This window comes from Desulfogranum marinum, from assembly GCF_963675105.2.
GTDB classification, from domain to species: Bacteria; Desulfobacterota; Desulfobulbia; order Desulfobulbales; family Desulfobulbaceae; genus Desulfogranum; species Desulfogranum marinum.
In genome coordinates this window covers 1,218,063-1,275,733 of the sequence record NZ_CAXXRO010000002.1, presented here as the reverse complement: position 1 = coordinate 1,275,733, position 57,671 = coordinate 1,218,063, and the positions used below count along the sequence as shown (strand labels likewise).

Here is a 57,671-nt window from a genome sequence, read left to right as displayed (position 1 = left end):
TATCTTTAATATGTTTAAAGCCGGATTCTGCGTCCACCTGCTGATATTAATCAGGGATGTGCAGCTCATACTTATACCCAACTCCATACACAGACTGAATAATTTCCAAATCCGGATCAATTGCTGCTATTTTTCTCCGTAGATTTTTTATGTGACTGTCAATCGTCCGGTCATACACAATACGTTGATCTGGGTAAATACGTTCCATCAACTGGTCACGGGAGAAAATTTGCCCAGGTCTGGCAGCAAGAATATTCAGCAAACGGAACTCCACCGCCGTTAAATCAAGTTTTTTCCCAAAAAGACTTGCCGCATAGCACTCTTGGTCAATGACTAACATTTCTTCATTTTTCTTAGGCGGAAAATTGCGACGCAATACAGCCTTGACCCGGGCCACAACTTCCCGCGGGCTAAAGGGTTTACAGATATAATCATCAGCTCCCAACTCGAGGCCAAGGAGCCTGTCGATTTCTTCAACACGCGCGGTAACCATGATGATAGGGAGGTTGGAAAACTGACGGATTTTTTTGCAGATATCCAGGCCATCGCATCCCGGCAGCATCAAATCGAGCAGGATAAGGGACGGCATGTTTTCTTTTACCCATGGCGTAACTGCATTTCCATCATCCAGGACGTGTGTTTCATACCCTGCCTGCTCTAAATATTTTCGATGAATTTCCGCAAGTCTAGGCTCATCTTCAACAACAAGGACCATCTGTTTCATAATATGTTCCATTCACGTGGCTCGAGGTAATCTGATAGTAATCTGCAGGCCGCCGAGGGGTGAATCCGCAGCATCAATATACCCCTGGTGAGCTTCAATAATATTTTTACAAATAGACATTCCAAGACCAGCGCCACCTGACTTGCGATTACGGGACGCATCTGCACGAAATAATCTATCAAATATACGGGGAAGTTGTACCGGCGAGATACCCGGTTCACTGTCCATAATCTGGAAAGAGATCGTTTCAGCTGTCATTGATACACGTATTTCGACTTCTCCGGGTGAAGATGTGTAACGCAGGCTATTTTCGAGTACATTTGTAAAGAGCTGCTGCATGCGGTCAGGATCGGCCAGCAGTGTGACAGGTGGGAGGTTTTGTGGGACCACGCTCAGTTGCAAACCTTTTTTCAGGTACCGTTGTTCAAAAAGATCTACCGTTTCCATCAGGGTTTGACAGATATCAACATTGATTTTTTTATAATTCAATGCGCCGATATCTGTCATGGAAAGCTCATACAGGTCATTTACCAGTCTTCCCATGTGCAGAATCTCACCATGTAGTCCAGCCAGGCTCTGCGCATCTGTTTTTTGAATACCATCCTGCATAGCTTCAACTTCACCCAGGAGAATCGCCAGCGGGGTACGGAGTTCGTGAGAAATATCCGCCACCCATAGCTGCCTGGCTTTTTCATTTTCTTCCAGAGTGTTAGCGAGGTTGTTAAAATGTTTAGACAAGGTTCCCAGCTCATCTCTTGTGGTTACAGGGATGCGCGTTGAAAACCAGCCGCCAATGAGTTTTCTGGTGCCTTCAATGAGTTCGTTAATCGGTCGTATAAGGTGACTGGTAACAAGAAAAGAGACCAGAAAAGAAAATATGACCATCACCGCGGTTACCACAGCAAATGATACTGTTTGTTGTTCTACAAAAAGTAGGTCGCCGGCTTCTGAAAGTTCCTCTACTGGTACAACTCCTAGATAACCGACTGTCTCCGTTTTGTAGACGATGGGGCGAAAGGTGATATTTTTACTATCTTGAATCGGTTCTCCAATAATTTTTTCTTTCTCAACGTTTACAAGAAGTATTCGTGGTCCTAAAAAAGAACCACCTTTTGGCGGCGGATGTTCAACTTCCCGATGATGAGGTTTGGGGCCGTTGTGGCTAGGTGGACTGCCGAGCTGTTTTCCTCGCCTCTGTTGAGAAAGAGGAAAAGGGAGTGATTCTCCGGTTATTATAGAGTGCAGCTGAATCCACAGTTCATAGTTGTCGACCATAAAAAGCCAATTACCATGCGAACCATATTCTTTACTGAGCAGTTCAGCCAAAAGGTCGAGTTCTTTTATTTCCTGTTTATTGACGTAATTGATAAAGCCTCGATCAAAATTCCATTGGAGGAAGAGAAAGAGGACCGCTGCAACCACTAGACTTGTTAACAGAAGAGTAGAAAAAAGTTTATGTCGTATCTTGAGTTTCACGCGGACCGGGACGGATTTTGGTTGTTGAAAAGTGTTTGCTTCGCATGGTGTTTTTGTCATGCTGTAGCAGTTAAATGATGTAGCTAATCCGATTCTACACTGCAAATATGCAAGGAATATGGACTCGCCCGGATTTATGGGCATGATTTCAGCAAAAAAGAGGACAGAACTATTTAATAAAGTGAAGATTTCTTCTATAGATTATGACTATCAAAGTTATTGCCGGGAAAAGATAATTCAAGACAAACATAGCGATGTCCAGGAATTATTTTGGACTGTGGATAAACAGGAATAACCTTAAATGACGGTTTATTTTACTGATTAGGGTTGCCACTACACCTTTTCGCATAGCGAGCTTGACTTCGACATCCTTCCTGCCATATATTTTTTTATAGAGACAAGCAAGAAACGGACAGATAGATACGGATCTTAGGAGATAATTTATAACTTGTGAAGAAACAGATATCGCTATTGTCAAGAGAAGACTTACTACACTCGCTAGAGGACTCTTATGCTGTATTAAAGTCTGTTGTCGAAAGCCCTAAAGAGATCGTAATCTTTGCTTTAGATTGTAACTACAAGTACTTAGTTTTCAACATGAATCATTGTCAAACCATGAAGAAAATATGGGGTGTTACAATTGAACTTAATAGTAACATGCTTGACTATATAAAATCAGATAATGATAGGGAAAAAGCAAAAAATAACTTTGACCGCACATTAAAAGGGGAATCATTTGTCATTGAAGAAGAATACGGGGATGTTGATCTCAATCGTAGATTCTACGAGAATAATTATAACCCTATCTACGACGATAATGGAATAGTTATCGGGCTCACCATATTTTTGACAGATATAACCGAACGTAAAAGATTAGAATTTGAACGAAATAGACTTATTGAAGAGCTCCAAGAAAACTTAGATAAAGTGAAGCTGCTTTCAGGTATGCTACCTGTTTGTGGTCATTGCAAAAAAATTCGAGATGATAGGGGGTATTGGAACCGAATAGAGGATTATATAAGACAAAATTCTGAAGCTGAATTCACTCATAGTATCTGTCCGGAATGTTTGAAAGAGCAACACCCAAAGACCTACGAAAGGCTTAAAAAAGAGGGGAAAATCTAAGTAAAATCTTAAACTTAGCATTTCCAAGGCGACGGTCCATAGCCCTGTTGTATCCACCAGCGAGAGGTGTTTCTTGTGCATCCAAGATCAGCAATGCAGAGGAAAAACATCAAGCATGGGGATACCTGTCATTGGTTAACCTTACTTCATAGAAGCTATATTGTATTTTATTTGAATTAACTTCTACAATATAGAATTATTCGATAGCATGGAATCATCATCTATAGTTCTCTTGTTTTAGTGTTTCTATACCTGAAGTTAGCCGGTTAAACGTCAATTTAATGGTTGCTCTGGAGTAAGAAGTATGACTTCTCGGGTAGTTTTTTTTTTAGTTCTATCATTGAATTTGTTAGCGGTGAGTGCGGGCGTTATAATCTACATTTATATCGGCGTAGATTCTTTCACTGAAGATGGATTCATTACCAAACTATCGGTTTTCCAATTATTGGTGATAGGCTGGTTGTCGTATAATATATTCCGTACCCAGCGAATACAGAGAAGGTCCTCTCTCTGGAGAGACTCTTCTTTTGTCTGGCTAATTATTGCACTTGGTTTTCTTTTTCTAGCTGTCGATGAACTTTTTTTGGTTCATGAAAATATTGACTACTTTATTCATGACGTCTTCAATATGGAAGAGACTGCCCTTACTGATCGAATCGACGATTTCCTTGTAGGTCTCTACGGATTGGCGGGTATAGGAGTGCTTTTTGTTTTCCGCGATGAATTGAAAGCCTACAGGGAAACCTTTGTCTTTTTTGTTATTGGATTTGTTCTTTTTTTGTCATGATTCCGCTCGACATGCTCATAAATAGAAATGACATCCTTCCTCTTATTTTTGAGCAAGAACATGCCTCCATTCTTAGTATATGGGTTGCTTTTATAGAAGACTCCTTAAAAGTATTCGCTGAAGTTTTTTTTGTAGTGGGATTTTTTGCAATTTTGCAGAAATCAAAAGAGGCTATGGAGGAAAATCCGGTTGGTTAACATTACCATCTCGAACATATTCTCTTTTTACCTACAGTCTAACTTGACCTTCTTACTGTTTATACGTAACAAAGTGAAAACCGCATAAAGTGTTATAATGCGGTCATTAACATCCTGTTTTTTCAACAAAGAAAAAGGAGGACTCGATGACCGAAACAACAGGTATACGCCAAGACGTACTAACTCCTGATTACCATCCAACCGCCCCCTCTCGCTCCATTTTTCCGGAACCCGCATCCGAGACCGTCCCTTATAAACGCAAGATATTGGACCGCTGGACTACACGCATAACCGCAAGTGGCCTGCCAGGCAACCAATTAGTCACAGCATACTTGCACGGCAAATATATCAAGAACCTTTCGCATCGTACCATTGACCATGCAGGCGGCGTCATTCTGGCTTTCATGCATTTCCTCAACAAAGAAAGTAGTTCTATATTGGCATTGACGAGGGGTGACATCGGTGCTTTTGTAGAAGGAGAGCAAGATAGGGGGCTAAAGACCGTATCAATAATTTCCCATTTGAGGGTGGTCTACGCCTTCATCAACTACCTCGTAGATCAGGAGATCGTACCCCCAGAAATCATGAACCCTAAAATTCGCATGCAGGAACCAGACGCACTCCCCAAGGCAATGCCCAAAGAAGATATCAATCGTATTCTTGATGCAATTGCAAGTGTAAGAGATCGAGCTCTGATCATGCTCCTACTGCGAACCGGTATGCGAATCGGAGAGCTGCTGGAGGTAAAGGTAGCTGATATCCTCCTCCATGATCAGAAGATTCTTTTGTACGTAGGATCGAAGAACTATGAAGGAAGAGAAGTCTATTACAGTGCTGATGCCGAACAGGCGCTGAAGCAGTGGCTGCGGACCCGCGACAAAACCCGGCGCTATCTGTTTTACGGCAGGTCGGACAAACCGCTGACCTATGCTTCCGCATGGAATGCGATGAGAAAGACGCTTAAGCGAGCAGACCTATTAGATAAGGGGTACAGCCCTCACAGCCTCAGACACACCTTCGCCACAGACATGATTAATGCCGGTATGCACGTCGAAGTCCTGCAGCAAATCCTGGGTCATCAGGATATCGAGATGACTCTGCGCTATGCACGACTCTCAGATCAGCGAAAAGAAGAAGACTATTACCGAGCCATGGCAGTTATCCAACGGAGAGGAGAATCTGATGAACCTTACCGAGTCAGTACTGCATTACAAAAGGTATTTGAAGAGAAGAAACTACTCCAACCACACAAGAAAAAACTATCTGAATAGACTGCAGCACTTTCTTGGCTGGCTACCGGTTACGGTTGAATTGGCAGAGTCGATCCATATCAAGCAGTTCATCGACATCCTGCTGGACAGAAGGCTCGGTCCTCAGACGATTAACGGTCACCTGATTGCCATTCGCAGCTTCTACCGTTATCTCCAGGAAGAGGAACAACGGGAAATTGACAACCCGGTCATCAGTGGTTTATCCCTGCGTCTGCCCAAACCGCTTCCAAGATTCCTTCAGGACAGCGAGGTCGCTGCGTTTTTCGGTGTGATCAGCAAACAGCGTGATTTGGCCATATTCTTGTTAATGCTGCGCTGCGGCCTGAGAGTTGAGGAGGTGGCCAATCTGACCATCGGGGTTATTGACCACCGTCGCAACCAGATCATGGTGCGGTGTGGTAAAGGTGCCATGGATCGACTTGTTTACCTTTATGACGATGCGGCAGAAGCGTTAGCTGCGTATTTACAGCTGCGGCCTGAGACGGAAGAGCCTCGGATCTTTCTGGTTGAAAAAGGCCTCTACAAAGGTAAACCATTATCGGTGAGAGGCATTCAAAAGAGAGCTGAGCACTACTCAGTAAAAAGCGGTGTTCATGTTAGTTGCCATCAGCTTCGGCATACGATGGCCACAGATTTGCTCAACGCCGGTGCCGACATTGTTACGATTCAGTATCTGCTTGGTCATAGTAAAATTAAGACGACTATGCGCTATGCCCGCCTATCAAACCAGAAGGCTCGTATGGACTATTACCAGGCTATGACGAGAATCATGGAAGTAAAAGGATCGCTGACCTCATGGAATATGAGGTGTTAAACCGCTCCACCAGAGACCACCTGCTCCGACGAGCGATTTGAGGGCCCATTCTCACAAGCGGCCTCTGACTCCGCTCAGTTCGGAGATAAATCTTGACTTACAAGGATATAATGAGAAAAATTAGCTGTAGGTAACCATCTAAATCAACAGGAAAAAACAGGGTTGTTACGTATACAAACTGTCCATTTCGTAAATAACTCCTTATGAAGGTAAATTAAACCGGATTTTAGTGCCGAAAACCGCAGTATAAAGGCCATTAGTGGTATGATTTAACCTTACCAGCAATTTCTGCAGAACATTAAACTGCTCCTGCAGCCTCTATATTCCTGCTCTTTTTCAAATGATTGAGGGGCACCACCCTCTGTTTTCTTTTTCTCGTTTATACGGCAATATTGCCAGCCAGAGCGCCTCACCACATGCTTTTGTGTTAGAAGCATAACGGCGAACCGACCAAGGGCCCAGGAAATGGAACTATATTTTGGTGAAGGTATAGAGTTGAAGACCTACCTGCCTGGCTGAGTAATGGACAGGAAAAACCCTAAGTTAAAGGGTAAGTAAAAAATATTTACCTTCGATTTGGCAATGTTAAGGCCAAGGCTAGGTTGCTGCGACTACATTATTCAGGAATAACTTCAATTGTTGTATGTGCACTAAAGGCAAGGCCTGCCTATGTACAGATTTACCGACAACGTTATGATCAATTGAGAGGAAAATCAGTTTCACTGCCTTGTTGAAGTCCACTTGAATCTGCTAGGCGTAAATAATGAGTATGATTATAGAGGGAGGATCTGGCTCATCTGGTTTGTTCTATTAGGCGGCGGACACCCGGTCGCGTCGCTGCTGCGTCAATCGATCCAACCGAGCACATTGCGGATCACCGACCAGCGCGGCGGTTGGCTCTCCTTGACCTCGCCCAGCATCCAGTAGCGATAGAGCTGATCGATTGTGCCGTCGATCTTGGCGTTGACGAGCCAGGTATCGAGGTAGAGCAGTAGTTCATGGTTGCGGCGATCGACGGCATAGCCGTACGGCAAGAGCCTGACCGGCGTCGGCGCCACGAGGTTGAATCTGGGGTAACGGATCGTCCAGGCCGCGCCCTCCTCCCCGGCGGAGAGAACAGCGTCTACTCCCGGAGCGCCTGCGGCCAGCATCGAATCGAGGTCGGCCTTGCTTCTAAAGACGGTGGCCGTGGCGTTCGGCAACTCCCTGGCGAGCCAATTTCGGCCGACAAAGCTGTCGGATATGGCAACGTGAAGCCCGTCGATTTTCGCGATCTCGGCCCATGTTGCAAATTCGTTCCGGCGATGGTCCGAAACAATCATCGCGAGCGCGATCTCGAGCACGCTTTCCGTCAGGGAGACTGCCCTGGTGAGGTCCGGCGAGATCGGCACAAGTGACATCGCGACGTCGCAGTATCCTGTGGACACGCGCCTTTCGATATCGGCGATCGAGTCGATCGGCACGAACTCGATCGCCAGATTCATGCTTCTGGCGAGCCGGTGGGCCATTGCGACGTCGAAACCGACCAGTTCGCCTTTGGCGTTCAGGAAGGCGGACGGATAGTCGTCGTGGGCGTAGCAGACCTTGAGCGTGCCACGCTCGAGGATCCCTTCCAGGTTTTCGCTTGCGCCGCTGGCCGCGTCGCCATCGCTCGGTGACTCGCGATAGACGGTGTGCGGCTGCGGCGGTTCCGTCAGTTGCAGGCTCTCGAGCAGATCGGCCGTGCGATAGGGAGCGACGTAGACGTAAGTGTAGACCGCTCGGATACCAGCCAGCGACCCACCGATCAGAATAGCCGACACCAGGGTAAATCGCAGCAGGGGAAAGAAACGCAGCGTGATCGCGCCCTGCAAAGCATAGGTGCCGATCAAGGCGATCGCGATGATGTGCATCGCTGCCAGCAGCGTGCCGAAGCGGCTGCCGATGACGTCGACCGTGATGAACACCTGGAACAGGTCCGCCGGCAAGCTCAGCAGGTCGAAGAGGAACGGCAACGCCAGAACGGTGCCACCGAAGAGGCTGGCGAGCCCGACAACGACGAGGGTCGGATAGGCCGCGAGTTCGACCGCCGAGCCGACATACCACCCGCCGAAAAGCACGAACATCAAGGCCAGGATGCCGCCCAGGTTCGGGAACGGATAGGCCGCGGGGATCAGGATATCGATCGACGAGCGTTCGATTCGCCTAGCCTTGGGATCCGTCGTCGCGTCATCGAGGCGTGCGAGGATCCCCTTGCCGTCGGCGGCGAGGATCGGCAGCACGATCAGCAGGTTGCCCGTGGCAAAGGCGGTGACCAACGGGCCGCGGAAGGTGCGCATGATGTCGCCATAGCGCAAAGGTGTCGTAGCTGCGATGAGGCCGGGAAGGAGCCAGAAGCTCATGATCAGCGCGATCACGACATAGACCGCGATATAGACCTGCAGGCGGCCGAGATCGCCAACGTCGATCGTGCCAGCGGCACTGGCGGTGATCGCGAAGACACCGTAGGGGGCGAGCCGACCGATGAAGCCGTTGATGGCCAGGAGCGCGTCGCTCGCTGTCGTCAGCAGGTCGAGGATGCGCGCCTTGGTGGCGACGTTGATCAGTGCCACGCCGAAGAGGATGCTGAAGACGACGATGGCTGGAACCACCGCGTTCGACAGCGATGCGAAGATGTTGGCCGGTATGTACAATTGTAGGAAGTCGACGGGCTGCAGCTGTTCGATCTGGCTGGCGCTGAAGAACGCACCCGACGGCCAGTCGGGAAAGGCGAGAGGGCTCGCCAGGACCACCGAGATCCCGATTGCCCAGAGCACCAGGAGAACGCCGCCCGCCCGAAGTCCGAGCGCCTTTGCGTGATCGAGAGTCAGCCGGCCGAGTGAGGTGATCAAAGCCACGACGACGTAGGGAATGACCGTGATCTGCAAGAGCGCGATGAAGACGTCGCCGCCGATCTTCAGAAATGCTGCCTCCTCACCGAAAAAGACCCCGACCAGGACGCCGAGGCCGAGACCGATGAAGACCTGCGTGGCCAGGCTTAGTTGCCGCGGTGGCTTGCCCGTCGTGGTCGTCGCCATGATGATATCCTGAAGCTATGCGATACATGGGGCGACAGCCTCGATGCCCCGTCTTGGGTGATAGGTGATAAGAATTCGCTTTTTCAGGCTTCCCTAAAAAATGGGCCTTCCAGGCCCACTACTCATGTCTTTACAAGAAAATACTAACTGATCAAAGTCAGGTTCGCAACATTTTCATTCACATTCCCGCCAATTGCCCTACAGTATCGCAGTAGATCGGCGAATTTGGCCTATGCTCCTCCTTTTTGCCGTTTTCAGCGCAAACCTCCCCACCGCAGGTTTCATAACGAATTGACATCTTCAGAGGGCTCCTCATAGCCTAGCCAGCCATCATCATATGACTCATAATCACTTATAATTTTTCCCGGCTCCGGCACCGGAGGCGCTCGTTGTTGTTTTGGCTCCGAATACAGATGCAGATGAACCAGAATTTTATTGATGACCGCCTGCTCGTAGATGAAGCTGATAATTTTCATCTCACCGCCGCAGTGTTTACAGATTAACGGGTCGACTTTCGGAGGCGAGATAAAGCGTTCGCTACTCTATACACGACCCAAGGACATTACATTAGACGTCACAGACATTTTCTCTTAATGAAAGAGGCACATAACCAGCGGGTGGAGAGGGACGCGAACATCGGTTGTGCCTTACCGAACAAGGATTTCGGCGCGCCCCTCACTCCGGAGGTTAACATTGCCGATCCAAATATCTTGATTTCTTCTTAATTTAAAAATGTTACATTATTCCTTTGCAGTCACCGTTTGGGTTTGAACTAGGATTGGACCCATCGAGCATACCGGCAAAATCTCACCTTCACAGTTAAGAACCTCAAGTTTCCGCTCTCCTTCCGGTGCTAATCTTGCCAAAGAACATCTCCAGCTAACTGATCATTTTCACTGCAAATAGCGTTGCGCTGCAATCTCTTTTCAGTGATTTGGCTAATTAATCGCATGAGGTACCACGCTGTTACCTTGATTCACTATCAAAGCTTACATAAAATATACTAAATAATTAGGTCAACTTGTTTGACAAAGCCAAACCTGTTGTAAGACAGGGACGGAAAGCCACGGGTCTTCTATAAGCTAGCCGAGCTGCCTTTAACAAGGTGGTTCGGCTTTTTTGTTTTAATAAATGATAGCAGGAAGGAGGTAAAAAAATGAAACATCGCAAGTTTTTTGTTTTGACATTTTCTGTTGTATCACGAGTGGTTATGGTTTCCATGTTCGTCTTAGGTTTCGCAACGGCGGCCTCTGCCCAACCGACGGAGATTAAGACCTGCCAGAATATCACAAGTTCTGGTTCTTACATTCTTACCGACAACCTCACCGCCTCCGATACCTGCTTGAATCTAGGTGGGACGATTCTCAATGTGACCATCGACCTCAACGGCTTCACGATCGACGCTCCCGTTGCTATCACTACCGGTGACAATATGTATTATGTCGCCGTGCGCAACGGGATAGCGCATGGCAGATTGGCCCTATACGGGGTTTCACGGGTCGAGAATATGATCGTCGTAGATTATGGCAACGAGGGAGCTGGTATTACAACAATGGGCGGCATAGTGACCGGCAATACGGTCATTGGTTTTAGCGTAGGGATCGTCTCGTCAGGCCTTATCACCGGCAATACTGTTAATCAAAACAACTCAGAGCCGTACGGGTGGGGAATCCTGGCGCAACCTGGCAGCACTGTCAGCAACAATGTGGCTGTGGGCAACCATGTGGGCTTTGTCGTCGATTGCCCCAGCCATGTGACGGGCAACACAGGATACAATAATTTCGAGCAGGATCTATTGCTGCGTGGTCAAGAGTTCTGTAAGAACAAGAACAATTTACAGGTGGCCAACACCTTTGAAAAGATCGATTTAGACTAACTACCCTCTTGGCGACATCTTTAATAGGATAGGTACCGGGAATATGGGAGAGGCAACAAATGTTTTGTACTTAACCGATCTGACAGTAACCGCCTTTTCAATCTGACTTCTGAAAAGACCCAAAGGTTTGCCAGCTAAGCTCTGCAGGCTACGTTAGAAGGGATACGAGGGCAGTTGGTCGCCCTTCCAGTCTGAAAAGGCGCTTTTCTTTTTCTGTACGAAATTTCTTATCAGTAGAATGTTAGAGCGGTTGTAGACAAACGGCAGGTTAAGATAGATTTGTACTGCCCCCTGGCAAATTGCAACACACCTGCCACAAACTTGAGATAACCAAAGTCCATCCCCGATTTTGACATATCGGATCGGCGACCACACCCAAGGCTCCTTCTCTCTTAAGAGCAACAGGAATAATGTAAAATTTTGAAATTAGAGCAGAAAAAAGATATTTGAGTTGGCTGTATTAACGTGAACATCTGCGGATTATCCGCAAAATGTTTTGTTTGAAAAGGAGTAAAATACCTCCGGATTTCCTGGAATAGGGCAATAAATAGTTCTGTCCCCTTTTTCCGGTAAATATTGCCAATACTAATATCTACCAGAGGGGATAATGTTTGCCTCAACAGGCTTAACATCCCTTTTATTTGCTTTCGATCTATGATAAAATCAAGACATATACGTATAGAGAAGTACAAAAGGATTCTAGGGGAGGGGTCCAATGAAGAATCACAATATGTACTGTTCTTTTGACGTTTCTACCATTCTTGTCTTTTTCCTTATAATTATTATAGAATCAATCCCCCTTAAAGCTTCCGCTGGAACCCAAAAAATAATCCAAGAAATAGAAGGGTTTTTACAAGAAAATACCCATTCGCTTTATGTACTCAGTGACCTTAAGAAAGGAGATACTGTTTTTGCTTATATGGAACGGAAAAGCGGTAATTTGGATCCCTTTTTAGGAGTTTTGAAGTATGATAAAGAAGTAGACATTGATTCAGAAGAAATACTACAACTTATCATTCATTCTGAACAAAATTTAAACGATTCCTTTTCACAAATTGCGAATAATATTTTCTTGAAATGGGACGATGACAGTGGCAGTGGCTATACTGCTGTGTTGGAGTTCCATGTGCCCAGCGATGGTACCTATTACATATTTGCCGGGAGCATGATCAGCAACCATTCCTACATTGGCTTAAGCCCCGGGTTCACCTTTGGATCTTTTAGATTACTCCTTGGGGTAAATGCTCCGGAAGTTGCAGAGGGGGAAGGGGAGCCTTCCGGTCTAGAAATCGCTGTTCTCGACAACCGATATGCTGAAGGCTCGGTTGACGTACAGCAGCTCAATCTACAGTTAACTAAAGATAGGCTAATCTCCTTTCGTCAATTCAGAAAGTTGAAATCAGGAGACATGATTTATGTCCGACTTGAAACCAAGGACGCCGCGCCTTTGCCACGTGTTTTCATAAGTGATTTTGGCACGAAACCACTGGTTTTCGGCAATCATGACAAAGAAAACGATGTTATCACCTTGAGTTATCAGTGTCGAGAGGAAAGGCAAGGTATGCGTTTGTATATTGACGGCTCTGTAATTGATACCATGCCGGAAGCGGCAGACTACCAAGTCTCTGTGGGAATTAATGCTCCTGAGGTAAATGAAGGGGGAGCAAGAGCTAAAGGTCTGCCGGTCCTTGAGGAGAGTCAAAATGTCAAGATCGGTTTAGCTGTTGACCAAATAGCAGATGTCGATCAACGGAGTGAAAAGTTCACTGTCGTCGGTTCACTGGCTCTTATGTGGACCGATCCGAATCTGGCCTTTAGCCCTGACAGTTGTAAATGCGCCGTCAAAAAAATGGAACTAAGTGACCTCAAGGCATATGCTTCAAAAAATGACATTTTGCTCCCCTCTTTCACTTTTTTTAACCAACAGGGAAAACGTTGGTCACAAGGGGAGATGGTTCTTTTGGAACCATCGGGCCGAGTAACATACAGTGAAAGGTTCACCGTGACCCTTCAGGCACCTGGTTTTGATTTTAGGGCTTACCCTTTTGATCGTCAACGCTTCAACATTCGCATCGATCTCTCCCACCCAACTGAAATTTTTATGTTTGAGGGTATTGAACGATCTGATAATGCCCTAGGTGATGCGCTTGGGGAGGAAGAGTGGTCTGTCATTTTTTATGAACAAAAAGTAGAATCCGTCCCTTTCACAAAAGGTTTTAAAAAATCAAGGTTTACTATGGTGATGGAAGTAAAGCGCCATTTGAACTTTTATATTTATAGAATCATGTTTCCCTTGCTTCTGATTATATCCGTATCATGGGTTATTTTTTTTCTGAAAGATTACGGACGTCAACTTGAAGTAGCCAGCGGTAATCTTCTAGTGTTTGTGGCCTTTAATTTTACGATATCGAATGATCTTCCACGCCTTGGTTATCTGACCTTGCTTGATCGAGTGATTGTCAACAGCTTTTGCTGTGCAGCTTGCGTTGTTTTGATAACTGTTTGCCAGAAACGTCTAGAAGCTAGAGGGCGTAAAGACATAGCATCCAAAGTTGATTATATTGTTCTTGTAACCTATCCACTACTATATATATTTCTCGCCCTTTATGAATACATAAAAGTGACCTATAAAATGTAGACACTTTCGATAGTACTAAACATTAATCTGTGTGTTCTTTTGAATTAATAGTTAAAGGTGTGCTGATTAGACTTGGTAAAGTGTTGCTATCTTGTTTCAAAGAGCTTTTTTTCTATGTTTTTATACCATTAATTTAAAAACGAAGGTAAGGCTTTATGAAAATCGAATCTGTTAAAGACTCTTCAGCAGGAGCTGGGTGGAGAATAAAAATAGGATTTACCGTTTTCATACTCAGTATTACTTGGCCTGTCCTTATACCTGTTTTACCATTTATTGGATTTTCCAATAAATCAGTCGCTGCGGTTACAGGGTTCATGTTTGTGGTGGCCGAAGTAATGATGATAACAGCTGCCGCAATTGCAGGGAAAGATGGTTTTGCCTATATCAAGCTAAAAGTGTTTAGCTTTTTTAAATTGTATACTCCCTCACGGGTCGTCAGCGTTACGCGGTACAGGATTGGCTTGATCATGTTCACAGTCCCGTTGTTTTATTCCTTTCTTTCTCCTTACATCGAATATTATTGGCCTGGTTTCGGGGAATATCGAATAATTAATGCGATTGCTGGAGATTTTTTATTGTTAGTGGGCCTATTCCTTCTTGGCGGCAATTTTTGGGAAAAACTACAATCACTTTTTATCCATAAGGCTATTGTCACTGTTTCCAACGATCATGAAGAAGGTTTATGAGGCTGGCATTATTCTCTTGTATTCATGGTAATTAGGGGTAGCAAATTCACCATTCCTAAAAATGACCCTCAAGCAATGGCTTTGGGGGCAGTAACTATCTTACAAAAACCTATTGAGGATAGTACCATCCTCGACACAATTCAAACAATCATAGCCAGAGATTAGTCGAATATCGTAAAAAAACTGGAAAATGAAATTTGCCTGGTATTAGCGTGTGACAATGACTTTCGCCTACATCCTAAGTCATAAACTTTTCAAGGAGGATATATAGATGAATAGGAAACAAAGACTTTTATTAATCCTCAGCTTGATACTTTTCGCTGCGATTGCTTCTGCTCAGGCTCAGGAGAAAAAGTCAGGAGGCGATGATCTAGCGGCCAAGACACAGAATCCGGTTGGCGCTATGTACAGTTTACCTTTCAAATTCAGTTTTGATTACGGCGCCGACAATGGTGAGGCAAGTTTTCTCAATATTCAGCCTGTCTTGCCACAGACAATCGGGGAATGGAATTTAATTCACCGCGTCATCGCGCCTCTCATTGATACCCCTGGCGCAGTGACTGGGACACCGGAAATTCCAAACCCAATTCCAGGAGACGGCGCCACTGGCCTCGGCGATATCAATTATTCTGTTTTTCTATCTCCTGCTGAGCCTGAAAAAATCATCTGGGGTCTTGGGCCTTCACTCATGATGGACACTGCCACAAACGATCAACTGGGCAGCGGTAAATGGAGCCTCGGCCCTACCGCAGTTGTACTCGTGCAGCCGAAGCCCTGGACATTAGGACTCCTTGGCAGACAACTCTGGTCCTTTGCAGGGGACTCCGACCGCAACAGCGTCAGCCAGCTGCTTCTTGAGCCTTTCATTAACTATAACCTGGAAGGGGGTTGGTATTTGATCAGCGATATGATCATCACCGCTAACTGGGAGGCGGACTCCGGAAATCGATGGACTGTGCCGCTGGGAGGCGGTTTCGGTAAAATGTTTGCAATCGGCAGCCAGAAAATGAATACCAAGCTGGAAGCCTATTACAATGTTGAGAAACCAGATGGTGCTCCGGACTGGTCTTTCTCCTGGACACTGCAATTTCTATTTCCAAGGTAAAGGTGCATTTATGAAATTCATAGCAAGTATATTGGTGGGTCTGTATTTAACTGTCGGGTGGAGCACGGCCGTTTTATCTCAGCAAAAACACTGGGAAGAACTACGTTCACTGCCGTTTCCTGAAAATTACCCAACCAAAGAATCCGCCGACCGCCTTTACGACGAAGTCCTATTCCAACGCGCCTGCCAGGTCGTCATCTGGTCCCTGCCGGCCACCGCCCTGTGGGCAATGAAGAAGGGCTCGGAAGCCGAGTTCGGCGAGGGCTCCAATATTTTTCCGATCTGGAAGGATCGCCTTAGCGCCGAAACCATTGTCAGCACCCCGAACTCCGATGTGATCTACGGAATGGGTTACCTTGATCTAAAAAAAGACGGTCCCACCGTCATCGAAGTGCCGCCAAAACTCCAGGGTATCCTCGATGACTTCTGGCATCGCCCGCTCACCGATGTTGGGTTTGTCGGCCCGGACAAGGGCGAAGGTGGCAAATACCTCATCCTGCCTCCGGACTTCAAGGGCGAGTCCCCAGAAGGCTACTTCACTTTCAAGTCCTCGACATACAACGTCTTCGTATTCTGGCGCGCTTTTCGCGATGAGGACGGAGGTACCAAGGAGGGAGTTGCTCTGATGGAGCAGACCAAAATCTATCCGCTCAGCAAAAAGGACAACCCACCGGAAATGGTGTTCCCGAACGGCACGGGTAGGGCGGCCAACATGCTCTACCCCCAGGACTACAGCTATTTCGAGGGCCTCGCTGATTTTGTGAACAACGAGTACGTCGGCCCCGAGGATTGGTCGATGCGTGGCATGATGGCATCTCTTGGCATTATTAAAGGAAAACCATTCGAACCAGATGCACACATGAAAGAGATTTTGGCGGCTGGTGCGGATGTTGGGATGAAGATGGCCCAGGCATTACGCCATGGGGATAAACTTCCGAACACCCTCTACTACGATGACCGCCAGTGGCACAACGTCCTCAACGTCCTCGATGTCGAGTTCAAACAGGAAACTTACATCGACATCGATGCACGCATGGGCATGTTCAAGATCGGCTATTCCATCAGTCCGGCCATGGTCATGAACATGGTCGGCAAAGGCTCCAAGTATCCCTTCGCCTACCGTGATTCCGATGGCAACCACCTCTCTGGCGGTTCCTCTTATAAATTACACCTTCCACCCAACGTCCCTGCGGAAAACTTCTGGTCGGTAACGCTTTATGATGGATATAACGCTTCCGGCTTAAAAAACGGCCAGCCATTCCCATCTATCGGATCATTAGATAAATTGAAATATAATGATGACGGATCGGTTGACCTTTATTTCGGCCCAGAACTTCCAAATGGCGCTCCAGAGGCAAATTATTTAAAAACAGTACCAGGTAAAGGATGGTTTACCTTGCTTCGTCTCTATAGCCCAAGCAAACCATTTTTTGACCAGACTTGGAAACCAGGTGACTTTGAAAAAATAAACTAAGGGAGAACTAGTATGAAAATGAGAAATTATTCTATGGCGATTGCCGCCACAGTATTCTTCCTTTCCGGAGCACACTGCGCTCAAGCTGAAAAAATACAAACACGAATCGGGGAACTAGAATTCACGTATGATTTCGCCAATGGTTACCCCACTGATGCCACGGTGGAGAAGATCTTCGACGAGATGGATTTCCAACGCGCTTGTCAGGCTTATCTCTGGGCCATTCCGGTGGTCTCAATGTCGCAGTGGCAGCATGAGCACATGGCGACACTCGGAGCTGAGAACGGCCAGATCGTTTTCATCGAGTCCTATGATGATCGTGCGGGCGGCTTGACTTACAACTCGACAACTCCCTACGTATTGCCTTTTATCGACCTGGCAGACGGACCTTGGGTAGCAGTGATGCCCGAGGGTGAGGTTCGCGGCGCCGCCCACGACATGTGGCAGATCGCCATGACCACCCTAACCGAGCCGGGCAAATACATGTTTGTTGGCCCCGGCCAGGAAGTGCCTGAAGGTGAGGAGGCTGAAGGATACAAGATTACAAAGTCGCCAACCAACAGCTTGCTGCTTGGGATCCGCCTGATGTCGACCGACCGCGATGAAAGAATCAAACAACTGAAGAAGATCGAGATTTACCCTTGGGCCGAGCGCAAAAATCCGCGTCCGCGCGGCTACATTACCCCTGGCGGAAAACACTGGCTGGCAGCACATCCACGTGGCATGGCATATTGGGAACGACTGGCGGATGTCGTCAACCGCGAGCCTGTATTCGAGCGTGATCGTTTCTTCATGGCCATGTTAAAAGAACTCGGCATCGAAAAAGGCAAGCCATTCCAGCCAACCGAACGCCAACAGAAAATTCTTACCGACGCAGCGCTCGTGGGAGAGAGCATGGCCAAGGCAAACAACTTTGCCAAGCGCTTGAAGACCGGAAAGTACGTTAAAGGATCCCATTGGTATTTCGCCACGGTGGCCTTCCCCGACCAGAAAGCCGAGAACTATGACCAGCTCGACGAGCGTGCCGCCTGGTTCTACGAAGCGGTGACTAACAATGCAGCCATGCACGGCCAACGCACCGGTAAGGGACAGGTTTATATGGCCTCCAACAAAGACAAGGACGGTGACTGGCTCGATGGCGGTAGGAATTATGTCCTGCACGTTCCACCCGATGCCCCGGCGGAAACTTTCTGGTCCATCACCCTCTATGATGTTGCTACCCGGTGCCTTCTGCAGAACGAGCAGAAGATCGCCGACCGATCATCCCGCATGGACCTGATCAAGAATGCAGACGGCTCAGTAGATATTTATATGGGGCCGGATGCGCCCAAGGGCAAGCAGAAGAACTGGATTCCAACTGTACCAGGTAAGGCGTGGTTTCCATATTTTCGTCTTTATTCGCCCAAAAAAGCTTTCATGGATCGCAGTTGGATTTTACCTGATATTGAGAAAAACAGATAAATCGGATTATGGCTCCAGCAAACGCTGTAAATCAGGACACCGACTCCAACAACTACTACACCTGGTGGATTCGCCGAATCTTTGCTCTGGTTCCGGTACAGACCTTTGTAGGTGAATATATCGCCACCTTCAAGGAGTTTCCGCCGCGACAGAAACCGGCAAAATTCAATGTTGACGATGCGCTTAACGCAATGAAGGCAGGTGCTGGAGTTGGCAACTGATCGTTGTATAAAGGGGTAAGCTCCGGTACAATACGTATCGTTTACCAGCCCGATCTGATACACGCCGGAGTAATTTATCCTGGAGGAGGTGGAGGAGGTATTTACCCTCCTCCAGCCAGGGAGGTGGCTTCATGGGGACAAAGACCGCGAATCAGATATCTCCTGCTGCTCACTCCCAGAAGAGGTTTGTCTTCGGGATATTGCTTTTCGCCTGCGGTCGTCTGACCTTTTTACTGATACCGCTGGTGCGCAGTTCGTCGCTCACCTCAGACTGGAAAAATGTGCTTTCAGTGATCTGCGTATTCGGCCTGCCGGATCTTTTCACCGTCCTGGCGGTCGCAGTGCTCGGCAAGGAAGGGTTTGCTCAGCTCAAGCAGCTGCTGTTCAGTCGCATAAAGCGCTTCGCCCCGCCCGCCAAGGTTGGCAAAGTGCGTTATCGAATAGGCCTGGTCATGTTTTTCGTGCCAATCGTTTTTGCTTGGGCCTACCCGTACCTCAACGAGATTTTCTCTGGGATTCAGGAGTACCGGATTGTTTTGAGCGTGTGCGGTGATCTGCTGTTAGTGACGAGCTTCTTCGTCTTGGGCGGAGAGTTCTGGGATAAAATCAGAGGCTTGTTTGTGCATGAACCTGCAAGGCCTGATATAAGCGTCTGAAAACCGATAAATCGTTGATCAAGCTTCTGGTGAAACCATAGCTAGCCATGTTTACAAGGCTGGCATAATGTGAGGCCAAAGGCTGGGTCACATGTGTGCTGGTTATAAAGCCAACACGAGAGGAGGTAGAGCCTTGGAGCCAAATACTCGTGATGAGATGTCATCGAAAATGGAGGTGAAGCCTGGATGGCGCATCAAAGCCGGGTTCGCCATGTTCATAGCCAGTATTGCGTGGCCACTATTAATGCCTCTTTTGATGCTTTTCGGGGTATCGACCGGAGCTGTTGCCAAGATCTCGGGAATGCTGCTGATTGCAGCCGAAGTTATGCTCGTGGCCGCCGCGGCCTTAGCGGGAAAAGAAGGTTTTGCCTATATCAAGCAGCGCGTCTTTGGTTTGTTGAAGTCATACGCCCCGCCAGAGACTGTGAGCGCTTCACGGTATAAGATCGGCCTGGTTATGTTTACGGTTCCATTGCTGTTTACATTTCTGGCGCCTTACCTTGGTATATTTATCCCAAAACAAATCGCCGGCAACGTTTTGCTGGCCATTGGAGGTGATCTCTCATTATTGATCAGCTTGTTCCTGCTCGGGGGTGATTTTTGGGATAAACTGCGTGCGCTCTATGTGCATGGTGCGGTGGCCAGCATGCCTGATAAATCTGCGGGGACACCATAAGGAGTCAATGATGATTTAAGCATTTGCTCATCCGCGAATAGCAGCCGGTTTGTCTTGGGTTTCATTCAGGAAATCTAGTTCAAATCACTGATATTAATTGTAACTATCAACTAGGACGAGGTGATTCTATGAAACAATTTACCAGCTTCATTTTATTCTCGATGCTTATCATTTGCACCACGCTGAATTTTTACGGATGTACCGGTTCCCCCTCAGGCAGTATGAAATCTGACCACATTACACGAGAGGGAAACTATAAAGAAAAGGTTGAAGTTGATTCAGTGGCAGAGCCGGCGGAGGCTGTGGATAAGGAAGTAAGTGATAACACAACTGCTGATGGAGAAGGTGATTCGGGTGGTGACGGAGGTGGTGACGGAGGTGGTGACGGAGGATCGGATTGACCGGCAATCGAGTAATCAGGAATACGTGTTGAAATCTTGATGAACTATATTGGGAGGCGCTTTTTTGCAAAAATAGAAAGGCGGAAAAGAATTGCCTTTTAGGCACCAGCTTCCTGGGAGTTCAACTAAGAAGATTGGAAAAGAATCGCACATACACCCAATAAATAGTTCTGTCCCCTTTTTCCCAAAGAAGTTTTATGGGGTGCGCTAAGGAGGGCACCTGCTCGTATTGAGCAGGTGCCCATATATTGCAAAGACGTGGTATTTTAAGAGTGTTTACTCTTTACTCAAGCTCAGCAAGATACAGCAGGCCAGTCACTTCTCAAATCGTATCAAAACTTCCTCCGCTTCGACGGTTTGTCCTTTTTCGACCAGAATTTCTGCTATCACGCCGTCAATGGGGGAGGCAACACCACTTTCCATTTTCATGGATTCAAGGATGACGAGGTCTTGTCCCCTGTACACCTGCTCCCCTTGAGCGGCCTTTACATCAACAACGAGACCAGGCATAGGGCATAAGAGGAGATCTTTTTGCTTACGTTGTTCTTTTCGCGGCATGTACTGCATCATTTCCCATTCTTGTGGTGAATATACCTCAAAAATTTTGGATATACCGTTAAACGAAACATGCATGAACTGATCGTCGACCACTAGGCGGAAGCGATAAGGTTGATTATTTATAATTAATTTCAGGCGCCTACGGAAAAACTCAAAAACAGGTATTATGACTTTGTGGTCAAACCCATCAACCTTGATGGTCATGGACTGACCGCTGATGATCGGCCCCTCAAGAACGACATCGTAGGAAGCATCGTCAGTTCGTACCATATAGGCATGTTTAACTCCTGGATGATGCTTGCCGCCTATTTCCGAAACCATAGGGCGTAGCGATTCCCTGACGGCAACCGTGCGTACGTGATAAATAAGGGTCGCGGCCAAAGCGCAAAGTCGTAGATGCTGAGTCGATGGAGAACGTTTGCAGATGCCGCCTGAAAAATGCTGGTCAATAAAATTGGTACTTAACTCGCCTTCGGCAAATTCCTGCAGACAAAGGAGACTGGTAGCAAAGTCGATATTGGTTGAGACACCTTCAATGTGGTAACCGTTCAATGCCTCAATCAGATTGAGTCGGGCATCCTCTCTGGTTTTGCCGTAACTGATCACCTTGGCCAGCATGGAATCATAAAACATCTCGATTCTGCTGCCAATGTTTACCCCACTGTCCACACGGAGGTTTTCTCCCTGCGGTGCAAAGTACCGGGTGATCATGCCGGTTGACGGCATAAAATCACGGCTCGGTTCCTCGGCGCAGATGCGGGCTTCAATGGCCCAGCCGTTTATTCTTACTTGGTCTTGGGTGAGCGGCAGCTTCTCTCCGCAGGCAATGCGCAGCTGCCATTCAATCAGGTCCATTCCGGTCACCAGCTCGGTCACCGGATGCTCAACCTGGAGCCTGGTATTCATCTCCAGAAAGTAAAATGATTTATCCGGCCCCATAACGAATTCGACCGTGCCGGCGTTGACGTAGCCGGCTTTTGTTGCGAGGTCACAGGCGGCTTTTCCCATCTCGGCACGCAGTTCAGGTGAAACAACGGATGAGGGCGCTTCCTCAATCACCTTTTGGTAACGGCGTTGGATTGAACATTCCCGCTCACCAAGATGTATTATATTACCATGCTCATCGGCCAGGATTTGGATTTCTATATGCCGTGGATTTTCGATATACCGTTCGACAAAAATACGGGTATCGTTAAAGGCTTTCTTGGTCTCCTGCCTACTTGCTGCAAGTGCCGTCGACATTTCTTCCGGGCTGTGGACGATGCGCATCCCTTTCCCTCCACCCCCTGCCGCCGGTTTTAAAAGGATTGGATAGCCGATGTCTTCGGCCAGTCGTAATGCTTCCTCATCATCCTTGACGGCATCTATGTGACCTGGGATGACCGGCACTCCGGCTTTTTTGGCAAGATCTTTAGAGGTGATTTTGTCACCCATCACATCAACTGCCTCCGGACTGGGGCCTATAAAGGTGATTCCAGCCTCGGTTACGGCTTGAGCAAAGGCACTGTTTTCCGACAAAAAACCATATCCGGGATGGATCGCCTCGCAACCGGTGGCTTTTGCTGCTTCGATGATTTTATCAATCACAAGATAGGATTTCTGGGATGCAGACTCTCCGATATGAACGGCTTCATCTGCCAACTGTTTATGCAGACTACGATGATCTGCGTCAGAATAAACAGCAACTGTGCTGATGCCCAATCGGTTACAGGTGCGGATAATACGGATTGCAATTTCACCTCGATTGGCGATAAGTATTTTCTGAAACATAGTTTGCCTCACAGTGGAATGTTGCCGTGTTTACGATCAGCCTTCTCACTACGTTTGCTGTCGAGCATCTGCAGGGTACGGATGAGGTGGGACCTGGTATCACGCGGGAATATGACATCATCGATATAACCGCGCTGGGCTGCCAGGAATGGATTGGCAAAAGTGTCACGATACTCTTCCATCCTCTCGTTTATCACCTTGTCCGGATCTTCGGCAGCTGCGATTTCCTTTCTGTAGATAACCTCTGCTGCTCCCTTTGGTCCCATGACGGCGATTTCTGCTGTCGGCCATGCAAAGTTGACATCACAGTGGATATGTTTGGAGTTCATCACCAGATAGGCACCGCCATATGCCTTACGGACGATAACAGATATTCGGGGGACTGTTGCTTCGGTGAAAGCATAGAGCAGCTTGGCTCCATGCCTGATAATACCACCGTGCTCCTGATCCGGTCCCGGCATAAAGCCGGGGACATCAACCAAAGAAATAAGTGGTATGTTGAAAGCGTCGCAAAATCGGACAAAACGTCCGGCCTTAAAAGAGGCATCGTTGTCAAGTACGCCGGCCAGAACAGCAGGCTGATTGGCGACAAGACCGACTGTTTGTCCGCCCAGACGGCCAAGACCGCAGATAATGTTGCGGGCAAAATTACCGTGCACCTCCATGAATTCCGCACCATCAAGGATGGAATTAATCAGGACGTGCATGTCGTAACTTTCCGCCGAATTGGAGGGGATCAAGTAATCCAGTGCGGGGTCGGTTCGTGTAGGGGAATCGCTTAGGTCGAGAATTGGTGAACGCTGTTTGTTGTTGGAAGGCAGGTAACTGATCAGCCGACGTATTTCCCTGAGGCAAAGAACATCATTGGCAACGGTAAAATGAGCTACCCCGCTTTTTGTTGAGTGGACACTGGCTCCGCCGAGATCTTCTGAAGAAATATCCTGGTGCGTTACGGTTTTCACCACACTTGGACCGGTAACGAACATATAGGAAGAGTCCTCGACCATAAATACAAAATCTGTGATTGAAGGACTGTATACTGCACCCCCGGCACAGGGCCCCATAATGCAGGATATCTGAGGAACAACTCCGCTTGCACGAACATTGCGGTGGAAAATTTCACCATATGCGGCCAGGGCATCCACCCCCTCTTGAATTCGCGCGCCACCAGAGTCATTCAAGCCGATGATCGGCGCACCAACCTTGACAGCCAGGTCCATTACTTTACATATTTTTTGTGCATGCGCCTCGCCCAGCGAACCACCAATGATGGTGAAATCCTGGCTGAAAACAAAAACTTCGCGGCCGTCGATGGTACCGTGCCCGGTGATAACACCGTCTCCCAAATAGGTGGTGCTGTCACCAAGGTTGCCGCCACGCCCAACCTTGAGCACATCAAATTCTTCAAATGAATTATTGTCTAAGAGAAGATTCAGCCGTTCTCTGGCCGTTAATTTACCTTTTTGATGTTGTTTCTCTTTCAGCTTGGGCCCGCCGGCGGTTACAGACTCTTCTCTGAGCCGCTCTAGGGTTTCAAGCGTAGTTTGTTGACTGGACATATGGAGCCTCCCGTAATAGGTAGTGATTACAACTACACTTCAGCCATATTTATCTGGGGTTTGTCACACTAAGATAAACGCATCATGCAATAATCCATTTTTTATTATTTACCTGCAAGGGGTAGCTAGAACTCGCAAAGCTTTCTTGGCTGATACCCCAAAAGGATGGAAATCTTGTCCGCTGCACGGTGAAATTTACTTATACAACATCTCTATTTCCAGTGCTAGGGGGGAGAGTGGGATAAAGTGTCTGTTGAGCACTTAGCGTGTACAGTTGGCGAGAAAAATGTTCTGTGTTTGAGCAGGCAATAGTAATCATTTTCCATCGGTATATTTTGTTTATTTTTTGCCGAAGTATACCATATACTACTATGTAGTAAGTGTATCGTTGCTTAGTATTTGACTTGTTTGAATATAGAAATCCTGGACAGGCAGCACGCAATAAACACATGAGGGAGAAATGATGAATATTGCTACTAAACTTCTGTTGTCAATAGGCTTTGTTGGGGTCATGTATTCCTGTTTCCTGCTCTATGAAACATATACCCTGACTCAAGTGAGGGTGAATGAAGTTGTAGAACAGGAGGCTAGGATGGCTTTACAGTTCAACCTTTCAATCAGAAACTATGTCGCCTCGAATATCCGGCCAATGATGTATAAGCTTGTTGGTGAAGAAGAATTTATCCCTGAAGCGATGTCTACTTCCTATGTCTCTCGTGCGATATTTGAGGATGTGCGTAAAGCGTTCCCGGAGTTTATTATCAAATTTTCATCGGATAATCCCCGTAATCCAGTCAATTTGGCGGGGCCTGAAGAGCTCGATTTGATCAAAAAGTTTAACCGCAACCCAGACATGCAGAAATGGCAAGGTAATATCAATATTGACGGGAAACCATACTTTGCACTTTTCAGTGCGCGCCGAATGCGGGAGGCTTGTCTCAATTGTCATGGAGAGCCGCAAAATGCTCCGAAAGCAATTTTAGATAAATATGGGAATGTTGCTGGGTTTCATCGAACATTAGGTGATGTCGTCGGTCTTGACACGATAGCAATACCCGCCAATCGTATAAGTGAAATGTTCATGGATGAATTCAAGATCAAGACATCCGTGGCCGGGTTGGCCCTGGCTCTCTTCCTGTTTTCGATCATGCTGATCATCAAAAATATCCTGACTACGCGATTGACCCACATCGCAAATCATTTAAAAAATGAGGCAAATAAAACCGATCCCAATTTACTTGAGCCACTCGTTGTGAGAGGAAAAGATGAAATTAGTGAGATCGCTATGGGGTTCAACGTATTGAGAGACAAACTCAAAGAGATGTATGCCTCACTGGAATCTCAAGTATCAGAGAGAACAGCTGAATTAAAAGCAAAAAATGCAGAGTTTGGCAAAGAAATAATTTTTAGGACCAAGACTCAAGAGCTACTCAAACAACGAGAAGCGACTATGAGTGCTGTTTTTCGAGCCGCGCCTACCGGTATTGGAGTTGTTGTTGATCGGGTATTTACCCAGGTAAATAAAAAATTGTGTTTGATGGTCGGTTACACCGAGAAGGAACTGTTGGGGAAGAGCTCCATTCTGATTTATCCTTCGCTGGAAGAATATGAGAGAGTAGGAAAAGAAAAATATAAACAGGTTGATGAGAGCGGGACTGGGACCATCGAAACCTTATGGAAAAAGAAGAGCGGAGAAATTATTAATATTCTCTTGAGTTCCTCTCCCATAGACCAAGAAGACTATTCCGGAGGTGTGACTTTTACAGCCCTCGATATCACGTCTCAGAAAATTGCTGCAAAGGACAAAAAATATCTGCAGGAACGGTTGGCTCGGTCCCAGAAGATGGAAGCACTAGGACTTCTTGCCGGTGGAGTGGCACACGATCTGAATAACGTACTTTCCGGTATAGTTAGCTATCCAGACTTATTACTCCAGAAGACAAGTGCTGAATCCCCCCTTTATAAGCCTCTAAAATTAATACAGGAATCTGGTAACAGGGCCGATGCGATAGTACAGGATCTCCTCACTATGGCACGAAGAGGAGTCGCCCACACTAAAATTTTAAATCTAAATAATATCATCAGAGATTATATGAAATCACCTGAATATCAGGTCATTTCCCGACTTAACCCCAATCTGGTCATATCAACTCATCTTGAACCGGATCTGCTGAACATTCGAGGTTCAGTAATTCATTTGAAAAAGACCATCATGAACCTAGTAAATAACGCAGCAGAATCAATAAAGGATCATGGTATAATTATGATTACAACTGAAAATCGATATGTTGATAAGCCGATCAAAGGGTATGACGAGATAAATGCCGGCGATTTCGTGATTCTTACAGTTGCTGACAGCGGATCAGGAATTGAAGCGGAAGACCTTCAGCATATTTTTGAACCGTTTTACACCAAGAAAGTAATGGGACGTAGCGGCACTGGCTTGGGCATGTCAGTTGTCTGGGGAACCGTTCAAGATCATTCCGGATATATAAACATTGAGAGCGAGATAGGAAAAGGAACTACGTTTAAACTTTTCTTTCCCGTTACACGAAAGCCTCTCGACACACAATGCAAGGAAATAAAACTTGAGGAATATCTCGGAACCGGCGAGACGATTTTGCTTGTTGATGATGATAGGAATCAGCGGGTAATTGTCGGAGATATGCTTACCACTCTTGGTTATAATGTTGAGGCGGTAGCCAGTGGTGAAGAGGCGCTTGAATATCTACAGAAAAAGGCCTTTGACCTGGTATTGTTGGATATGATCATGGACCACGGGATTGATGGCCTCGAAACGTATAAGCGCATCCGCCAGATTATCCCTGCGCAAAAAACTATTATAGCCAGTGGTTTTTCTGAAACGAGGAGAGTCAAAAAAGCACAAGAACTGGGAGCTGGTCAATACGTGAAGAAACCATATACGCTTGAACGTATTGGTTTGGCTGTTAAACAGGAGCTCACCTGTGTGAAAAAATAACCACAGGCATATATTTGATGGGCTCGTAAAAAGTTAAAAAACGAAACCCGGTTGTTTAAAAATTTGAGCCGGTATTTTCATCTCCCTATAATCTACCAGGAAGGCACACAAGTATTTATACAGAATTGTACAACACCCCTTTTGTATAAAATACAGAAAGCTCCTATGTTCGGCAAAATGCGAGATAGTATGGTACAACCCTCAAACTTGAAGATTACCATTGGTTATATCAAGCTGTAGTCTGCTTTGCTGCTGGAATATTCTTAATTTTCCAGGCTCGACAAGCCGACTGAAAGGTTATTTCGATGATGAGAATCAGGAATCAGGTTCAATAATTGAAAAATGTGGTATGCCGACATCAGCAGGGGAAATTATATAGAGCCGATACTTGAGAGACCGCTTGCCGGGATTCGTCTGTTCATATACACGAAGTATACCGAGAACAGGTGTCTGATCGATACTCCCGAATGCTTCCTCAGGTTGGACGGTGATATTTCTCCTGTGCACTTCATTTTTAAGATCCTTGTTAAGAGATTCAAAAGTGAAGGTCGCAAACTCTCCATACCTCCCCAGGCCAAGTATTCTTGTCAGTCCTGTAAAGTTGTTCTTTTTATAACGAGTATCGTGGCATACGATGATGTACGGCGGAAACAGGACGAGACCTTCAGACGACAAGACTTTTTCCCTTATTTTACCAAGATCTTGCGCAAAACGATGTGCTTGTTTCTCTGAAAAATTAAGCTCGGTTTTGTTGTAGGCGTAATACATTGGTGGATCAATCAGGCCAACAGAGGCGCAGGTGCTGATTCTTGTGCGGGCTCCATATGGCTGGTTCATAAAGGTAGGGCAATGGCTTTTAATAATATCGTTGGAATTTATTTCTAGAGTGGAAACACTGCTGATTCTTTTTGTGCGTCGAAATGCGGCTTTCTTGTATGTAAAAATTCTTCTTGCCGCTTTAGAAAAAAATCCTCCATCTAGATTTATCGCTGAAGCGATGCCATCATGGTAAAGTAGCGTAGCATTATCATTCTGCATGGCATCTCTGATTGCAGACCTGAAGTCTTTTGCTGAAATCTTGCCATAGCTTTCGTATCTGATAAATTGTTCGTCGACATCCTGATAGATCAAACCTCCAGGGATGAAAATTGCCCCTTTATTATCATACTTACCTGTTGCACCTTCCTCGTTAACTCCTGGCATTTGCCCTTCCTCATACTGCTTAAGCATTTTATTAAGTGTGTGAAAACGAATCGTAATTACCTCCTTAATTAATTCATTTCCTAAGATTTTTTTCTTATGCATAGCGAATATGATTTTTTTATTTAGGTGTTTGTCGGACAAAGGCTTGTTGGGGCACTTTAGCAGCATGAGTCAGGTTATCGGTAATCATGCTTATGATAATCACGGCAACTGTCTTTTATCGTGCTAACTCTTTAGCCTGGATTGCTCACCAGTTCAGGCGGTGGCAGGTTCAAAGTTTTTGGTAGTGAATCATAGTAGGCTATCGGAGTCTAGGCTTACCTTTTACTGCTACATACTGCACAAGATGACGAATCATGGATCAGATCCAGTGTCTGGAAATATGCAGTTAGTTGGAACAGCCACAGGATTGACGGATGACAAGCTTCGTCTTGAGAACCACTTCTCTGTTCGACCTTGAAGGGTCATTTATTCTTTTGATAAGAAGTTCTGCAGCGGTGCGTCCAATTTCATATGTCGGCTGCTCAATGACGGTGAGTGCCGGGTCAATGAGTTGCGCCCAGCTTGTATCGTCAAAACTGGCAATGGCTATATCGTTTGGAATAGAGAGTTTACTTTCACGAATCGCGCGAATAGTACCAGATGCAAGAAGGCTATTGCTCGTAAAAATTGCATCGGGCCGATCGTTTCGTTGCAAAAGAGACAAAGCTGTGTTGAAACCATCATTTTCTCGTGGCGTACTATACTTGATCAGATCTTGTGACGGCTTGATATCGTTATCCTTGAGAGCTTTTAAAAAACCTTGCCGCCGCTCCTGTCCAGTCGTGCTTTCCGCCCCAAAAACTCCGGCTATACGTTTATAGCCATGCTCAATTAAATGGCTGACAATGGCATAAGCTGATGAGACATTATCAATAAGGACATTATCTACATCAAAATTGCTAACATGCCGGTCAATCATAACTATCGGTTTCTCAAGGGAATACGTTTCTGTAAAATTATCGATCCCTTTTCTGGTCGGTGAGAGAATAATGCCGGCAACATTTTCAACGCGGAGGAGGTCAAGGCACTTCTTTTCCTTAATCGGATCTTCGTCTGTGTTGCAGAGTATTACGTTATATCCCAGTTCCTGGGCTGCATCGTCAACGGCCCTGCTTACCCTTTGAAAAAAAGGATTCTCTATATCGGCTACAATCAGGGCAATGATTCGCGACGTGTTAGAGCGCAGGCTTTGGGCTACCCTGTTTGGCTGATAATTCAGTTTCTTTACAACCGCCATTACACGTTTTTTGACTTCTTCCCTAACGTGGGGTTTGTTGGAAAGAACCCTTGATACTGTTGCTGTTGAGACACCGGCTGCCTCAGCAACATCTTTAATTTTAACCATTGAAACCTCTTTGATCTTTGGTGGAGCATAATCAGGCCGACAAATTAAATGTAAACGTTTACATTGTTGACGTCAAATAATTTTTACTCTTTGATCTTAAGTGTGTGCTGTAACCAATTGTATTTGTATGGATATATGGGCGGTAGATGTTTGGGCGAATTTTGTTTTTATGCATTAACCAACGTGAAATAATCGTTAACAGAAAAATACAGATTGGCTGCAAATGAAAGTGCATATGCATGGATAAAGACGAATAAAGTTTGTTGTTAGAGTAGCCATAGCTGCTTGAGGTTTCTTGTTGTATGAAAACGTTTACGTTTATACCTAGGTTTTTTTACACGATGATCATTTCTTAATTTTTGAGTAAAAGTAGCATAAAAGTCTGTATGTATGTAAAAAAAATAATTGCAGACTAAAGGTGAAAAATTTCACAAAAAAATGTTGACGCTTGTTTTTGTAATCGTTTACATTTGGTTTCGGTTGTTCTACAAAGTAAAGTTTTGCTGAAGAGAGGATCAAATGAAAGGGGTAGTTCAAAGATTTGACGACTTCCTGAGCGGAATTGTTCCCATTCCCCGAGACTGGTTAATTTGTCGCCTGGGGCTGATTGTGGAGAAGTCGCTAACCACGTAACGAGGAGGTCTGTTTATGTCCGGTAATGTTGTGAAGGTAATACTTTGAAAGTAGGGGCCCAGTCGTTTGTAATGTCTTTAAGTGGCGTGGTTATGCCCTGGTTGGTTCTCCATCTCCCGGCTCCGTGTTTGCGTTGACCCTGATGTCCACCAAAGGAATGGGGATTGTCTTAACCTTAAGTTCCATTGCGGTATCCGCTCTCACTTCGTTTATCATTGGAGCTGTATTTATTCGCACCGACGCTTCAGAAAGTGATGATCTCGATGCGGCCACAGCGGCTGTTGCGGCAAGTAAGTCTGAGGCAAAAGGACAGGCTGCCCCTCTCGCGTCAGCAAAGTCGGAAAATGTTCGATCAATTGTTGTGGATTGCGATGCAGGCATGGGCTCTTCAGCCATGGGGGCAACGGTACTACGTGGCAAAATTAATGATGCCGGCTTAGATATTGAGGTGAGTAACGCAGCTATTAATGATCTGAAAGATGCCGACATCGTTATTACCCAAAATGAATTGACGGATCGTACTCGGTCTATGTTGCCAAATGCTCAGCATCTGAGCATCGATAAGTTTATGGACGCAAGCTTCTATGATGAGCTGGTAGCAAAACTGGTAAAATAACTCTGTCAGCGTTGATTATTCATAGAAGAGCTGGCATCTTCGGACGGTTACGATTTCCCGCATAGTTGGCTATCGGAGTCTTCACTTCCTGCAAAAAATCGCCTCTGTCTAAATAGGAAGCGAAGACTCCGTGAGGTAACTGTAAGCAGTTACTGGTTTTAGGTATAATACATCAAAGCGTTATCAAACCAGTGGGTAATTACCCGAATTTCTCATGAACTTTTTGATTACAAACTCAATTATTTGATATTATTACTTAAAGAGTATTTGCACAATTAACAGTCTGTTTTTCGTTTTCAATCAAAAAGTTCCCCCTTCGGGTCAATAGATTTTTCCACAGGATCTACGTTACAAACCACTTGCGGTAGTTTACTACAGCTGCGCGGCTTGTGCCTTGCCCTGCGAAAAACTTTATTGATGAGAAATCCGGGCTAAAGGGTATTTTTCGCAACGTTGTAAATCATCAGATATTTATCAATCTCAAACAACAAATATATTATGTGTGGCATTGTCGGCTATTGTGGCCCTAAAAGAGTTTTATCGGTGATCGTAGAGGGGCTTAATCGCCTGGAATATAGAGGGTATGATTCTGCCGGTGTGGCCTACTTGGATCAGGGAAAGCTTTTCAAATAGAGGCAGGAACCCCGGTTGTGCTGTTGAACAGCAATTATTTTAAATTGCAGAGTATGTTTTTTAGATACTTGAAAAGTAAGATAATAAATTTTGATTTGACCAATACTGCTTCCTGTGTTCCCTTACAAAAAAGGAAAAATATTAAATCGTTGGGAGAGAATAATTATGAAAGGAATCATTTACGGATTGGTGTTTTTTGTAAGTCTTTTCTGCTCCTCATTTGCAGTTGCAATCGCAAGTAAACCAATAGTTGTTGCTTCAACAACACAGATTGCTGATTTTGCAAGGCAAGTTGCAGGCGATCGCCTCATCGTCAAATGTGTACTGGCTCCCGGTGCTGATCCGCATACATACCAACCGACTCCAGATGATGTCCAGATGGTGCTCGAATCCGATATTTGTCTGGAAAACGGGTTACATCTCGAAGGTAAAAACTGGATGTCAACCCTTGCCACTGATGCAGGGAAACCAATCATTACCACTACCGATGGTATAAAACCGCTGGCAATTTCAAGTGAAGGGGAAACGGTAGCAGATCCACATGCGTGGTTTTCTCCCAAAAACGTAGCCGTTTACGTCAATAACATTGTCAAAGGATTCAGCCAATTGGATCCTGACGGCAAACAGAATTACGAGGCGCGTGCCACTCTCTTTTTGCAACAGCTTCGTGTGTTGGACTCGTGGGTGCGCCAACAGATAAATAGAATTCCCACCCAGCGTCGCATTCTTGTAACTACCCATGATGCGTTCAATTATTTTTGCACTGAATTCAAGCTGAATGCCAATAATAATTTCCTTTCCATTGCACCGGTTGGCTGGTCTACGGGTGCGGAAGTAGGTGGTGGCATGACCCCTGAACGGAGGCGGAAGGTTGTTCAATCAATAAAAGAGTCTGGTGCTCCTGCCCTTTTTGTAGAAACCACCATCAACCCCAAACAAATACGCGAAATAGCTAAAGAGACAGGGGTGAAGATTGGTGGCGAACTGTATTCCGATTCAATGGGGCCAGAAGGATCAGCCGGCGAGACCTACATCGGCATGATGAGAGAAAACGTACTGTTGATGGTTAACGCACTGAAATAGAGGGGTCATGAGATTTCTACTGGTAGTTACTATTTGGGTTGTTATTGTTGGCGGACTCTGGGGCTATATTGCAGACCGGGATACCAGGCGCCAACAGATCACAGCAGCGACACCGATGGATCTGTCGGTGGAAGGGCGGTTTGTGATTGAAGTTACCCCGACATTTTCCACAGAAAAGGATCCTTTCGCATTAACGACTTCAGATAGCAGTGTACCGCCGCTGACCGTAAAGCTCAATGGAATGGACATAGACACACACACGCAGGAAGTATTACGAGGGCAGACTCTTCGCTATGAAGATGTGAGTGGAGTATTATCCGGGCACAATGAGATCTATGTTAGTGCCAGTCCGCCTTTATCTGAACACACATTGGAGCACGGCGTACGCGTTAAGTTGTATGAAGACAGTACCCTTGTGGTAGATCAGACCGTATGGGCCGATCAGGGAGCACTGGTGTCCGGAACTATCAGCTTTAACCATTCTGCAGACAAAGAGGGCAGCTATGACCACTAACCGCCCCACAGTAATAGAGGTTGAACATCTGACCGTCAGTTATCAGGCCAAGCCGGCTTTGCTGGATGTGAGTGTTAAGATTGAAAGTGATCAGTTGATTGGCGTCATTGGCCCCAATGGTGCTGGTAAATCCACATTTATCAAGGCTGTTCTCGGTTTTGTCAAGCCGGATCTTGGAACGGTTCTTATAAACGGCAAGAGCGCCCAAAAAGCCAAAGGTGAAGTCGCTTATGTACCCCAGCGGGGAGCCGTGGATTGGGATTTTCCGATTACGGTAAAAGAAGTTGCCCTGATGGGACGTTACCAGAAAATTCCCTGGTACACCTCGCCCAAAGCTGCTGATTATGAAGCGGCATTTAATGCGCTTGAGATGGTGCGAATGCAGGATTTTGCCGAAAGGCAAATCGGCGAGTTATCAGGGGGGCAGCAGCAGAGAGTTTTCATGGCTCGTGCGCTTGCCCAGGGAAGTGATATCCTTCTCCTTGATGAGCCCTTTGCAGGTGTTGATGCGGCAACGGAAAGGGCTATTCTTGACGTGCTCGAACGTGCTAAAAATTCAGGCAAGACGCTGGTTGTTGTCCATCATGACCTTTCGACGGCTGCGGAGTACTTTGATAAACTTATTCTCATCAAGCAGCGAATGTATGCTTATGGTACTCCATCGGTGGTTTTAAACGAAGACCTCTTGAGCAAGGTCTATGAAGGGCGGCTGCGCATTTTCAGCGATATTATCAAGAAGGGAGAAGCCTGATGTATGATCTTTTCATTGCACCCCTTGCAGAAACGTATTTTCAGAAAGCGCTGATAGGTGGATCGATTGTTGCGGTAGTTGCCGGTGTTGTCGGATGCCTGGTGGTGCTGAAACGGATGGCATTTCTTGGTGATGCTTTGTCCCATGCCATGATCGCCGGTGTTGCTGGTGGCTATTTGGTTATGAAACTCTTATTTGGTGCAGAAGCACATGCGCCGGGGATGCTTCTTGGTTCGCTTATTGCGGCTATTGCAACCGTGGCCCTTATCAGTTTTGTGTCCAGGATATCAAGGGTAAAAGAAGATACCGCCATTGGGATCATGTATACCGGGATTTTTGCCCTTGGTGTTGTCGCTGTTTCCATCTTCCGCCATTACATACATATTGACCTGATGCATTTTATCATGGGCGACGTTTTGGGGGTTGCCGATAGTGACCTTTGGGTGAGTGCTTTTGTTGCGGCGTTCGTTTTGACGCTGCTTATTTTGTTCTTCAGGCATTTCCAGTTGGCAACCTTTGATCCGGTTATGGCCGCATCCATAGGCTTGCCTGTCCTGCTGATTGATTATGTCCTCACTACCTGTGTATCACTGGTTGTTGTCAGTGCTGTCAGTATGGTCGGAGTTATTTTGGTAGTAGGGCTGTTGATCACCCCGGCTGCAACAGCTTATCTGTTAAGTGATCGCCTTGATCGTATGATGTGGCTGGCCGCGTTGTTTGGGGTTACAAGCGTGGTCGGAGGACTCTATTTATGTGTTTGGCTCGATTCGGCAGGTGGCGGCGCCATAATGCTGTTTTGTACCCTGCAGTTTCTTGTTGTATTAGCAGTAGCACCAAAATATGGTTTGCTCGCCCGTTGGCGAAGAATGCGCAACCTTGTACCTCAGCAGGTTATTGAAGATATCCTGACAACCATATTAAGGCATGGCAAAACAACCCCCATGGAAGTAATCCGACAATATGTGGAGAGCGGCGGCAAAGGCATCAAAAAAGCACTTCTGCGCATGATCCAGGATGGATTGATTACAAGCACTGCAGGTGGCTACGATTTAACTGCAGATGGTGAGAAGGAGGCCAACAAGGTATTGCGGGCTCATCGCCTCTGGGAGGCCTATTTGGATACGATAGGCACACCTGAAGAACAACTGCACCCAACAGCCCATCATCTCGAGCATATAAGTGATACTAACACTGTGGACTATCTCGATGAAAAATTGGGGCACCTTGACCATGACCCCCATGGTCAGCCAATTCCTTGATGTTCGTTTTTAGCTATTTGTGCTAAGTGGTTAGGTGCTGTCGTAGACGCAATTTTGTTGATAAAAGGGAGTGTGAGATGCTAACTAGTGTCTGTCCAGAAATGAGGATTTTCGCTTAAGTTCAAGGCGTGCGGTAAATTTTACCACAGGCATATAACTAATATTCCGAGGATAAAATTTTGAGCACAACGCCGAAATTAGGTGAAAAGGCCATTTGTGGAAAGGCGCTAACTAAAAAAGGACATTATTCTTAGGTTGCCTTTTTGGCTTATGCAGTGCGGGTTGACCGTGGTCAGTGGAGGTCTTGCTCAATAGTTACCTTGATCTCCTGTTATATGTCACCAACTTGAACCTTCTTTGAAGGTAACTGCATGCTCAGCAGTGCCGCAAGTGTCACTCCACCTGCTGCCAACAGGAAACTGAAGGAAAAACTTCCCGTATACTCTGCGATAATACCGGCACTGGCTGGGCCTGCTATTTGTCCGATTCCAAATACAAAGGTGACAAATCCAAACCACGTTGCTGCCTTTTCCGGTCCTGCCAAATCACCCACCAAGGCAGCTATAATAGAGGGTATGCTGAAGGCTACTAAAGAAAAACAGAAGATGGAAAGATAAGCAGAGACAGCAGAGCCCGTCCATGCCGCTAACAGATAGGCTATTGCCTGCAGGGAGTACACAATTATAAGGCTATTTCGCCGACCGATACGATCTGAAATATACCCGAAGAGAGGGCCGGACAGTACGCACAAAAAGCCTCCCCATGCCCAAAGATTTCCGGCAGCCTGCTCGGTGAAACCTCTATCCTGGATAAGGGAGGTTACGATGAATGTTACGTATATTACATAGGTCAATCCAAAGAGAAAATAGAGTATGCCTGAAAGGTACAGAGCCCCAGGTTTTCTACCGTTTTCAGCAGTCTTTGTTCCTGTGGCCAAAGGAGAGCCTTTTCGATGAGTTGGCCGATTACGTACCAGCATCAGACAGATGCAGGCGACAAATAACACAACCCCGCCAAACACCAGCCAGCTTAATTCCCAACCCGATCCAAGCTGATTCATAGTCGGCACAGCCTCACCGGAGATGAGTATCCCAAAGCCATTGCCCATCACGCAAAGTCCGGCAGCTCTTCCCCGCATGGCTGGTTCAAACCAGACCGCGATCAGGCCCATGATTGGGACGTTTGCCAGCGCTGAACCTATTCCGGTGAGCGTGTAGAGGATAATCACCTGATACAGTGAAGACGCCAGGCTGATCAGTATCATTGAACAACCTATAAGCGTTAGCCCATAAAAGATAAGCCTTCTCGCGCCGAGCATTGCGTTTAGGAAACCACATCCGAGCACAGCCACAAGGTAGCCGCAGAAATTGGCCGCCGAAAGCAACCCCATCTGCCCGTATGACAACTCCAACCCTCTCCCCATTGCAGGGAGCATGACTCCCAGGGCAAATCTGCCAAGGCCGAGGGCGCCTAGAAGACCTAATGTGCCGGCAAATACAATTATCCAGCGATAATTTTGAGACGGCTGAAGTGGTAACCCGCTCAATAGTGTCATAGTGTCTTTATTCCTCTCGCAGGGCAGGGTGGTTACGTGTTGTCCCGGAACAGTAAAGTAGCTGTCTTCTTGTTTTATGTCGTCAGTAGCTAGCTCACAATACTTTGGTCAAGGGATTCGCCAATGCACCGTATACAGGCTTTGCAAAGCAGTAACAAAAAGAGGGTAAATAATGAAAAGGTGAAATGGATAATACCTTTTCATTATTGCTGATCTGGTTGCAGTTGTGTTTTATTTAGCGGGACAACACAGCTTACTGAGTTACCGGAATAATAACCACCTCCACCCTTCTGTTCATGGCATGGCTGGAGGAGATGGGGCGAGTTTCGCCATAGCCTACCGCCCTTATCCTATTGTAGGCGACTCCCTGCTGAATCAGAGCATTCTCAACGGAGTGCGCCCTGCGTAAGGAAAGCTGCTGGTTATATTGCTCTGATCCCGTTGAATCGGTATGTCCTCCAACCTCGATCTGCGTCTGTGGATACCTGTTGAGAACAGACGCCATCCTGGCTATCTCGTTGTAGCCACCGGGCAGCAACGCACTGGAATCATGTTCAAAAAAAGTCTCTCCCTTAAAAGTGGCGACCAGCACATCTTGACTGCGCCTGATACTTGCTGCTTCTGAGTTGGCCATAATATTGCGGAGTTCGCGTTCCTGATTGTCCATATAAAGACCTACCTGGTTACCCGCTAATCCACCAAGTGCCGCACCTATTCCAGCGCCGATCAAAGTCGAATCAGTATTATGGCCTATGGCTTGACCAAGAATTGCTCCTACACCGGCCCCTACACCTGCACCAATTGCTGTACCCTGTTTCTGGTTGGTGTCAAGGCCGGCACAAGAACTTAATAGTAATGTTAATGCAATGGGTACGATAACCCCTCTAATTGATTTCATTTGTTCCTCTTTGTCGTTATAAAAAATGGCCGGAAATCCAGCCGGTATTTATGCACCCCGGCATACTAGGAGATATCATTCTATTTGTCTAGCCTGATCGGTTACTTATCGGGCTATGTCTACCCGATGTCGGGTGATGACTTTTGCATTGAGCCGGATCGTCATCCTCCCGAAAAGGGGGAAGGGTGTTGATATAATAAATCACAGGATTCACGAACAGGAAAAAGGAGTCCACGATTGTGATCGTATTCGGGACTGGGGCGATCCTCTTAATTAAATTTCTTGACAGTGGAACCGGCATTAGATAGCGTAAAGGGCTGAGAAAACGATAAAAAGGTAGGGGGTCACGCTGGTCGGCGGTCGATGCGACGGTTGCCTATGGATTCAAACACTATTCGAGAGGGACTTGATGAGAAACAACAGTGACAGCAAGATTCGGACACTTGAAGAAGCTCTCCAGATGCCCTGCAAGCATCGAGACATGGACCAGGCGCTGCAACCGATGGACAACTACAGCAACACTCCAGGTGGTCCAAACAAACAGCCGCTCAGTTTCTGGGCTTCCTGGAACCTGGAGGACCGGCCTCGCAGAATTGCCCTGCTGCTCGATGACTGTCAGGAAGAGTACCGACCATATGCAGGAGGTATTTTGCCGAATCTCACCAAACTTGTGGATACGTTTCGAGTGGCTCAGACAAAAAGTGATGGCATTCGCATAATGTGGAGTGCCTGGACCCGTACCTTTGACGATGGCATCAGCAACGCCATGGATCGTTGGTATGGTCCAAAAGGGCTGCGTCCCGAAGATCCGGAGAACGCGGTGTATGTTTTTAACGGTGCACCAGGCATGAAACCCCTCTCAGAAATTGGCCCGACAGAGGAGGAGGTTGCCGACGGTTGGTTCTACCATGGAAAACATCTGGACATGTTCTGGACTTTTGATGAGAACGGCAACTCCTATCTGGATGAAAAACTCAAGGCAGCCGATATCGATACTATTGTATTGGTCGGTCTCTGGACAGATGAATGTATTCTTAGCACGGCCTACGCAGGCAACTCGCGTGGGTATGATGTCGTGCTGGCAGGTGATGCCGTTGCAACGGCCACCGCAAATCAAGAGATTGCACTCAAGGTTGCCGGCAGCACTGTCGCCAAGGTGGTTTCAACCGATGACGTGGTGAGCTACATGAAGAACGGTTTTGTCACGGGAGAGCCGGGCGCTGTCAAAGGCACAGGTCATCCGGATGGACGAAAAGAAGGCTGAAACATCCGTATTTCTGGAGAAGCCTCTTCGGCACAGCCTTTCATCGCAGGTCTTGGGAAGCATGGAGTTCTTTTCAAGACCTGATCAGACACGCAGAAGAGAGTCTCTCCCGGCGTGCCGTAACCTACCAGAGTATGGTTGCTGCAGGGTGGGGGATCCATATCCAATAGTGGTGCTTCGTGTGCGACGTTGACATTGGCAGAGCTATAAACCGCTCTTTACTTACATCTTGTTTTTCTTCTCTTTTTTGAAATTTATTGTGTAGTTTCGTTTGGTGCCGAAAACTTGGTTTGTTTTGAAACCGCATGAGGTGACAAGCGATGTAAGCTCATCTATACTCAGCTTGTCAGGATCACCCATCAATTCTGAAATAGACAAGATCCCCTCTTGCTTCAAACTTCTGTGGATTTCTTTTAAGTAATTACTTTTATTGTCAATCTCTCCGATAACTGTCACTAGGATCACTCTGTCAAAAAAATCACTTTCAAGATCAAGATTAACCCCATCGGTTAATCTGTATTCAACGTTTCCAATGTTTCTCTTCTCTAGCCGCTTCTTCGCAAAATCTAGCATCTCTTGTTGAATATCGAGCAAGACGAGTTTGCCGTTTTCTAACTTCTTTGCTATATGGGTGCTGAAATATCCTGGACCTGGGCCTATTTCCAGCATGTTATGGTCTTTGTTTATGTCCAGTCGTTGTATGAGTTGTTTGGGAGAGAGAAATATATTTCTAAATGGAATGAGCAGGGTAAAAGCATATTTTGGTGGGAATACACCTTTACCTGAAAAACTATTCTTGAATTGTTTGTCGGCGCTAGACATTTTTTGACCATTGAACGTTTGAAATGGGTCGTCACGAGGAACAGGCGCAGCTTTCTACGTCGGGCGCTGTACCGTTCCGGTTGAATTGGTTGCTTCTGATTTTTTTTCTACTGAATGTTCCCACTAAAATTAATGTGAATGCTCCAAAGCCTATGTTTACCAATCCCGGTCTGTTCTAGTTTTTTTGTCTTTAGAGAAATCAATTTCCAGAGAAACAGTATAGATGAGAGGAGTCAAGCAAAGGCTTGCCCCTTTTGCTCCTTTCCTATTCTTTTATGCATATGGTCGGTTGCCATTGCGAAAATTTCTTCGATCTCTTCGGAATCGGGCAATACAGAGCGCATTTTTTGGAGATAGCCTCTTTTCATTGTCTCTTCAACGGTTGGCACAAAATTGAGATCAAAGACCCAACTGACCTGAAGCAACTTAAAATCATTTAACGTGTTAAGATTTTTGATGTCCACAATACGGTGGTGAAGCAGGTCGTTGATAACCGCAGGGCTGAGATCCTCTCGGTTGTCCAGCCCAAGTTCAATGACTGTATTCTTTTTTCCATGGCTTTGCAGATAATAATTGGTTGTTACATTCCAGATGTCCAGCTTGTCGGCATCACGGATCAACTGGGAAAAAAACAGACAGGTTTGTGTTTCTTTTGCAGGCAGTGCAGCACGATTATGATAGAGAATCGGGCGTATGATCATCTCTTTGAGGTCCGTTTCCATCCCTGCCAGTATTTCTATTTTTTCAATTATGTGGATCCCGAGTTCAGCATGATTGACCGATTTACTGTCCATAAAGGTACGGTATTGGGCATACTGCTCAAAACGACCGATGTCGTGCAGCAGCGCGATTATTTCTGCCAAGCGGAGTTCGCCGTCCTCAAGACCGAGTGCTCTGCCGATGAGAAGGATATTGTCGCATACTCGAAGACTATGCTCTCTTTTGAGTGAAATATTAGCCTGATGTGAAGCTTCCGCCTCCTTGAAGGTGGCAACATACTGTTCAAACCGTGTTCTGATGACCCCGAGGTCGTTATCGTTCACATGGATTTTCATAACGTGGATTCTCTTTGCTTATGCACTTGGAAAAAGTATTAGAGGCGTCCGTAATTGGGAAAGACAAGGGCAAGTTTTTGCTTGATTTGGATTGCGTGTCAGGTGGCATTTATATATTCCATGCGTAGTGGCCTGACCCAAAAAAAGTGAAAAGACATATCCGTCAAGAGTCAAGCAAAAATCCGACCCAATTGCCCCTAATCTATATTCCTTTTATCGCGCTCTTTTTTTCATTTCATTGTATGGTAATTTCAATAATTCACACCTAACCCGAAGGGGGAACTTTTTGATTGAAAACGAAAAACAGACTGTTAATTGTGCAATTACTTTTTAAACAATAATATCAAATAATTGAGTTTGAAATTAAAATTTGTTTTAAAGGAGCGGTGCATGACTAAAAAGAACGGTGTGCATATCCCTTATCCAGTTATGGGGTTTAAGATTGAAAATGACTGGAACCTGCTAATGGCTTGGTGCCGTTATCTTGGATTAGGGTGGCAAGATTTAGCAGCTCGGTCGCATATCAGCCCTTTAACCCTTTCTAAAATGGAGAAGGGTGACAATCCATTGAGCGATGATTTAAAACACGTCGCGTTCGTCATGGGGATCAAACCCGAACAGCTCGTTGATTAGTAAACACCGAGAAGGAGCCAAAGCCCTTACTCAGTGTGTGTTAAATCAGATAGAGCGTAATTCTGGTATATATGCTTTTGCTATAGAAAGGGTCGTTTCTGTGCTCTCTTCAGTAATAATCTGACTTCATGTGTAAACTTGGATGACCTCAATCTTGATTTTAGCAATGAGTAACAACTCACGGGGATGATAACTCTTTGATTTATTAAACCTAAAACCTGAAACTGCTTACAGGTGCCTCACGGAGTCTTCGCTTGCCTGTTTGAACAGGCGCTATTTTTTAGCAGGAAGCGAAGATTCCGGTAACTTATCTATGCGGGAAATCGTGACCGTCAGAAGAGGTAAGCGGCCAACGGGAGACTGCAAGCAATCACGCCATCCTTATCAAGCGGTGAGTGTTCAGGAAATATGTAAACATCTCATAATCAGTTGATGACGAAAGATTTGATCCGGCACCCATTTAGACAACGAGTGCCAGACAACAAATCAGGATTAATCATGATTCCTTGGCAAGTTCCACCGCCTTGGAAAATGCCTTTTCCATGTCGGGCAGATGTGTGATGTCAGGTACTACCTGGATATACCGGACTATTCCTTGTTTATCGACAATAATCACTGATCTGGCAAGTAAACGGGGGCCGTCGAGCAACAGGCCAACTGAGCGGCCAAAGGAGCCTTCTTTGTAATCCGAAAGGTACTGAATATCTGTAAGTTTTGCTTCTTCTGCAAAGCGCGATTGGGCAAATGGTGTATCACGACTGATGGTGATGCGTTTAACCGTTGGCGGTAGAGTGTCACCTTCTTCTCCCAGGTAGTGGGTCTGTGTCTCGCAAACCTTGGTATCTATTGAGGGGACGATGCTAAGCAATAGTACCTCTCCCTTGTATTCCCGAAGGTTTATGGATTGCATGGAAACTGCGTCCACAAGTGCCGTTTCTGGCAGCTGCTGTCCTAGTTGTATACCATTATCAACGAGGGGCAATCTTTTGCCTTGTTTTTCAACGCTGGTACCAGGTGAAACACTTTTAAAGTCAACCGTGATTGCAGCCTGTTTAGGCATGCAGGAAACCAATAATAATGCTGGAATTAATAATATTGCTTTTAGTATCAATTGATTGCCCATAATTAACCTCCTAATTCTATAAATGTTTCGGATTTGCAACGGAACAGATACAAACACTGCATAATGGAAGGTTAATACGCCTGGGACAACTGTCAAATAATCAATCTTGGGTTTTTCCGGATGTAATGGCAAAGGGGTCAAATTTTTGCGTGACTCATCTTGTCGGTTTTTCTAAAAGCAACATATTTCCACTAAGTCATGACTGATGGGAGATATCTGGACTTTTGGAAATCAGAAATTCACAGTCCAAGATTATTCATGAACATCGCTGAGATTGTCTGGAATTATCTTTTTCCAGGAATAATTTTGTTAGTCATGATCTATAGGAGAAATCTGGACTTTGTAACGCCAAGGGCTTGCAGTTGCGCTGCACTTTATTGTTATGATTCTAATTTTAATGGTATTTGTCCACTTGCCATCATTTAGATGGCCGTTATATCAACGGTATCTGTATGAAGTTCTTGATAATCCTCTAGCGATTGAGACAGAAAGCCTCGCTCAATCTGTCCATCACCAATGTAAAACAGCTTTGATCCTAACGGGAAGTAAGTCTCTTTCACGTCTTTAACCTTTACTTTTTCGATAGGTTTGACGTCTTCTTCATCTTCAGAACCAGAATCATCATTAATATGTTCAGAGATAGACACAAACGTCTGTGTATCGTCTGGAAGGTTGTTGCCAACAAATGTCAAAATAGTCTTTAAATTAGTCTCGTCGATGTCTTCTTTGAGAATCGCGTCTAGCAAGAATGGTAGCCTGTGTGCTGTTTTCGACTTCGCAATCAAAGCGTTCAACGCAAAATGATAGGCCATGACAGTCTTGTGAAGTTCAACACCTTGCCGTGGAAAAGAATGAATTTTGTACAAATCCAAATATCTAGAGTCAGCCAACGGCTTAAGTGCTAACTGCGATGTATAATATGAGAATATCTTCTTAAATGCTTTTTCTTTCCTGCATCTTGCGGCAATTGTTTCTTGTTCTGTAACCATAGATCCAAGAGACGTTTTAATATCTGCTAGTTCTCCTTGTGACGTTTCAAGATCTGCTTGCACTTGCTTGTATAATGTAACATTCGCCTTGTTAGCGACCCATTGTTCAAACGTGACACCGTCCAATTTTTTGTCTAAAAGAACACCGTAATTATCAGAAATTTCTTTTCTGATAGTTGTCATTTTTTTGTTAAACGAGTGTATTTTTGATTTTTTATCAGTTAATTTGTCGGTAATGTGTGATTCAAGTGTAACTGTATCATTGTACTTTTGATAATGGCTATACAAACCTTCTAATGAGTATGACAGCACCTGCGTGCACGCTGGACAGCGATCAACATCGTTGTAGCTCTGTTTCTTGATATTTGTCTTAGTTCTTTTCAGGATTTTATGGTGATTCTGCAATAGAGAAAGTTCATTGCAAAGCTGTATGTATTTGTTTCTTGCTTCCTCTAATGAGTTCGACTTTTGGACGTAGTCTTTAATGTATTCTTCAGCCTGCTCACCAAATGCCTCGTCAACCAAGTTTGAAAACTGGAACTCAGCCTTCTTGCTATATCGCTTGAGATTGCTGATATCAGCTGCTAGCCGATCTCTTTTCTGAGTCAGCTTTCTATGCTCTACACGATCGAAGTTGTTACTAATACCAAGGTAATAGTCTAAGTAGTCGTCCTTAAATCCTTTGTAATATTGAAGACTTGAAAACGACTCACGTAAATATATCCAGCCTACAGACTGAGAAATATAATACGGCAAGAACATGCTTTCGAGTGGCGCTGATTTTAGTTCGCCTTTTTGCTCTAGATACAGGGTAAAACCAACTAAATTTCGTAAATAGTCCTTAAGCTTAACGTGTTCGACACTGCTGTCAGCATTGATTCCATGGAATGGAACTACTCGGCCGTTTGGCTCTTTGACATAGATGGATTTTGGCTCTCTGATAATTGTATATTCTTCTTCAATTTCATTAACAGTTTTAGTGAAATCGACTCTGAAGGTTGGCTGGTAACCGAGGATTTCATCCAAATTTCCACTAACGTCATTAACACCAAAAGTATATAATAGGCTCTGAATTAGAGAGCTTTTTCCGGATGTGTTGCGCCCGCTAATAATGTTTGCACCAGGAGAGAATTCATTGCAGAAACAGAGGTTATGCGATTCTGAGCTGACAAATAATCTGTTGACTTTAATAGTTGCACTCATTGCACAACCTCGCCCCGGTACTCTACAAATGCACATAAAGTAGAGAAGAAAATATCGATATTGCTTAGGTTCATACTGTATTTACTTTTAACTCAACTTTCGGGGTTGCCTCATTTTACTGTTTTACCGTTTAAAACAGAGGTGCACGCCTGGTGTGAATTCAGGATATCAACAGCCGTCCCCATGATTACATCAATCATTGATGAAATTATTTGCTCCGAGAATTCTCCTGTAGATCGTATTGCATCCAGGACCAGGGCCAACAGGCGCTTCATCGATTCCAGCAGGCTGATGTCGGCCACCTCATCACAACAGGCATGGAACAGGCTGCCTAGCGTCCGCGGGTCGTCATAATGCCTCTGTTCAAAAGCCAGGAAAATATAACGAGTCATGACAATGGTTGTATGTCCGATGAGGCCATCGTAGTCACGGAGTTGGACCTCACGCTCAAGGTTCAGGTGCTGCTTCGCCATTTTAAAAAACACTTCTATGTCCCAGCGTTTTCCGTATATCCTGACTATTTCCTCATCGGCAAGCTCGAGGTCAGTGCTGAGCAAGGCCAGCCATTTCCTTGTATTGCGATGACGAACAAAAACGACCTTAACCGCCGTTCCCCCTTTCATTTCTACTACAGTGCTGGCAAGGACTTTTGCCAGTCCCGGTTTTTTACGCAAACGCTTGTATAGTTCACTCAGCCGGACATGGACATTTTTGTGACAATAAAGAACGCTTTTGAGATCCTTAGCCATGCAGATTACCGGTATGTCTTTGCTCAGTCTGGCAATCAAGCCGGAAAAGCAGAACCAGCTGTCCAGCAGGAGGTAATCAGCTCGTACTCCTCTAGCCAGAACACGCTTGACCATTTCTTCCAGCACCGCTGGTGTTTTTGTCGTAGCTTCCTTCCGGCGCTTGGAGCCACAGCATCTTTTGTCCAGCTCTTTGGTGGATTCTTGAAGCCGGTTCTTTTTTGCCACTGAGGAGCGAAGGGCGAAATCCAACGGGACAAAGCTCGCTCCATCCGACCAGCCTAACTGCAAGAGTTTAAACCCATTAAGGTAGCGCCTGCTGTTATGGTCAAAAATTCTTGCCAGGAGTTCCACCTTTTTGGAACGGCCGCGATCGTAGACGCTGTCATCAGCAATCAGAACTTTTACCCGGTCATCATTAGTCAATGCATCGTAATATCGACAAACCAATGCACTTAATTTGAGCATGAAGGCTCGCCAATTGTACTTGGGCGATGCCAACAGCTCATAGGCAGCGTCTTTGCCAAAAGCAACATTATCATTGAGCACGATCCCTCGATAAAAGTTTGCTCCTTGGAAAGGAAGCATGAAGATCGCTTGAAAAATTACTAACGGTGTCGTGCCTTTGAGTTTGCGTATTCCGCTGGTATTGAGCAAAGTGCCGATCGTGAAGGTGTCAAAGAACGATGCAATTCGAGATTGCAGCTGTTTTGCCTCTTGTTGTGCTTCGAAATAACTGGTAGTTTCCATAAAAGCTCTTTCTTCCTGGTATTGTTGGTTTTTTCGCAGATCCCAATATACCAGAAAGCGAAGAGCTTTTCTTTTTTTTATGCTATTTTCAGGTGGTTGCTATATATTTTCTGTCATGCGCTTCCAACCCCGAAAGTTGAGCTTTTAATATCAGAAACGTATGCATAAAACATTTCGTCATAACTGTAATGGACCATAGAGTAGTCATTTTCCCTAACGAAGCTTTTGATTATTTGATGTTCGTTATTCTTCATGTCTTTCAATAGCTCAAACGTATTCCTGATGTAGTTTCTATGGTTATTTTGGACACCTATAGGAACTCGAAATTTGCGTGATAACTCCGTAGAGTATTCTCTCCATAGTTTGAATGTCTTTTGCTCGGTCTCAATGACATCAATCGCTTTCTTGATTTCGTCGCCTTCTACCCTTTTGGTGCTGTCAAGTAAGGTAATAATCTTGCCTTGGTTATATACAGCTTCGACTTCTCTGAACAAGCTAAGAAGAAGCTCAACAGCTGCTATAGGGTCTGAAACATGTGGAAACTTCCTGAACATGAGCCCAACCAGAGCATCTTTCTGTTCATTCTTTCTACGTGGGAAATCCACCCATTGAATATGCAGGTTATCGAGTTCATGCTTGTGGTAAGTAACCTTTGCCTTGTTACAGAAACTATCTACTTTTTTGTTGATTTTGTCTTTGATGTCGTCAGGAATGCAATCGTAAGTACACTTACAGTTTTGTTCGTTAAGTAGGTAGGTGATTTCCTTTTTCCCATCTTTCTTTTCACCTGAGCTAGGCTTGTAGTTCAGTTTGATGTCAGTGTTAGATACAAACGTTAGATCATGATTGTAGCTTTGGCATTTAGGCGCTGGGTCGTTTATAAGGTCATTTCCAACTTCCAGCATCTTAGCTATCACTTCAGAAAATCGTTCATTTATAGTCCAGACACTTCCTGAGAGTTTTTTGGCCTGATAAGAATGGATTTCTTCTATGTTACCCTGAAAGTCGGCTAAAGCGTACACTATATATCTACTCCCAAATACTCCAAGAACAGCTTGTCTCTGGCCACTGATTCGGTGGACCATCGATATTCAGCCATGACCGTCCGAACCTTTGTGGTTTCAATGCAGTCGAGCCAGTCCAGGATCTGGGCAAGAGAGCGTTGTGCAAGCCAGTTTTCCAGTTTTTTTTCGAGTTTGAGAAGTGATTTAGTTTTTCCGGTGTCTTTCTTTCTGAGTCTGGCTTGCACTTCTTTTATTTTTTTCGTCAGGAAGCAATGATAGCCCAACGAGATAAATTGTGTAAACTGTCTTCCACGCAGATTGTCCGGGTACCATGTACGAGGTCGCGCACCATCGAGCCTGCCTTTTTGCACGGCAAAGAGTTCTTCGATTTTTTCTCTCATCCGATAGTTCTCCAGTGCGGCAAATGTGTCCATCGTTTGGTTGCTGACAAGAGCAAAGTAGCCGAAGTATTTCTTTGCCTCGGCAATGGCTTCGTCATTGAATCCTATCTTCAGCCGCCCCCCTCGTCCCTTTCTGGAACAGGTTAAATACTTGTCGATTTTCTTTTGCGCTGACTCCGTGAATTCGGTTTTCCCTTCTTCTACTTGCGTTTTCAGTTCAAGCAGATCCTTCCGGAAGGCAAGTTCCTTCTTGGCTTCGTTGTCGGGAGAGTAATAAACATGGACATACAGACGGCGTGTGATCGTTTCTTTTTCACCGGCGGCCTTGCCGTTGCGTGAACGTTCTCGTATACGGTCAAATTGGTGCATTCTTAGCGATGTTGCCCCGCAGATTGACGGATCAAATGGGCAAGTGCTGGACATACCGGCAATTGCTGCACGAAGTTCGTCAACTGTCTCTCGGACCCAGACAATATTCGGATCCACCAGGGTAAGGAATTTCACATTGCGCAAGGCGAATTCCATCATATTTTTCTGGCTGTAGTAGCCGTTATCAGTGACAATCAGAGGTTTCTCCAGGTTGAGGCACTTGAGCTGTGTCAGGGTATTTTCAATGGAAATGACATCCGGGATATTACCGGGTTGTTTGGAGAAGGCCATCGGTTCGCGAGCTTTTACTGAATATAGGGTCAAAAGCTTGATCGTATTGAGTCCGTCGCCATCTTTATTGAACCCTCGCCGCGCCTCCGACTGATTTTCAGAGTAGGTCGAGATGGTGGTTGAGTCGAACGCCAACACAGGAGACTCTCCCAGACGTGCAGCCCGAGCTGAAAAATAACTCTGAACACCTTCTTCATTGCGCCCAACATCCTTAAACAGCTTACCATACACGTCTTCAGTGATTGCTTCGCTGTATGGAAGAGGGTGCATCACCTGCCAACTTTCAAGGCGCGGGAGCGTATTACCGCCGGAACCGATCCAGTAGCGTGCGATAGAAAGCATCTTCTCCGCATCACCCTCGCTGAATGAAGAACACACATCATCATCGATGCCGGAAACCCTACCAACCCATTCCAGGATGTCCGTGAGGCCTGTGTGCCGACGTGTTGCATCGACAACGTCTCTGTCGCCTTTACGTTTTTTAGGACGAGTCGGAACAATATCTTGGGTCCCTGCCTTGATTTTTCCTTTGAGCTTCTGACTGACCGTGTAGGTCTTTCTGGTCTTTTCATCGTAGGCTGTAATCCGTTCATAGACGTAAATATCGCCATTCGGTCGCTTTTCACGCCGTTCACCGACATGATTTTTTCCTGTTATTGGCTTAGCCATGCATGATCCTCCCTTTTAAGTGCGCGTATGGATACTAATACGTACACGTTTAAAGGCAAGAAAAAAGCACGGTATTTCAACAATGCCGTGCTCATAGAGTAGTGCTTTCTGTTTAAAGTGTGCGCTTTAGCCGATTTTCAGGATGTTACTGCGGCAATTTGTTCTGTAGCAGAAAAGGAAGTCGTCATGGTGTTCAATGCACAGGAAAAACTCTCTTCCTTTGAAACGGTCGTAGTCATTAAGTAGCAAGTACAACGCACAATTACGTTGAAACTCGAAACCTAGCAAAGCATCTATACCGGCGTTCGCTGCCTTTTTCCTTTTGGTCAAAACTTTACCTTTCAAAAGCTAGAATATTTGGAGTTACTTTAGCCCTATGTGTTTTGCTTCAGCTGGAACTGGAATTTTAAGCCTGTTGAGTTAGTTGGTAATAGCCGGATTGTTGCCAGCTAATAAAAGCCTTTTTGTTGGAGCCCCGTCGGAGACGCCTCTCCGTCATCGCCACCTTCAGGTCCAGCAAACGAGATTAATTTGGCAAGGCTGCGAGCTTGCGAGCACCCGTAGGGCTTGGCCTTGCCAAATTAATCTCGTTTGCTACGGGGGTACAACTTAGTCGTCGCCGTCTCTTGGCTTTTCTAGCCGCTCTTGCGTTTTCCAGCTTGCTATCTCGATCTTTTAAAATTTGTTTATCCCGCCCCTCAAGCATAGCCTCCGGCGTAATATAACCGATGGCGCTGTGTAGTCGAACTGTGTTGTAATGGCGAACAAAACCGGCAATTACCTTTCGAGCATCTTCAAGAGATAACAGAACTCCTGGGCGGATACATTCTGTCTTCAATGATTTGTGCCATCTCTCTATCTTACCGTTGCTTTGAGGGTAGTAGGGAGAGGTCCGAACATGTTTCATTCCTGCGATACGAATAAACTCCTTGAAGTCTTTGGCAATGAATTGGGGCCCATTGTCTGAGATGATTCGTGGAGCAACATCAGGAAAACGTTCACGCCCTCGTTGGATAATTATTTCAACTTCAGCCTCTGTCATGGTCTCCCGGATCTCCCAATGGACAATATAACGGCTACAACCATCCAAGATACTGCAAAGATAATAAAAAGTTCCGCAAATATTGATATGAGATATGTCAATATGCCAATGCTCATGTGGCTTGAGAGGCTGCACAAATCCAGTCCCTTTCTTGCTCGGCTTGGCGCCCCAGCGCTGAAGGAGCCCTGCTGAGGACAGAACCCGGTAGACAGAACTGGGGCTAACTGCAACGATGTCATTATCAAGCATCATAAAGGTTAGTCGCCGGTATCCTTCAAGTGGATTTTTATCATGAAAGTCGACGATAGCAGCCTTTTCCCACTCTTCAAGCCAAAAATCGCGAGGGACCTGGCCGTTGTGCTCATTACTCTTGCCGTAGCGTTCTTTCCAGCTATAAAATTTACTGGCTGATATGCCAAGCCACGCTATAAACAGTTTGAATGATAATTCTGTTTTCATAGCCCAATATTTGACAAAATCAACACAATTGTCTCGAATGTCATGAGGAACCCACTTGCCTTTTAAATTTCCCCAAGATTTTTTTTTAATTTTAGATGGGCTTCCATGAGTTCAGAGACCACTTCGTTTTTGTTCGCAAGCTTCTCCTCGAGCTCGCGTATACGGCGCTCTTGACTGCTTTCTTTGGATTTTCGTTTAGTGACAAAAGCCGCTGAACCGTTTTCAAAAAACTGTTTCTGCCAGCGGTAAAATACCGCTGGAGAAAGGTGATGTTGATCACATACATCTGATATCGGCACGTTGTCCACCAGATGCTGCTTTAAAATAAATACTTTTTCTTCTGGGGTGTATTGTTTTCGTTTCTTGGTCATGAAATATTCCTCCGTATGAGTAAACTAACTCAGACGGTTGAAAATTCCAATTCACGCTGAACCAGTACATATGCACTTACTCAAGTTATCAACTTCTTTCCCGCTAGCTCCGTATTTCAGCATGCCTTCATAAATCAAAATTACCGAGGGGATGCTGTTGGGGACTGGTTAATAAGCATCCTAGTGATTCTATATAGAATGTTGCTATCATCCCCTTATTTGATTTGACATTCATCAATGTCTCGGAAGTCAACATATTTCCACTAAGTCTTAACTCCACACTTAGCATCAGTCTCTTGTGCTGTGACAGAGTCACCTGGAGGGATTGCAATCATTGGATGGTTTTGTGCAGAACTAAGCAACGATCGAATTGCCCCTTGATCACAATGTAGTATCTGGAAAAATGTTATGTGAGTTCAAGCGTTTATGTCGTACTGCTGGGTGGCTAGAGTTTCAAGGCAATAGTTGAGAAACGGTCAGTGCAGATGGTCTGGCTGCCTGGCTGCCCTTCAGCATAGATGAGAGGGGACGGATTGAGTTACAGAAACCAGATTAAGGAAGTGGGGGTCACAACCACCAGCACCAACCCCAAACAATCCCTGCCTTGATTGTTGCTTCCCTTATTCTCAGTATCCACAAGAAGGGTGCAGTTAAGAGCACCATTTTCATCTAAGATGTTTTCATCGAAGTCATCAATGATAGCCCGGTGCATAAATCTGAATTGGCAATTTGCTGACACTGGTGCCATTGCTATCAACACCCTGCGTCTTACGTCACCACCGTCAGTGCTGTCAGTAAAATTCCATTAATCACATTTTTCTTGCCAAATCAGATTCACCCACCCAGGATTATCAATAAACGGGTTTCGGTTTCCCTGTAGCTCCATAACCCGGTCATTTCTGCGACGCTTAAAATCTGTAGGCCTGAACATATTGTTCTATTCAACCAATGTGCAGAGGTCACCAATCCAGGGTTCTTTTGCACGTCATTTTTATCTTTTAGGTACAGGTCAGGCATTTTTTCATAGAGACATTAGTCTGTAGCAACATGATAATCTGCTTGGGGTAGTCACTAATAATCTCCTGACAAGTGTTTCAGGCAAAATATCCAAAAGACTTGGGCATGCCTTCCTCATTAACCCTTTTTTTTCCGACCTTACCCAGCTTGTTTCGATATATTGTCATGCCATAGCTTACCAATATGTGTCGCCACATCCACTGCACCACATCAAGATAATTGGGGTTTCTCAACAGCATCACTTTGTCCGAGTAACCTGCTTGAATATTGGTTAAATAACGTTGATCTGCGAAGTGCCGGTAATTCTTCGGGGGATTTATCCACCCCTCAACTTCTCTGACAACGAATTGGCCCAATCAATACGAACTGTCAGGTATCGCGCCAAGGTGAACAGTTTTAACCGGGTCGGACCAGGCTATCGTGCTGAATTACTGATGTTTAAATCAATGAAATAGCTATTGTCTGGCCTTACAGTACTCTTTTTATCCCTAAAAAGGCTATTGTAAGGAGCTGAAGCCTCCTTCAGAACAATTCCTTCTTTTTCTGAGACAATCGAGCGCCCTTTCGCTCGTAAGCCAACTTTCTGGTGTATCTTTTTTACAAAGTTCTCGCTTCGGACAGCAATTGATTCACTCCAAAGGCTCTTTCTTTTTTTAATATCAGTTTGTAATTATGCCTCCACACAGTAGTTATGTTCTTGCTGGAAACACGCATGATATAGTTGAGTATTCACAAGCCGTATCGTTTTTTTTGCTTCAAAAAGCCAGTGACGCCATCGTTTCCTGTCTTTTTTCAAAACGGAGCAGAAATTCTTGCTTATGACACCTGTGAGTGATGTGCCGGGCGAGTCCGGGAAGGTAGTGTCTGTGCATTCCTGGCATAAAAGGAATCTGTTTTTAGTTGTTTTGCAGTAAAAGAATAATTTTTTAGAAGGTTTTTTTTGGGGGTAAAAAAGAAAATTTTAAGGATGAAAGATGGGTGTCTTGATGAATTTTATAACGCCAAAACAAATGATTACTTTGGTCCGACCTCCTTCTTCCTTCTTCAGCTGTGCGGACAAACATGATCTATACCCATGCGGTGAAAAGTAGGCCAAAGAAGGACGTAAAGAGCCCACTTGATTTTTAAGGTTTATGTTCTCGTGCCAATGCTAATCACCGTACTGTAATTTAAGAGCTGAATGTGCTAGCCGTTATCCAGTTATTCAGAGCGTAATGCTTCCAGAGGGTCAAGCCCGGCGGCCTGCCGGGCGGGGATGATGCCGGCAACAACGCCGATGCCCATGGCCAGTAGCTCGGCCAAAAAGACAAAGCTCCACGGGGTATGCACCGGCAGCAGCGGCACAAAGGTGTGGATGAGCAAGGCACAGGCAAGCCCCGCAGCCAGGCCGGCCGCCCCGCCGAGGGCCGCGAGCAGGGTTCCTTCCAGGAGAAAGATCAGCAGGATCTGCGCGCGCGTCGCCCCCAGGGCGCGGAGCAAGCCGATTTCACCAGTCCGTTCGCGCACGGCAATGGTCATTACCGTGAAAATGCCCACACTGCCCACCAGCAGAGAAATGCCGCCCAACGCTCCCACCGCCACGGTGAGCATGCCCAGCACCGAACCGAGCACATCAAGCATCTGCTGCTGGGTGGTGATGGTGAAATCCTCCTGGCCATGGCGCTGCAGCAGCACCCGCTTGATAGCCGCCGCCATTTCATCGGCGTCCGCGCCTTCCTGGTAGAGGACATCGATCTCCATCAAGCCGTCGCGATTGAACAGATCCAATGCCCGTACCGCTGGAATGTACACGGTGTCATCCATATCAAAGCCGAGGATCTGCCCTTTGGATTCCATCACCCCGATGACCCGCCCGGGCTGGTTGCCGATCTGGATACGCTGGCCCAGTGGATTCCGACCGGGAAACAGTTCCTGCCGGGTCTTATAGCCAAGCACCACATAGGGCCGGGCACTGCGGGCATCGTCCGGCGGCAGAAAGCGACCGCTTTTCACCTGCATGCGAAAGGCGCGATCCATATCCGGCCCAACTCCGTAAATAGTGATCCGCCGGGTGCGGCCATTGGCCTTGACCTCGGCATTGCCCTGGACTAAGGGCACCGCTGCCTCGACCCGGGGGATCTGCGCCAAGGCATCGCAGTCATCCAGGGTGAGCAATCGTTCGGAACCAATTACCCCGAGGGACGTGCCCATGGTGGTGACCTTGCCTGGATTGATGGCGATCAGATTGGTGCCAAACTGGGTGAATTCGGTCAGAACAAACCGCTGCAGCCCCTCGCCCATAGAGGTGAGCAGGATGACCGCGGCAATGCCCACGGCAATACCCAGACCGGTAAGGAACGAGTGCAGCCGTTTGGCCCGGATGGAAGTGGTGACGAAATGTACCTGATCCCAGAGATCCATAGGCTCGCCTCAGTGTTTAGCCAGCGCCTGGATGGGATCAAGGCGGGCGGCCCGACGGGCGGGCAGCAGGGAAAAAATAAACCCGGTGCCCAGGGCCGTACCCAGGGCGGCGGCAATGGCCCAGGGCGGCGGGGTAGTCTGCAGGGTCGGGTAGAACTGAACAACCAGCCAGGAACCGGCGAAACCGAGCGTCATCCCGATCAAACCGCCGATGGTGGAGAGCAGCAGGGCCTCGGTCACCACTAGCAGCATGATCTGCAATTGACTGGCACCCAGGGCCTTGCACAGTCCGATTTCCGCAGTCCGCTGGGCGACCGCCATCAGCATGACGTTCATGATCAGAATTCCGGCCACCACCAGGCTGATCCCGGCAATGCCGGCCACAGTCAGGGTGAGCACTCGGAAGATTTTGTCAAACGTGGCCAGCACCGAATCCTGGGTAATGATGGTCACATCCTCCTCGCCATAATGCCGTTTGGCAATGGTGGAACTGATGTGCTTCTTCAGGCGATCCAGGACATCCAGATCCTTGGCCTCAATCAGGATACGGAACAGGCCCTCGGTGTTGAGCAGCATCTGGGCAAAGGCCACCGGCACTATCACCAGTTCTTCGGTATCCAGCCCCAGGGAGCGTCCCTCCGAGCCGAGGATGCCGATAACCCGGCAGCGGAACCCGCCGAGCCGTACCATTTCCCCCAGCGCGTTCTGCGTGCCGAACAGTTCCCGATAGACCTTGGCACCGATTACGCAGACAGGCCGGGCTATTTCCATATCCTCATCAGGAAGAAAAACACCCCGCTCCATGGTGAGATGATGAATCTCAAGGATTTGCGACGTGGAACCAATCAGCGGCACCTGTCGTTCTTTGCCCCGCCAGGCGATGCTCAATTCGCCGATATTGACCGGGGTCAATCGGCGGACGGTATCACCCCGCATAAGCGCTCTGGCGTCGCCCAGGGTAAGATCGCGCGGGGTTTCGCCCACCAGGGTGGCCGGGGTATTGGAAGCAGTTTCCGTGCGTCCTGGAATAACGATTACCAGATTGGTGCCCAGTGAGGCAAACTGATCAACAATGTACAGACGGGCACCGTTGCCGATGCCGGTTAGCAAGACCACCGAGGCCACGCCGATACTCATGGCCAGCAGCATCAGCAGGGTACGGACCCGATTGCTGCCGAGGCTATGCATGGCAAAGCCAATGGTGTCAAGGGGCCGCATGGCTGGCTCCACGGAGGCTATCGGCTGCGATTTGGCCGTCCACCACCCGAACCTGGCGCCTGGCCCGCCTGCCGATTTCCGGATCATGGGTCACCACCACCAAGGTGAGGCCCTTGCTGTTCAGCCCTTCCATTAATTCGACGATTTCAGCCCCGGAATGGCGGTCCAGGTTCCCGGTGGGTTCGTCGGCCAGCAGCACCGCAGGCTCGTTGATCACTGCTCTGGCAATCGCCACCCGCTGGCGCTGCCCTCCGGAGAGTTCGTCCGGGCGATGATTGCTCCTGGCAGCCAGCCCGAAGGCCTCGATCAGACGGGTGCTGCACGCCTGCCGTTCCTTGCTCGGTACTCCGGCCAGGAGCAGGGGCAGCTCAATGTTTTGCTGGGCAGTGAGGCGGGGAATGAGATGAAAAAACTGAAAAATAAAACCGATTTTGCGACTGCGGGTGGCCGCCAGTTGATTGTCGCTGAGGCTGGTGACATTTATCCCTTCCAGGAGATAGGTACCGCTGTTGGGGGTATCGAGCAGGCCCAGGATATTAAGCAGGGTCGACTTGCCGGAGCCGGAAGGCCCCATGATCGACAGGTATTCGCCCGGTTCTATGGTCAGAGATATCCGGTCCATGGCCCGCACCTCCTGCCCCCCCACGTTGAAAATACGGCTGACTTCACGCAGTTCGATCATGGCGTGGCTGCCTGCTGTTCCATCTGGACCAGCACCCCGTCGGCCAGTCCCTTGCGGTCAATGGTGGTCACCACCCGATCGCCCCTGGAAAGGCCCGAAGTGACTTCAGTAAACTTCCAGTTGCTCAGGCCGGTGGTAATTTTTCGGCGCTCGATGCGGTTCTTTTCCGGCTGGACACGATAGACATAGCTCTCTTCCAGTACCGCCTCGCTGGGGATGCGGAGGACATCCGCGCGGGTATCGATGATAATCTCCACATCGGCACTGTAGCCGGCCAGCAGATTTTCCGGTGCGGAATATTCGGTAAAATCAGCCTCGATCTCCACAGTGCGTGCCTGTTTGGCCACTTCGAGCACATACGGGGCAATACTGTGCACGCGGCCCGGAAAGGTCTGTTTGGGAAAGGCGTCGAGACTGACTCGAACTTCCATGCCTGTCCGTACCTGGGCGGCATCGATCTCGTCAATGGGTGCCGTGACATAGAGCGATTGCATATTGATTAGGTCCACCGCCGGCAGGGTGGCGATTCCCGGCGGGGAAGGGGTGAGATATTCGCCGATCTCCCCGTTGACTTCGGCAACAATGCCGTCAAAGGGGGCGGTGAGAATAGTCCGCTCCACCATGGCGTCGGCTGCCTCCACCTGGGCCACACTGACTGCTCGCCGGGCCTTGGCTGCCTCGCAACCTGCTTTCCGGGCCTGGGCTGCGGCAACTGCCTCATCATACCTGGCTTCAGAGGTGGCGCGGGTCCCGCGTAATTCCTTTTGCCGTTTGGCCTGCCTTTGGGCAAGATCGGCCATCAGACAAGTTTCTCGAACCGTGGCCTCAGCCACCAGCACCTCGCTTTTGGCCAATTGCAATTGCGCCTGCAGATCCTTGTTCCACAGGGTGAGCAATACCTGCCCTGCCTTGACCACATCCGACTTACGCACGTTGAGGGTGGCAATCTGGCCGCCTGTCGCAGGAGTCAAATTGGCTCGATTGCGGGCCTTGATCGAACCGGCTCGCGTATTGGCTACCGTAGCCTCCACCACACCGCTGTCCACCGTCTGTGCCGTAACATTGATCGGCTTTTCCCTGGTCAGGTAGCGGTAGCCGAAAAAGAGGCCGACAGCAATGA

The 57,671-nt window shown here is 46.7% G+C and carries 48 protein-coding genes, 2 pseudogenes and 1 riboswitch (1 of these 51 only partly in view); of the genes and pseudogenes, 23 read left to right on the top strand and 27 right to left on the bottom strand.

Annotated elements, in window-relative coordinates; all coding sequences use genetic code 11:
• Positions 1 to 46: 46 nt before the first annotated feature.
• Both ACHZCY_RS06475 and ACHZCY_RS06470 read right to left on the bottom strand, forming a co-directional pair.
• A complete protein-coding gene (locus tag ACHZCY_RS06475; protein WP_319548241.1) occupies positions 47 to 724 on the bottom strand; it encodes a response regulator in 678 nt (225 codons plus the stop codon).
• Between the two features lie 12 nt (positions 725 to 736).
• A complete protein-coding gene (locus ACHZCY_RS06470) occupies positions 737 to 2,260 on the bottom strand; it encodes an ATP-binding protein (RefSeq protein WP_319548240.1) in 1,524 nt (507 codons plus the stop codon).
• A 390-nt stretch (positions 2,261 to 2,650) separates the two neighbouring features.
• Between ACHZCY_RS06470 and ACHZCY_RS06465 the strand changes: the two genes are divergently transcribed.
• From ACHZCY_RS06465 to ACHZCY_RS06445, 5 genes are all read left to right on the top strand, one after another.
• Positions 2,651 to 3,325 (top strand): PAS domain-containing protein, encoded by a 675-nt coding sequence (locus tag ACHZCY_RS06465; protein ID WP_319548239.1) that lies wholly within the window; start codon positions 2,651 to 2,653, stop codon positions 3,323 to 3,325.
• Positions 3,326 to 3,629: 304 nt separating this feature from the next.
• Complete coding sequence (locus ACHZCY_RS06460) at positions 3,630 to 4,112, top strand: hypothetical protein (protein ID WP_319548238.1); 483 nt, start codon at positions 3,630 to 3,632, stop codon at positions 4,110 to 4,112.
• 11 nt (positions 4,113 to 4,123) lie between these two features.
• Positions 4,124 to 4,309, top strand: a complete 186-nt coding sequence (locus ACHZCY_RS06455; RefSeq protein ID WP_319548237.1) for a hypothetical protein — start codon at positions 4,124 to 4,126, stop codon at positions 4,307 to 4,309.
• Positions 4,310 to 4,455: 146 nt separating this feature from the next.
• Entirely contained in the window at positions 4,456 to 5,580 is a 1,125-nt protein-coding gene (locus tag ACHZCY_RS06450) for a tyrosine-type recombinase/integrase (RefSeq protein WP_319548236.1), read from the top strand.
• The gene (locus ACHZCY_RS06445; RefSeq protein WP_205225061.1) at positions 5,492 to 6,394 is read left to right on the top strand and encodes a tyrosine-type recombinase/integrase; all 903 of its coding nucleotides are present in this window, start codon (positions 5,492 to 5,494) and stop codon (positions 6,392 to 6,394) included. Before ACHZCY_RS06450 ends, ACHZCY_RS06445 begins: the two co-directional genes overlap by 89 nt.
• Positions 6,395 to 7,239: 845 nt before the next feature.
• On the opposite strand, the gene ACHZCY_RS06440 is transcribed toward ACHZCY_RS06445, so the two are convergent.
• Together ACHZCY_RS06440 and ACHZCY_RS06435 are read right to left on the bottom strand one after the other, a co-directional pair.
• Positions 7,240 to 9,450: a cation:dicarboxylate symporter family transporter gene (locus ACHZCY_RS06440; protein WP_319548235.1), complete on the bottom strand. Its 2,211-nt coding sequence runs from the start codon at positions 9,448 to 9,450 to the stop codon at positions 7,240 to 7,242.
• Between the two features lie 281 nt (positions 9,451 to 9,731).
• Positions 9,732 to 9,926: a hypothetical protein gene (locus ACHZCY_RS06435; RefSeq protein ID WP_319548234.1), complete on the bottom strand. Its 195-nt coding sequence runs from the start codon at positions 9,924 to 9,926 to the stop codon at positions 9,732 to 9,734.
• 547 nt (positions 9,927 to 10,473) lie between these two features.
• Positions 10,474 to 10,549: riboswitch (cyclic di-GMP riboswitch) on the top strand.
• A 57-nt stretch (positions 10,550 to 10,606) separates the two neighbouring features.
• Between ACHZCY_RS06435 and ACHZCY_RS06430 the strand changes: the two genes are divergently transcribed.
• The 10 genes from ACHZCY_RS06430 to ACHZCY_RS06385 all read left to right on the top strand — a co-directional run bounded on the left by ACHZCY_RS06430 (position 10,607) and on the right by ACHZCY_RS06385 (position 20,644).
• Entirely contained in the window at positions 10,607 to 11,326 is a 720-nt protein-coding gene (locus tag ACHZCY_RS06430; RefSeq protein ID WP_319548233.1) for a hypothetical protein, read from the top strand.
• 715 nt (positions 11,327 to 12,041) lie between these two features.
• Positions 12,042 to 13,964 (top strand): ligand-gated ion channel, encoded by a 1,923-nt coding sequence (locus ACHZCY_RS06425; protein ID WP_319548232.1) that lies wholly within the window; start codon positions 12,042 to 12,044, stop codon positions 13,962 to 13,964.
• A gap of 155 nt (positions 13,965 to 14,119) precedes the next feature.
• Positions 14,120 to 14,650 (top strand): transporter suffix domain-containing protein, encoded by a 531-nt coding sequence (locus tag ACHZCY_RS06420; RefSeq protein WP_319548231.1) that lies wholly within the window; start codon positions 14,120 to 14,122, stop codon positions 14,648 to 14,650.
• A 271-nt stretch (positions 14,651 to 14,921) separates the two neighbouring features.
• A complete protein-coding gene (locus tag ACHZCY_RS06415) occupies positions 14,922 to 15,755 on the top strand; it encodes a hypothetical protein (RefSeq protein WP_319548230.1) in 834 nt (277 codons plus the stop codon).
• A 10-nt stretch (positions 15,756 to 15,765) separates the two neighbouring features.
• Positions 15,766 to 17,229, top strand: coding sequence for a DUF1254 domain-containing protein (locus ACHZCY_RS06410; RefSeq protein WP_319548229.1), 1,464 nt, complete (start codon positions 15,766 to 15,768; stop codon positions 17,227 to 17,229).
• Between the two features lie 12 nt (positions 17,230 to 17,241).
• Complete coding sequence (locus tag ACHZCY_RS06405; protein WP_319548228.1) at positions 17,242 to 18,690, top strand: DUF1254 domain-containing protein; 1,449 nt, start codon at positions 17,242 to 17,244, stop codon at positions 18,688 to 18,690.
• Positions 18,691 to 18,698: 8 nt separating this feature from the next.
• Positions 18,699 to 18,911 (top strand): hypothetical protein, encoded by a 213-nt coding sequence (locus tag ACHZCY_RS06400; RefSeq protein WP_319548227.1) that lies wholly within the window; start codon positions 18,699 to 18,701, stop codon positions 18,909 to 18,911.
• Positions 18,912 to 19,042: 131 nt separating this feature from the next.
• Positions 19,043 to 19,567, top strand: a complete 525-nt coding sequence (locus tag ACHZCY_RS06395) for a hypothetical protein (RefSeq protein ID WP_319548226.1) — start codon at positions 19,043 to 19,045, stop codon at positions 19,565 to 19,567.
• A 133-nt stretch (positions 19,568 to 19,700) separates the two neighbouring features.
• Positions 19,701 to 20,243 carry a transporter suffix domain-containing protein gene (locus ACHZCY_RS06390; RefSeq protein WP_319548225.1) on the top strand — a complete coding sequence of 181 codons (543 nt, stop codon included), beginning with the start codon at positions 19,701 to 19,703 and terminating at the stop codon, positions 20,241 to 20,243.
• Between the two features lie 221 nt (positions 20,244 to 20,464).
• On the top strand, positions 20,465 to 20,644 hold the full coding sequence (locus ACHZCY_RS06385; RefSeq protein ID WP_319548224.1) for a hypothetical protein: 180 nt from the start codon (positions 20,465 to 20,467) through the stop codon (positions 20,642 to 20,644).
• Positions 20,645 to 20,959: 315 nt separating this feature from the next.
• Here ACHZCY_RS06385 and accC read toward each other — a convergent pair whose 3' ends face one another.
• Positions 20,960 to 22,972 (bottom strand): acetyl-CoA carboxylase biotin carboxylase subunit, encoded by a 2,013-nt coding sequence (accC, locus tag ACHZCY_RS06380; RefSeq protein WP_319548223.1) that lies wholly within the window; start codon positions 22,970 to 22,972, stop codon positions 20,960 to 20,962.
• An 8-nt stretch (positions 22,973 to 22,980) separates the two neighbouring features.
• Positions 22,981 to 24,531 (bottom strand): acyl-CoA carboxylase subunit beta, encoded by a 1,551-nt coding sequence (locus ACHZCY_RS06375; protein WP_205224949.1) that lies wholly within the window; start codon positions 24,529 to 24,531, stop codon positions 22,981 to 22,983.
• 460 nt (positions 24,532 to 24,991) lie between these two features.
• Between ACHZCY_RS06375 and ACHZCY_RS06370 the strand changes: the two genes are divergently transcribed.
• Entirely contained in the window at positions 24,992 to 27,511 is a 2,520-nt protein-coding gene (locus tag ACHZCY_RS06370; protein WP_319548222.1) for a c-type heme family protein, read from the top strand.
• A gap of 315 nt (positions 27,512 to 27,826) precedes the next feature.
• Here the strand turns inward: ACHZCY_RS06370 and ACHZCY_RS06365 are convergent, their stop codons facing one another.
• Positions 27,827 to 28,714: a hypothetical protein gene (locus tag ACHZCY_RS06365; RefSeq protein WP_205224678.1), complete on the bottom strand. Its 888-nt coding sequence runs from the start codon at positions 28,712 to 28,714 to the stop codon at positions 27,827 to 27,829.
• 388 nt (positions 28,715 to 29,102) lie between these two features.
• A complete protein-coding gene (locus ACHZCY_RS06360) occupies positions 29,103 to 30,101 on the bottom strand; it encodes a LacI family DNA-binding transcriptional regulator (RefSeq protein ID WP_205224679.1) in 999 nt (332 codons plus the stop codon).
• A gap of 775 nt (positions 30,102 to 30,876) precedes the next feature.
• Here ACHZCY_RS06360 and ACHZCY_RS06355 point away from each other — a divergent pair.
• From ACHZCY_RS06355 to ACHZCY_RS06335, 5 genes are all read left to right on the top strand, one after another.
• On the top strand, positions 30,877 to 31,350 hold the full coding sequence (locus ACHZCY_RS06355; protein ID WP_205224680.1) for a hypothetical protein: 474 nt from the start codon (positions 30,877 to 30,879) through the stop codon (positions 31,348 to 31,350).
• Between the two features lie 798 nt (positions 31,351 to 32,148).
• Entirely contained in the window at positions 32,149 to 33,066 is a 918-nt protein-coding gene (locus ACHZCY_RS06350) for a metal ABC transporter solute-binding protein, Zn/Mn family (RefSeq protein ID WP_319548221.1), read from the top strand.
• 7 nt (positions 33,067 to 33,073) lie between these two features.
• Positions 33,074 to 33,580 (top strand): hypothetical protein, encoded by a 507-nt coding sequence (locus tag ACHZCY_RS06345; RefSeq protein WP_319548220.1) that lies wholly within the window; start codon positions 33,074 to 33,076, stop codon positions 33,578 to 33,580.
• Positions 33,570 to 34,331 (top strand): metal ABC transporter ATP-binding protein, encoded by a 762-nt coding sequence (locus tag ACHZCY_RS06340; RefSeq protein ID WP_319548219.1) that lies wholly within the window; start codon positions 33,570 to 33,572, stop codon positions 34,329 to 34,331. The genes ACHZCY_RS06345 and ACHZCY_RS06340 overlap by 11 nt, the downstream gene beginning before the upstream one ends.
• Complete coding sequence (locus ACHZCY_RS06335) at positions 34,331 to 35,590, top strand: metal ABC transporter permease (RefSeq protein ID WP_319548218.1); 1,260 nt, start codon at positions 34,331 to 34,333, stop codon at positions 35,588 to 35,590. The genes ACHZCY_RS06340 and ACHZCY_RS06335 overlap by 1 nt, the downstream gene beginning before the upstream one ends.
• 331 nt (positions 35,591 to 35,921) lie before the next feature.
• Here the strand turns inward: ACHZCY_RS06335 and ACHZCY_RS06330 are convergent, their stop codons facing one another.
• Together ACHZCY_RS06330 and ACHZCY_RS06325 are read right to left on the bottom strand one after the other, a co-directional pair.
• Complete coding sequence (locus ACHZCY_RS06330; protein ID WP_319548217.1) at positions 35,922 to 37,145, bottom strand: MFS transporter; 1,224 nt, start codon at positions 37,143 to 37,145, stop codon at positions 35,922 to 35,924.
• 253 nt (positions 37,146 to 37,398) lie between these two features.
• On the bottom strand, positions 37,399 to 38,043 hold the full coding sequence (locus ACHZCY_RS06325; RefSeq protein WP_205224686.1) for an OmpA family protein: 645 nt from the start codon (positions 38,041 to 38,043) through the stop codon (positions 37,399 to 37,401).
• Positions 38,044 to 38,452: 409 nt separating this feature from the next.
• On the opposite strand from ACHZCY_RS06325, the gene ACHZCY_RS06320 reads away from it, so the two are divergent.
• Complete coding sequence (locus tag ACHZCY_RS06320) at positions 38,453 to 39,307, top strand: cysteine hydrolase family protein (RefSeq protein WP_205224687.1); 855 nt, start codon at positions 38,453 to 38,455, stop codon at positions 39,305 to 39,307.
• Between the two features lie 222 nt (positions 39,308 to 39,529).
• Here the strand turns inward: ACHZCY_RS06320 and ACHZCY_RS06315 are convergent, their stop codons facing one another.
• Both ACHZCY_RS06315 and ACHZCY_RS06310 read right to left on the bottom strand, forming a co-directional pair.
• On the bottom strand, positions 39,530 to 40,129 hold the full coding sequence (locus ACHZCY_RS06315) for a class I SAM-dependent methyltransferase (protein WP_319548216.1): 600 nt from the start codon (positions 40,127 to 40,129) through the stop codon (positions 39,530 to 39,532).
• Positions 40,130 to 40,362: 233 nt separating this feature from the next.
• On the bottom strand, positions 40,363 to 41,184 hold the full coding sequence (locus tag ACHZCY_RS06310) for an HD domain-containing protein (RefSeq protein WP_319548215.1): 822 nt from the start codon (positions 41,182 to 41,184) through the stop codon (positions 40,363 to 40,365).
• Positions 41,185 to 41,574: 390 nt separating this feature from the next.
• Here ACHZCY_RS06310 and ACHZCY_RS06305 point away from each other — a divergent pair, with 390 nt between their 5' ends.
• Positions 41,575 to 41,817: a helix-turn-helix domain-containing protein gene (locus ACHZCY_RS06305; protein ID WP_319548214.1), complete on the top strand. Its 243-nt coding sequence runs from the start codon at positions 41,575 to 41,577 to the stop codon at positions 41,815 to 41,817.
• 496 nt (positions 41,818 to 42,313) lie between these two features.
• On the opposite strand, the gene ACHZCY_RS06300 is transcribed toward ACHZCY_RS06305, so the two are convergent.
• The 15 genes and pseudogenes from ACHZCY_RS06300 to ACHZCY_RS06230 form a co-directional block, all read right to left on the bottom strand.
• Complete coding sequence (locus ACHZCY_RS06300; protein WP_319548213.1) at positions 42,314 to 42,940, bottom strand: thiol peroxidase; 627 nt, start codon at positions 42,938 to 42,940, stop codon at positions 42,314 to 42,316.
• Positions 42,941 to 43,362: 422 nt separating this feature from the next.
• Positions 43,363 to 45,132 carry a P-loop NTPase family protein gene (locus ACHZCY_RS06295; RefSeq protein ID WP_319548212.1) on the bottom strand — a complete coding sequence of 590 codons (1,770 nt, stop codon included), beginning with the start codon at positions 45,130 to 45,132 and terminating at the stop codon, positions 43,363 to 43,365.
• Positions 45,133 to 45,242: 110 nt separating this feature from the next.
• Positions 45,243 to 46,628 (bottom strand): IS4 family transposase, encoded by a 1,386-nt coding sequence (locus tag ACHZCY_RS06290; protein WP_319547517.1) that lies wholly within the window; start codon positions 46,626 to 46,628, stop codon positions 45,243 to 45,245.
• Between the two features lie 113 nt (positions 46,629 to 46,741).
• Complete coding sequence (locus ACHZCY_RS06285) at positions 46,742 to 47,650, bottom strand: hypothetical protein (RefSeq protein ID WP_319548211.1); 909 nt, start codon at positions 47,648 to 47,650, stop codon at positions 46,742 to 46,744.
• The gene (locus ACHZCY_RS06280) at positions 47,650 to 49,362 is read right to left on the bottom strand and encodes an IS1634 family transposase (RefSeq protein WP_319548210.1); all 1,713 of its coding nucleotides are present in this window, start codon (positions 49,360 to 49,362) and stop codon (positions 47,650 to 47,652) included. Before ACHZCY_RS06280 ends, ACHZCY_RS06285 begins: the two co-directional genes overlap by 1 nt.
• Before the next feature lie 526 nt (positions 49,363 to 49,888).
• Positions 49,889 to 50,863: an IS3 family transposase gene (locus ACHZCY_RS06275; RefSeq protein WP_319548209.1), complete on the bottom strand. Its 975-nt coding sequence runs from the start codon at positions 50,861 to 50,863 to the stop codon at positions 49,889 to 49,891.
• 62 nt (positions 50,864 to 50,925) lie between these two features.
• Positions 50,926 to 51,234 (bottom strand): transposase, encoded by a 309-nt coding sequence (locus ACHZCY_RS06270; protein WP_319548208.1) that lies wholly within the window; start codon positions 51,232 to 51,234, stop codon positions 50,926 to 50,928.
• Positions 51,235 to 52,039: 805 nt separating this feature from the next.
• A complete protein-coding gene (locus ACHZCY_RS06265) occupies positions 52,040 to 52,120 on the bottom strand; it encodes a hypothetical protein (protein WP_394713369.1) in 81 nt (26 codons plus the stop codon).
• A 208-nt stretch (positions 52,121 to 52,328) separates the two neighbouring features.
• A complete protein-coding gene (locus tag ACHZCY_RS06260; RefSeq protein ID WP_205224897.1) occupies positions 52,329 to 52,490 on the bottom strand; it encodes a hypothetical protein in 162 nt (53 codons plus the stop codon).
• 493 nt (positions 52,491 to 52,983) lie between these two features.
• Positions 52,984 to 53,132: pseudogene (locus ACHZCY_RS06255) on the bottom strand (transposase); the annotation flags it as partial.
• A gap of 319 nt (positions 53,133 to 53,451) precedes the next feature.
• Positions 53,452 to 54,651 carry an ABC transporter permease gene (locus tag ACHZCY_RS06250; RefSeq protein ID WP_205224898.1) on the bottom strand — a complete coding sequence of 400 codons (1,200 nt, stop codon included), beginning with the start codon at positions 54,649 to 54,651 and terminating at the stop codon, positions 53,452 to 53,454.
• A gap of 9 nt (positions 54,652 to 54,660) precedes the next feature.
• Positions 54,661 to 54,972 carry an ABC transporter permease gene (locus ACHZCY_RS06245; protein ID WP_394713368.1) on the bottom strand — a complete coding sequence of 104 codons (312 nt, stop codon included), beginning with the start codon at positions 54,970 to 54,972 and terminating at the stop codon, positions 54,661 to 54,663.
• A 183-nt stretch (positions 54,973 to 55,155) separates the two neighbouring features.
• Positions 55,156 to 55,800: pseudogene (locus ACHZCY_RS06240) on the bottom strand (ABC transporter permease); the annotation flags it as partial.
• A gap of 55 nt (positions 55,801 to 55,855) precedes the next feature.
• Positions 55,856 to 56,551: an ABC transporter ATP-binding protein gene (locus tag ACHZCY_RS06235; protein WP_319548207.1), complete on the bottom strand. Its 696-nt coding sequence runs from the start codon at positions 56,549 to 56,551 to the stop codon at positions 55,856 to 55,858.
• Positions 56,548 to 57,671, bottom strand: the 3' portion of a protein-coding gene (locus ACHZCY_RS06230; protein WP_205224901.1) for an efflux RND transporter periplasmic adaptor subunit. 31 nt of this gene lie beyond the right edge of the window; the window shows 1,124 of its 1,155 coding nt (coding positions 32–1,155); its start codon lies beyond the right edge, outside the window; it ends in the stop codon at positions 56,548 to 56,550. Before ACHZCY_RS06230 ends, ACHZCY_RS06235 begins: the two co-directional genes overlap by 4 nt.

Bases quoted from the DNA above. Each gene is read 5' to 3' on its own strand.
- ACHZCY_RS06435 (WP_319548234.1), bottom strand. From the start codon at position 9,926: ATGAAAATTATCAGCTTCATCTACGAGCAGGCGGTCATCAATAAAATT.
- ACHZCY_RS06280 (WP_319548210.1), bottom strand. From the start codon at position 49,362: ATGGCTAAGCCAATAACAGGAAAAAATCATGTCGGTGAACGGCGTGAA.
- ACHZCY_RS06320 (WP_205224687.1), top strand. From the start codon at position 38,453: ATGAGAAACAACAGTGACAGCAAGATTCGGACACTTGAAGAAGCTCTC.
- ACHZCY_RS06275 (WP_319548209.1), bottom strand. From the start codon at position 50,863: ATGAAAACAGAATTATCATTCAAACTGTTTATAGCGTGGCTTGGCATA.
- ACHZCY_RS06290 (WP_319547517.1), bottom strand. From the start codon at position 46,628: ATGGAAACTACCAGTTATTTCGAAGCACAACAAGAGGCAAAACAGCTG.
- ACHZCY_RS06375 (WP_205224949.1), bottom strand. From the start codon at position 24,531: ATGTCCAGTCAACAAACTACGCTTGAAACCCTAGAGCGGCTCAGAGAA.
- ACHZCY_RS06430 (WP_319548233.1), top strand. From the start codon at position 10,607: ATGAAACATCGCAAGTTTTTTGTTTTGACATTTTCTGTTGTATCACGA.
- ACHZCY_RS06265 (WP_394713369.1), bottom strand. From the start codon at position 52,120: ATGGAGCTACAGGGAAACCGAAACCCGTTTATTGATAATCCTGGGTGG.
- ACHZCY_RS06345 (WP_319548220.1), top strand. From the start codon at position 33,074: ATGAGATTTCTACTGGTAGTTACTATTTGGGTTGTTATTGTTGGCGGA.
- ACHZCY_RS06250 (WP_205224898.1), bottom strand. From the start codon at position 54,651: ATGGATCTCTGGGATCAGGTACATTTCGTCACCACTTCCATCCGGGCC.
- ACHZCY_RS06350 (WP_319548221.1), top strand. From the start codon at position 32,149: ATGAAAGGAATCATTTACGGATTGGTGTTTTTTGTAAGTCTTTTCTGC.
- ACHZCY_RS06450 (WP_319548236.1), top strand. From the start codon at position 4,456: ATGACCGAAACAACAGGTATACGCCAAGACGTACTAACTCCTGATTAC.
- ACHZCY_RS06460 (WP_319548238.1), top strand. From the start codon at position 3,630: ATGACTTCTCGGGTAGTTTTTTTTTTAGTTCTATCATTGAATTTGTTA.
- ACHZCY_RS06260 (WP_205224897.1), bottom strand. From the start codon at position 52,490: ATGCTGTTGAGAAACCCCAATTATCTTGATGTGGTGCAGTGGATGTGG.
- ACHZCY_RS06315 (WP_319548216.1), bottom strand. From the start codon at position 40,129: ATGTCTAGCGCCGACAAACAATTCAAGAATAGTTTTTCAGGTAAAGGT.
- ACHZCY_RS06270 (WP_319548208.1), bottom strand. From the start codon at position 51,234: ATGACCAAGAAACGAAAACAATACACCCCAGAAGAAAAAGTATTTATT.
- ACHZCY_RS06410 (WP_319548229.1), top strand. From the start codon at position 15,766: ATGAAATTCATAGCAAGTATATTGGTGGGTCTGTATTTAACTGTCGGG.
- ACHZCY_RS06420 (WP_319548231.1), top strand. From the start codon at position 14,120: ATGAAAATCGAATCTGTTAAAGACTCTTCAGCAGGAGCTGGGTGGAGA.
- ACHZCY_RS06245 (WP_394713368.1), bottom strand. From the start codon at position 54,972: ATGGCGGTCGCCCAGCGGACTGCGGAAATCGGACTGTGCAAGGCCCTG.
- ACHZCY_RS06300 (WP_319548213.1), bottom strand. From the start codon at position 42,940: ATGGGCAATCAATTGATACTAAAAGCAATATTATTAATTCCAGCATTA.
- ACHZCY_RS06440 (WP_319548235.1), bottom strand. From the start codon at position 9,450: ATGGCGACGACCACGACGGGCAAGCCACCGCGGCAACTAAGCCTGGCC.
- ACHZCY_RS06310 (WP_319548215.1), bottom strand. From the start codon at position 41,184: ATGAAAATCCATGTGAACGATAACGACCTCGGGGTCATCAGAACACGG.
- ACHZCY_RS06405 (WP_319548228.1), top strand. From the start codon at position 17,242: ATGAAAATGAGAAATTATTCTATGGCGATTGCCGCCACAGTATTCTTC.
- ACHZCY_RS06475 (WP_319548241.1), bottom strand. From the start codon at position 724: ATGAAACAGATGGTCCTTGTTGTTGAAGATGAGCCTAGACTTGCGGAA.
- ACHZCY_RS06425 (WP_319548232.1), top strand. From the start codon at position 12,042: ATGAAGAATCACAATATGTACTGTTCTTTTGACGTTTCTACCATTCTT.
- ACHZCY_RS06335 (WP_319548218.1), top strand. From the start codon at position 34,331: ATGTATGATCTTTTCATTGCACCCCTTGCAGAAACGTATTTTCAGAAA.
- accC (WP_319548223.1), bottom strand. From the start codon at position 22,972: ATGTTTCAGAAAATACTTATCGCCAATCGAGGTGAAATTGCAATCCGT.
- ACHZCY_RS06365 (WP_205224678.1), bottom strand. From the start codon at position 28,714: ATGCCAGGAGTTAACGAGGAAGGTGCAACAGGTAAGTATGATAATAAA.
- ACHZCY_RS06370 (WP_319548222.1), top strand. From the start codon at position 24,992: ATGATGAATATTGCTACTAAACTTCTGTTGTCAATAGGCTTTGTTGGG.
- ACHZCY_RS06445 (WP_205225061.1), top strand. From the start codon at position 5,492: ATGAACCTTACCGAGTCAGTACTGCATTACAAAAGGTATTTGAAGAGA.
- ACHZCY_RS06455 (WP_319548237.1), top strand. From the start codon at position 4,124: ATGCTCATAAATAGAAATGACATCCTTCCTCTTATTTTTGAGCAAGAA.
- ACHZCY_RS06415 (WP_319548230.1), top strand. From the start codon at position 14,922: ATGAATAGGAAACAAAGACTTTTATTAATCCTCAGCTTGATACTTTTC.
- ACHZCY_RS06355 (WP_205224680.1), top strand. From the start codon at position 30,877: ATGTCCACCAAAGGAATGGGGATTGTCTTAACCTTAAGTTCCATTGCG.
- ACHZCY_RS06340 (WP_319548219.1), top strand. From the start codon at position 33,570: ATGACCACTAACCGCCCCACAGTAATAGAGGTTGAACATCTGACCGTC.
- ACHZCY_RS06325 (WP_205224686.1), bottom strand. From the start codon at position 38,043: ATGAAATCAATTAGAGGGGTTATCGTACCCATTGCATTAACATTACTA.
- ACHZCY_RS06360 (WP_205224679.1), bottom strand. From the start codon at position 30,101: ATGGTTAAAATTAAAGATGTTGCTGAGGCAGCCGGTGTCTCAACAGCA.
- ACHZCY_RS06295 (WP_319548212.1), bottom strand. From the start codon at position 45,132: ATGAGTGCAACTATTAAAGTCAACAGATTATTTGTCAGCTCAGAATCG.
- ACHZCY_RS06400 (WP_319548227.1), top strand. From the start codon at position 18,699: ATGGCTCCAGCAAACGCTGTAAATCAGGACACCGACTCCAACAACTAC.
- ACHZCY_RS06305 (WP_319548214.1), top strand. From the start codon at position 41,575: ATGACTAAAAAGAACGGTGTGCATATCCCTTATCCAGTTATGGGGTTT.
- ACHZCY_RS06385 (WP_319548224.1), top strand. From the start codon at position 20,465: ATGAAATCTGACCACATTACACGAGAGGGAAACTATAAAGAAAAGGTT.
- ACHZCY_RS06330 (WP_319548217.1), bottom strand. From the start codon at position 37,145: ATGACACTATTGAGCGGGTTACCACTTCAGCCGTCTCAAAATTATCGC.
- ACHZCY_RS06235 (WP_319548207.1), bottom strand. From the start codon at position 56,551: ATGATCGAACTGCGTGAAGTCAGCCGTATTTTCAACGTGGGGGGGCAG.
- ACHZCY_RS06395 (WP_319548226.1), top strand. From the start codon at position 19,043: ATGGGGACAAAGACCGCGAATCAGATATCTCCTGCTGCTCACTCCCAG.
- ACHZCY_RS06470 (WP_319548240.1), bottom strand. From the start codon at position 2,260: ATGACAAAAACACCATGCGAAGCAAACACTTTTCAACAACCAAAATCC.